General features: G+C 69.3%; 44 protein-coding genes (1 of these 44 cut by a window edge). 8 read left to right on the top strand and 36 right to left on the bottom strand.

The window, feature by feature from the left end; all coding sequences use genetic code 11:
• Positions 1–373: 373 nt before the first annotated feature.
• Together AB0I59_RS25660 and msrA are read right to left on the bottom strand one after the other, a co-directional pair.
• A complete protein-coding gene (locus AB0I59_RS25660) occupies positions 374–979 on the bottom strand; it encodes a MarR family transcriptional regulator (RefSeq protein ID WP_358136701.1) in 606 nt (201 codons plus the stop codon).
• Between the two features lie 229 nt (positions 980–1,208).
• Positions 1,209–1,871: a peptide-methionine (S)-S-oxide reductase MsrA gene (msrA, locus tag AB0I59_RS25655; RefSeq protein ID WP_358136698.1), complete on the bottom strand. Its 663-nt coding sequence runs from the start codon at positions 1,869–1,871 to the stop codon at positions 1,209–1,211.
• A gap of 124 nt (positions 1,872–1,995) precedes the next feature.
• Here msrA and rarD point away from each other — a divergent pair, with 124 nt between their 5' ends.
• Positions 1,996–2,907 carry an EamA family transporter RarD gene (rarD, locus tag AB0I59_RS25650; RefSeq protein WP_358136695.1) on the top strand — a complete coding sequence of 304 codons (912 nt, stop codon included), beginning with the start codon at positions 1,996–1,998 and terminating at the stop codon, positions 2,905–2,907.
• Between the two features lie 58 nt (positions 2,908–2,965).
• On the opposite strand, the gene AB0I59_RS25645 is transcribed toward rarD, so the two are convergent.
• The 17 genes from AB0I59_RS25645 to AB0I59_RS25565 all read right to left on the bottom strand — a co-directional run bounded on the left by AB0I59_RS25645 (position 2,966) and on the right by AB0I59_RS25565 (position 21,650).
• A complete protein-coding gene (locus AB0I59_RS25645; protein WP_061253842.1) occupies positions 2,966–3,961 on the bottom strand; it encodes a polyprenyl synthetase family protein in 996 nt (331 codons plus the stop codon).
• A 12-nt stretch (positions 3,962–3,973) separates the two neighbouring features.
• Positions 3,974–5,470, bottom strand: coding sequence for an NADH-quinone oxidoreductase subunit NuoN (nuoN, locus tag AB0I59_RS25640; RefSeq protein WP_435831069.1), 1,497 nt, complete (start codon positions 5,468–5,470; stop codon positions 3,974–3,976).
• A gap of 47 nt (positions 5,471–5,517) precedes the next feature.
• On the bottom strand, positions 5,518–7,017 hold the full coding sequence (locus AB0I59_RS25635) for an NADH-quinone oxidoreductase subunit M (protein WP_061253844.1): 1,500 nt from the start codon (positions 7,015–7,017) through the stop codon (positions 5,518–5,520).
• On the bottom strand, positions 7,017–8,918 hold the full coding sequence (gene nuoL / locus AB0I59_RS25630; RefSeq protein WP_435831067.1) for an NADH-quinone oxidoreductase subunit L: 1,902 nt from the start codon (positions 8,916–8,918) through the stop codon (positions 7,017–7,019). The genes AB0I59_RS25635 and nuoL overlap by 1 nt, the downstream gene beginning before the upstream one ends.
• A 9-nt stretch (positions 8,919–8,927) precedes the next feature.
• The gene (gene nuoK / locus AB0I59_RS25625) at positions 8,928–9,224 is read right to left on the bottom strand and encodes an NADH-quinone oxidoreductase subunit NuoK (protein WP_061253845.1); all 297 of its coding nucleotides are present in this window, start codon (positions 9,222–9,224) and stop codon (positions 8,928–8,930) included.
• The gene (locus AB0I59_RS25620; RefSeq protein ID WP_358136688.1) at positions 9,221–10,150 is read right to left on the bottom strand and encodes an NADH-quinone oxidoreductase subunit J; all 930 of its coding nucleotides are present in this window, start codon (positions 10,148–10,150) and stop codon (positions 9,221–9,223) included. The genes nuoK and AB0I59_RS25620 overlap by 4 nt, the downstream gene beginning before the upstream one ends.
• On the bottom strand, positions 10,143–10,658 hold the full coding sequence (gene nuoI / locus AB0I59_RS25615) for an NADH-quinone oxidoreductase subunit NuoI (protein WP_082776637.1): 516 nt from the start codon (positions 10,656–10,658) through the stop codon (positions 10,143–10,145). The genes AB0I59_RS25620 and nuoI overlap by 8 nt, the downstream gene beginning before the upstream one ends.
• The gene (gene nuoH / locus AB0I59_RS25610) at positions 10,645–12,006 is read right to left on the bottom strand and encodes an NADH-quinone oxidoreductase subunit NuoH (protein WP_061253847.1); all 1,362 of its coding nucleotides are present in this window, start codon (positions 12,004–12,006) and stop codon (positions 10,645–10,647) included. The genes nuoI and nuoH overlap by 14 nt, the downstream gene beginning before the upstream one ends.
• Positions 12,003–14,447 carry an NADH-quinone oxidoreductase subunit G gene (locus AB0I59_RS25605; protein WP_082776638.1) on the bottom strand — a complete coding sequence of 815 codons (2,445 nt, stop codon included), beginning with the start codon at positions 14,445–14,447 and terminating at the stop codon, positions 12,003–12,005. Before AB0I59_RS25605 ends, nuoH begins: the two co-directional genes overlap by 4 nt.
• Positions 14,444–15,730, bottom strand: coding sequence for an NADH-quinone oxidoreductase subunit NuoF (gene nuoF / locus AB0I59_RS25600; protein WP_061253848.1), 1,287 nt, complete (start codon positions 15,728–15,730; stop codon positions 14,444–14,446). Before nuoF ends, AB0I59_RS25605 begins: the two co-directional genes overlap by 4 nt.
• Positions 15,727–16,398, bottom strand: coding sequence for an NADH-quinone oxidoreductase subunit NuoE (gene nuoE / locus AB0I59_RS25595; RefSeq protein ID WP_061253849.1), 672 nt, complete (start codon positions 16,396–16,398; stop codon positions 15,727–15,729). The genes nuoF and nuoE overlap by 4 nt, the downstream gene beginning before the upstream one ends.
• 76 nt (positions 16,399–16,474) lie before the next feature.
• Positions 16,475–17,788 (bottom strand): NADH-quinone oxidoreductase subunit D, encoded by a 1,314-nt coding sequence (locus AB0I59_RS25590; protein ID WP_061253850.1) that lies wholly within the window; start codon positions 17,786–17,788, stop codon positions 16,475–16,477.
• Positions 17,785–18,462 carry an NADH-quinone oxidoreductase subunit C gene (locus AB0I59_RS25585; protein WP_358136683.1) on the bottom strand — a complete coding sequence of 226 codons (678 nt, stop codon included), beginning with the start codon at positions 18,460–18,462 and terminating at the stop codon, positions 17,785–17,787. Before AB0I59_RS25585 ends, AB0I59_RS25590 begins: the two co-directional genes overlap by 4 nt.
• A 55-nt stretch (positions 18,463–18,517) precedes the next feature.
• The gene (locus AB0I59_RS25580; protein ID WP_061253852.1) at positions 18,518–19,069 is read right to left on the bottom strand and encodes a NuoB/complex I 20 kDa subunit family protein; all 552 of its coding nucleotides are present in this window, start codon (positions 19,067–19,069) and stop codon (positions 18,518–18,520) included.
• Positions 19,070–19,071: 2 nt separating this feature from the next.
• Positions 19,072–19,431 (bottom strand): NADH-quinone oxidoreductase subunit A, encoded by a 360-nt coding sequence (locus AB0I59_RS25575; RefSeq protein ID WP_061253853.1) that lies wholly within the window; start codon positions 19,429–19,431, stop codon positions 19,072–19,074.
• A 43-nt stretch (positions 19,432–19,474) separates the two neighbouring features.
• Positions 19,475–20,782: a geranylgeranyl reductase family protein gene (locus AB0I59_RS25570; protein ID WP_435831065.1), complete on the bottom strand. Its 1,308-nt coding sequence runs from the start codon at positions 20,780–20,782 to the stop codon at positions 19,475–19,477.
• A gap of 130 nt (positions 20,783–20,912) precedes the next feature.
• A complete protein-coding gene (locus AB0I59_RS25565) occupies positions 20,913–21,650 on the bottom strand; it encodes a demethylmenaquinone methyltransferase (RefSeq protein ID WP_061253854.1) in 738 nt (245 codons plus the stop codon).
• A gap of 101 nt (positions 21,651–21,751) precedes the next feature.
• Here AB0I59_RS25565 and AB0I59_RS25560 point away from each other — a divergent pair, with 101 nt between their 5' ends.
• Positions 21,752–22,990, top strand: coding sequence for an NHL repeat-containing protein (locus tag AB0I59_RS25560; protein WP_358136676.1), 1,239 nt, complete (start codon positions 21,752–21,754; stop codon positions 22,988–22,990).
• Here AB0I59_RS25560 and AB0I59_RS25555 read toward each other — a convergent pair.
• Positions 22,987–23,196 (bottom strand): DUF4229 domain-containing protein, encoded by a 210-nt coding sequence (locus tag AB0I59_RS25555; RefSeq protein ID WP_061253856.1) that lies wholly within the window; start codon positions 23,194–23,196, stop codon positions 22,987–22,989. The genes AB0I59_RS25560 and AB0I59_RS25555 overlap by 4 nt on opposite strands.
• A gap of 236 nt (positions 23,197–23,432) precedes the next feature.
• On the opposite strand from AB0I59_RS25555, the gene AB0I59_RS25550 reads away from it, so the two are divergent.
• Positions 23,433–23,672, top strand: a complete 240-nt coding sequence (locus AB0I59_RS25550; protein WP_082776639.1) for a BldC family transcriptional regulator — start codon at positions 23,433–23,435, stop codon at positions 23,670–23,672.
• A 229-nt stretch (positions 23,673–23,901) separates the two neighbouring features.
• Here the strand turns inward: AB0I59_RS25550 and AB0I59_RS25545 are convergent, their stop codons facing one another.
• Complete coding sequence (locus tag AB0I59_RS25545) at positions 23,902–24,204, bottom strand: hypothetical protein (protein WP_358136671.1); 303 nt, start codon at positions 24,202–24,204, stop codon at positions 23,902–23,904.
• A 10-nt stretch (positions 24,205–24,214) separates the two neighbouring features.
• On the bottom strand, positions 24,215–24,928 hold the full coding sequence (locus AB0I59_RS25540) for a hypothetical protein (RefSeq protein ID WP_358136730.1): 714 nt from the start codon (positions 24,926–24,928) through the stop codon (positions 24,215–24,217).
• Positions 24,929–25,370: 442 nt separating this feature from the next.
• Between AB0I59_RS25540 and AB0I59_RS25535 the strand changes: the two genes are divergently transcribed.
• The gene (locus AB0I59_RS25535) at positions 25,371–25,703 is read left to right on the top strand and encodes a PLDc N-terminal domain-containing protein (RefSeq protein ID WP_061254139.1); all 333 of its coding nucleotides are present in this window, start codon (positions 25,371–25,373) and stop codon (positions 25,701–25,703) included.
• Between the two features lie 68 nt (positions 25,704–25,771).
• Here the strand turns inward: AB0I59_RS25535 and ccsB are convergent, their stop codons facing one another.
• The 13 genes from ccsB to AB0I59_RS25470 form a co-directional block, all read right to left on the bottom strand.
• Positions 25,772–26,764, bottom strand: a complete 993-nt coding sequence (ccsB, locus tag AB0I59_RS25530) for a c-type cytochrome biogenesis protein CcsB (protein WP_061253858.1) — start codon at positions 26,762–26,764, stop codon at positions 25,772–25,774.
• 3 nt (positions 26,765–26,767) lie between these two features.
• Positions 26,768–28,459 (bottom strand): cytochrome c biogenesis protein ResB, encoded by a 1,692-nt coding sequence (gene resB, locus AB0I59_RS25525; protein WP_358136668.1) that lies wholly within the window; start codon positions 28,457–28,459, stop codon positions 26,768–26,770.
• Positions 28,460–29,197: a cytochrome c biogenesis CcdA family protein gene (locus AB0I59_RS25520; RefSeq protein ID WP_061253859.1), complete on the bottom strand. Its 738-nt coding sequence runs from the start codon at positions 29,195–29,197 to the stop codon at positions 28,460–28,462.
• On the bottom strand, positions 29,184–29,768 hold the full coding sequence (locus tag AB0I59_RS25515; protein WP_228641330.1) for a TlpA family protein disulfide reductase: 585 nt from the start codon (positions 29,766–29,768) through the stop codon (positions 29,184–29,186). Before AB0I59_RS25515 ends, AB0I59_RS25520 begins: the two co-directional genes overlap by 14 nt.
• Before the next feature lie 75 nt (positions 29,769–29,843).
• Complete coding sequence (locus AB0I59_RS25510) at positions 29,844–30,482, bottom strand: histidine phosphatase family protein (RefSeq protein WP_061253860.1); 639 nt, start codon at positions 30,480–30,482, stop codon at positions 29,844–29,846.
• 22 nt (positions 30,483–30,504) lie between these two features.
• Positions 30,505–31,401, bottom strand: a complete 897-nt coding sequence (locus tag AB0I59_RS25505) for a LysR family transcriptional regulator (RefSeq protein WP_061253861.1) — start codon at positions 31,399–31,401, stop codon at positions 30,505–30,507.
• A 76-nt stretch (positions 31,402–31,477) separates the two neighbouring features.
• A complete protein-coding gene (hemL, locus tag AB0I59_RS25500) occupies positions 31,478–32,767 on the bottom strand; it encodes a glutamate-1-semialdehyde 2,1-aminomutase (protein ID WP_358136662.1) in 1,290 nt (429 codons plus the stop codon).
• Positions 32,768–32,801: 34 nt separating this feature from the next.
• On the bottom strand, positions 32,802–33,446 hold the full coding sequence (locus tag AB0I59_RS25495; RefSeq protein ID WP_061253863.1) for a bifunctional DNA primase/polymerase: 645 nt from the start codon (positions 33,444–33,446) through the stop codon (positions 32,802–32,804).
• A 91-nt stretch (positions 33,447–33,537) separates the two neighbouring features.
• Positions 33,538–34,527, bottom strand: coding sequence for a porphobilinogen synthase (gene hemB, locus AB0I59_RS25490; protein ID WP_358136659.1), 990 nt, complete (start codon positions 34,525–34,527; stop codon positions 33,538–33,540).
• Positions 34,528–34,587: 60 nt separating this feature from the next.
• A complete protein-coding gene (locus tag AB0I59_RS25485) occupies positions 34,588–36,177 on the bottom strand; it encodes a bifunctional uroporphyrinogen-III C-methyltransferase/uroporphyrinogen-III synthase (protein WP_061253865.1) in 1,590 nt (529 codons plus the stop codon).
• On the bottom strand, positions 36,174–37,085 hold the full coding sequence (hemC, locus tag AB0I59_RS25480) for a hydroxymethylbilane synthase (protein ID WP_061253866.1): 912 nt from the start codon (positions 37,083–37,085) through the stop codon (positions 36,174–36,176). Before hemC ends, AB0I59_RS25485 begins: the two co-directional genes overlap by 4 nt.
• Positions 37,082–38,389: a glutamyl-tRNA reductase gene (locus AB0I59_RS25475; RefSeq protein ID WP_358136655.1), complete on the bottom strand. Its 1,308-nt coding sequence runs from the start codon at positions 38,387–38,389 to the stop codon at positions 37,082–37,084. The genes hemC and AB0I59_RS25475 overlap by 4 nt, the downstream gene beginning before the upstream one ends.
• Positions 38,386–39,123, bottom strand: a complete 738-nt coding sequence (locus AB0I59_RS25470) for a redox-sensing transcriptional repressor Rex (protein ID WP_061253868.1) — start codon at positions 39,121–39,123, stop codon at positions 38,386–38,388. Before AB0I59_RS25470 ends, AB0I59_RS25475 begins: the two co-directional genes overlap by 4 nt.
• 340 nt (positions 39,124–39,463) lie before the next feature.
• Here AB0I59_RS25470 and AB0I59_RS25465 point away from each other — a divergent pair, with 340 nt between their 5' ends.
• The gene (locus AB0I59_RS25465; protein ID WP_061253869.1) at positions 39,464–39,712 is read left to right on the top strand and encodes a glutaredoxin family protein; all 249 of its coding nucleotides are present in this window, start codon (positions 39,464–39,466) and stop codon (positions 39,710–39,712) included.
• Positions 39,713–39,862: 150 nt separating this feature from the next.
• Here the strand turns inward: AB0I59_RS25465 and AB0I59_RS25460 are convergent, their stop codons facing one another.
• Complete coding sequence (locus AB0I59_RS25460; protein WP_061253870.1) at positions 39,863–41,395, bottom strand: putative quinol monooxygenase; 1,533 nt, start codon at positions 41,393–41,395, stop codon at positions 39,863–39,865.
• Between the two features lie 102 nt (positions 41,396–41,497).
• Here AB0I59_RS25460 and AB0I59_RS25455 point away from each other — a divergent pair, with 102 nt between their 5' ends.
• The 3 genes from AB0I59_RS25455 to AB0I59_RS25445 all read left to right on the top strand — a co-directional run.
• On the top strand, positions 41,498–42,196 hold the full coding sequence (locus tag AB0I59_RS25455) for a sigma-70 family RNA polymerase sigma factor (protein WP_358136650.1): 699 nt from the start codon (positions 41,498–41,500) through the stop codon (positions 42,194–42,196).
• Positions 42,197–42,246: 50 nt separating this feature from the next.
• Positions 42,247–42,969, top strand: coding sequence for a DUF5667 domain-containing protein (locus AB0I59_RS25450; RefSeq protein WP_061253871.1), 723 nt, complete (start codon positions 42,247–42,249; stop codon positions 42,967–42,969).
• Positions 42,970–43,051: 82 nt separating this feature from the next.
• Positions 43,052–43,095, top strand: the beginning of a protein-coding gene (locus AB0I59_RS25445) for an HAD family hydrolase (protein ID WP_061253872.1). It continues 823 nt past the right edge of the window; only the first 44 of its 867 coding nucleotides appear in the window; it begins with the start codon at positions 43,052–43,054; its stop codon lies beyond the right edge, outside the window.

Below are 43,095 nucleotides of genomic sequence, written 5' to 3'. Positions count from 1 at the left end.
ATCCGCCGCTACATCGCCTGGCGTAACCGCAACGTCGATAACCCCCGCCTACGCCGGATCGTGAAGAGGGCAAACGTGGCCTGACACGGCACTAGCTGAGCGCTCACCACCTCATAGACGGCGATATGCCCACCCCGGCTGCTCGCCCGAAGCCCTTGATTCTCAAGGATCGCGCACAGCGCCTTACGAGCGGCGTCATAGAGCAGTTGGTAAGAGCCGACCGGATCGGAGTCCATTGCCAGGCGTGCCGTCGCCACATGCCTACGCGCCTGATCGAGCAGCTCATCCGCCTGCGAACGGCTCGCCGGCACCTTCTCGAGCTCCCCACGGCCGAGCATGCCATCGACCGCCTGACGCCCTTGCTCCCACCTCATCAAGATCTTTCGTTCCCGATCTTCAATCGCACGAGCGGCCGTGACCGTATGGATTCCAGGAACGGATCTTCGCCTGGGGACTCCCAAGAGGAACAGCTCAACCGACGGATGTTGACTTCCCTGCCAAGTTGTCGTTCCGCCTTCCGCGCGACGTCGTAGAGATCGTCATCATCCGCATCGCCCACAACGAGAATGTCGAGGTCTCTGGGGACCCTGCCGGGTTCTCCGGTGTAGCGCGCTGCCCATGAACCATAGATGTACGCCCCTTCCACCCCGGGCACGCCCTCGAGCAGCCCAGGCAGAACCGCCACCGGGCCGTATGTGAGCGCGAGAAGTTCCGTCAATGGCCGGGCGATCACCATGTCGGTGTCAGCACTGACCAATCGCAGGTTGCCCACCCGCCGCTCCCTGACAAGACCGGCGGCAGCCAGCCGATCGACCTCCCGGGTCACGGTCGGGGGAGTCACCTCGAATCTCCTGGCCAGCTCCACCTGCGGATACTCCTGCTCCGGGTGCAGAAAGAGCCAGGCCAGCAGCTCTCCCTGGAAGGCTGAACGGAGCAGAGGAAGCAAGACGGAAGGCGGTTGTTTCATGAACTGAAACATAGCTTGCAGTTTACACAAGTTCCATAACTCTCGCGGCCGATTCCGCTACAGACAGCAACCACTCCAGCTTGGCCACAACACCACTGCGGTCCTCCTGCAGAGACCGGCCACGTACGAGCAGCCCCCGGCATGCGTGACACCCGTACCCCAGCCACGAAGCGCCTGCCGAGACACGAATGGCCCAGGATCGTCGAGGACGATCCTGGGCCACGTCAGGCATTGGCACGGGTCACGCCTCGCCGGACGTGAGGCCGATCGGGCATGCGACCCCCGTGCCGCCGATGCCGCAGTAGCCGTTCGGGTTCCGGTAAAGGTACTGCTGGTGATAGTCCTCGGCGAAGTAGAAGGGGCCGGCGGGAGCGATCTCGGTCGTGATCTCGCCGTAGCCGGCCTCGTCGAGCACCCGCTGGTACGCGTCACGAGACGCGAGCGCGGCCTTCTCCTGCTCGGCTCCGTGCGTGTAGACGGCCGAGCGGTACTGGGTACCGATGTCGTTCCCCTGGCGCATGCCCTGGGTCGGGTCGTGGGCCTCCCAGAAGACCTTCAGCAGCTCCTCGTACGACACCCGGCTGGGATCGAAGACCACCCGTACGACCTCCGCGTGGCCGGTCATCGTGGAGCACACCTCCTCGTACGTCGGGTTCGGCGTGAATCCGCCCGCATAGCCGACCGCGGTGGACACGACGCCGGGCGTCTGCCAGAACTTGCGCTCGGCTCCCCAGAAACACCCCAGCCCGAAGTCCGCGATCTCCGTGTTCTCCCCGTACGGCGGGGCCAATGGAGCGTCGAGCACCAGGTGCCGGGACGCCACCGGCATCGCCTCGGATCGGCCGGGCAGCGCCTCCGAGGGAGTCACCATCGATGTCTTGTTCTGTCCGAACAGCCAGCCCATGTCGCACCTCCACCCGTCCCCAACCAGAGCACCCTCCCGGTTGTTCCTGCCATAAGTATCACTAAATCGCGCGACAACGATTGCTTATTTGTGTTAAATCCCGTAAGGAGTCACACTGGATGTCATGCCTGAATCGCGCCGAGGAGTCTTGTACGGCATAGCCGCCTACGCCATGTGGGGGCTGTTCCCGCTGTACTGGCCCCTGCTGAAGCCCGCCGGAGCCATCGAGATCCTCGCGCACCGCATGGTCTGGTCCCTCGTCGCGGTCCTCGCCATCCTGGGCGTCCGCCGCCACTGGTCGTGGATCCGCACGATGACCCGCCGCCAGGTGCTTCTCCTCACCCTCGGCGCGGTCGTCATCTCCACCAACTGGGGCATGTACATCTACGCGGTCAACACCGGCCACGTCGTGGAGAGCGCGCTCGGCTACTTCATCAACCCGCTGGTCAGCGTCCTCTTCGGTGTCCTCATCTTCCGCGAGCGGCTGCGCCCCTGGCAGTGGGCGGCCGTCGGTCTCGGCATGGTCGCGGTCCTCGTCCTGACCCTCGACTACGGCCGGCTTCCCTGGATCGCGCTCGTCCTCGCCGCGTCCTTCGGCACGTACGGCCTGATCAAGAAGACCGCCCAGGTCGGCGCGGCGGAGAGCCTGACCATCGAGACCCTGGTGCTCCTCGTTCCCGCGCTCGGATATCTCGGATTCCTCCAGATGGACGGCGCCGGAACCTTCGGCAACCACGGAGCCGCTCACGTCGCGCTGCTCGTCGGCGCCGGCCTGATCACGGCCGTTCCCCTGCTCTTCTTCTCCGCGGCCGCGATCCGGGTGCCGCTGACCGTCGTCGGGCTGCTGCAGTACATCGCCCCGGTTCTGCAGTTCCTGTGCGGCGTCCTGGTCGCCCACGAGACCATGCCCGGCAGCAGGTGGGCCGGGTTCGCCATCGTGTGGCTGGCGCTCAGCGTCTTCACCTGGGACAGCCTGCGCGCCGCTCGGGCGACCCGCCGTGAAGCCCGTACGACACCCTCGCTCGAACCCGTCTAAATCCCCCGGAACGGCCTCAGCTGGTCAGTGAGCCCCGGCCATCGCCGGGGCCACGGATTTACCCGGAGCGCTCGACCACGTAGTCACAGAGGCCGACGAGGGCCTCACGGGCCGGGATGTCGGGGAGGCCGGCGAGCGCGGACTTGGCCCTGCCCGCCCACCGCAGCAGCTCCTCGCGGGCCTCGGCCATCGCCGTGTTGGCCCGCAGCAGCTCCAGCGCCTCGTCCACGTTCTCCTCGGCCACGGGCCCGGAGAGCAGGGTGCGCAGCCGCGCGTCCTCCGGCCGGTCGGACGCCAGCGCGTACAGCACGGGCAGGGTGTGGACACCCTCACGGAGATCGGTGCCCGGGGTCTTGCCCGAGTCGGCCGTCGGCGCGGCCACGTCGATCAGGTCGTCGCCGAGCTGCCAGGCGACGCCGATCGCCTCGCACGCCTCGGTCAGCCGGGTGGTCACCTCGGCCGGCGCGCCCGCCAGCATGGCGCCGAAACGGCCCGACGTGGCGATGAGGGAGCCGGTCTTGTCCGCCAGCACCTGGATGTAGTGCGTGATCGCGTCGACGCCCTCGGAGGGTCCGATCGTCTCGCGGATCTGACCGCGGACCAGGCGGGAGAACGTCTGCGCCTGGATGCGGATGATGTCGGCGCCGAGGTCGGCCAGGATCTCGGACGCCTGGGCGAAGAGGTAGTCGCCGGTGAGGATGGCGACCGTGTTGTCCCAGCGGGCGTTCGCCGAGGGCGAGCCACGCCGGACGGGGGCCTCGTCCATCACGTCGTCGTGGTAGAGCGTCGCCAGATGGGTCAGCTCGATGACGACGGCCCCGGGCACGACTCCCGGGGCGTCGGGGTTGCCGAACTGCGCGGCGAGCAGGACGAGCATCGCCCGGAAACGCTTGCCGCCGGCTTCGATGAGATGGCGGGACGCCTCCGTGACGAAGGCGTCCTCGCTCTCAACCGACGAGCGGAGCAGCTTCTCCACGGCCGCGAGCCCGTTCGCCAGATCCGCGGCCAGCCGCTCGTCGACGAGAGGCAGGTCAACAACGGGCGGCGCGGCCATAGAGGAAAGCTCCTATCGGACGAACAACGACTGAGCAGCCGTGTGCGCCAGGTCGAGCACGGGCTGCGGGAATACCCCGAGGACTACGGTAGCCAATGTCGCCAGGGCTCCGACCGCCCAGGTGCCTCCGGGAATCACCACGGACGGCCCGTCGGCCGCCGGGTCGCTGAAGAACATCAGCACGATCACGCGGACGTAGAAGAACGCGGCGACCGCCGAGGACACCACGCCGACCACGACCAGGGGCGTCGCGCCGGCGTCCACCGCCGCCTGGAACACCGCGTACTTCCCGAAGAAACCGCTGGTCAGCGGGATGCCGGCGAAGGCGAGCAGGAAGAAGGCGAACACGGTCGCGACCAGCGGCCTGCGCTTGCCGAGCCCGGCCCAGCGGGACAGGTGCCACGCCTCGCCACCGGCGTCGCGGACCGTGGTGACGATCGCGAACGCGCCCACCGTGGTGAAGCCGTAGGCCACCAGGTAGAACAGCAAGGCCGAGAGCGCCGAGGCGTTCTGCTGCTGGTTGCCGATGGCGACGACACCGATGAGCAGGAAACCTCCGTGCGCGATGGAGGAGTACGCCAGCATCCGCTTGATGTCCGTCTGCGTGATGGCGAGGATCGCACCGGTCACCATGGTGAGAATCGCCACACCCCACATGATGGGGGTCCAGCTCCACTCGAGACCACCCAGCGCCACCCAGAACACCCGCAGGAGCGCGCCGAACGCGGCGACGAGGGTACCCGAGGCCATCAGCGCCGTGATCGGCGTCGGGGAGCCCTGGTAGACGTCCGGCTTCCACGCCTGGAACGGCGCGGCACCGATCTTGAACAGCAGGCCGACGCCGAGCATCGCCGCGCCGATGTAGAGCAGCGTGTCCTGCCCGCCGACCGCGCCGAGCGAGGCGCCGATCTTCGCCAGATCGACCGAACCCGCGTAGCCGTACAGCAGGGCGGTGCCGTACAGGAAGAAGGCGGAGGAGAAGGCGCCGAGCAGGAAGTACTTGACCGCGGCCTCCTGCGACAGCAGGCGGCGACGGCGGGCGAGACCGCACAGCAGGTACAGCGGCAGCGACATGACCTCGAGGGCCACGAACATGGCCAGCAGGTCGTTGGCCGCCGGGAACAGCAGCATGCCGCCGACGGCGAAGAGGGCCAGCGGGTAGACCTCGGTGTGCGTGGCGCCCTCGCTGAGCGCCCGCTCCTCCTCGGCCGAACCGGGCACGGCCGAGGCCGAGGCCACGAAGTGCCCCTCGTCGTTGATGAGCAGGACGCTCACGAACGCGAGCACGAGGATCGTGCCCCAGATGAACAACGCCGGGCCGTCGACCGCCACCGCGCCCATGGCCGCAGGCTTGGTCGGGATGCCGCTACGCGCCTGCCAGATCGTCAGCACGAAGGCGCCGGCCAGCGACAGCAGCGTCAGCGGCTTGTGGATCGACGAGCGGAGATACCTGGGGGCGAACGCCTCCACAAGCACTCCGATGATCGCCGCGCCGAAGACGACCAGCATCGGCGCCAGCAGGCCGTATTCGATGGTCGGCGCTTGGATGGTGCCGTTCACTGGCCCTCCTGTGCAACGGACTCCTGCTTGACGTGCTGGACCTGGGAGATCGAGTCCGTCACCGCGGGATTGATGACGTCGAGCAGCGGCTTCGGGAAGAAGCCGAGCGCGATGATCACCGCGATCAGCGGGGCGACGACCCACTTCTCACGGCCGTTCAGATCCTTGATGTCGCGGACGGACTCCGCGGTCGGACCGTTCATGGTCCGCTGGTACATCCACAGGATGTAGATCGCGGCCAGCACCACACCGCTGGTGGCGATGATCGCGTAGACAGCGTGCGTCTCGTAGCTGCCGATCAGCACCATGAACTCGCTCACGAAGGAGCTGAGGCCCGGCAGCGCGAGCCCGGACAGGCCGGCGACCAGGAACGTGCCCGCCAGGATCGGGGCCACCTTCTGCACGCCTCCGTAGTCGGAGATGTACTGCGAGCCGCGGCGGTGGATCAGGAAGCCCGCGATCAGGAACAGCGCTCCGGTCGAGAAACCGTGGTTGACCATGTACAGCGTCGCCCCGGACCCCGCGTTCACGCTGATCGCGAAGACACCCATGGTGATGAAGCCGAAGTGCGAGATCGACGTGTACGCGATGAGGCGCTTCATGTCGGTCTGCCCGATGGCGACGATCGCGCCGTAGACGATGCCGACCACCGAGAGCACCAGCACCAGCGGGGTGAAGTAGTGCGCCGCGTCCGGGAACAGCTCCAGGCAGAAGCGCAGCATGCCGTACGTGCCGACCTTGTCGAGCACACCCACGAGCAGCACGGCGGCGCCGGCCGGAGCCTGGGCCGCCGCGTCGGGCAGCCAGGTGTGGAACGGCCACAGCGGCGCCTTGATGGCGAACGCGATGAAGAAGCCGAGGAACAGCCACTTCTGGGTGCCGACGTCCTGCACGCTGCCGACGAGGTCGGTGAACATGAACGAGCCCTTGTCGGCGATCGAGTAGAGCGCGATCACCGCGACGAGCATCAGCAGCCCGCCGAAGAGCGAGTAGAGCAGGAACTTCACCGCGGCGTAGGACCGCTGCGCCCCGCCGTACGACCCGATCATGAAGTACATCGGGATCAGCATGGCTTCGAAGAAGACGTAGAAGAGGAAGACGTCGGTCGCCGCGAAGACGCCGATCATCATCGCTTCCAGCACCAGGAGCAGCGCGAAGTACATGCGTACCGAGCGCTTGCCCGCCTCCGCCTCATGCCAGGACGCGAGCACCACGATCGGCACGAGCACGGCCGACAGCAGGATGAGAACCAGTGCGATGCCGTCCACACCGAGACCGAAGTGGATCCCGAAGGACGGCACCCAGCTGTACTTCTCGGTGAACTGGAACTTGTCGCCGTTCGGGCTGAACTGGACCGCCATGACGACGGTCAGCACCAGCACCAGCAGGGACACCGCGAGGGTCGCCTGCTTGGCGCGCAGCTCGTTCTTCACGGCCGCGACGCCAAGCGCGCCCAACACGGGCACACCTATCAGGGTTGAGAGCCAGTAGTGCATCACAGGTTCCCTACGACGAACCAGGCACCGACCAGGATGGCGGCGCCGACGAATATCGACAGCGCGTACGAGCGGACGAAGCCGGTCTGGACTCGCCGCAGCCGGCCCGACGTGCCGCCGATCCCCGCGGCGAGCCCGTTGACGAGGCCGTCGATCCCGCGGTTGTCGAAGAACACCGCGAGCCGGGTCAGCCACTGGCCAGGCCGCATGAACAGCGCCTCGTTCAACGCGTCGCCGTACAGGTCACGCCGGGCGAACGTGGTGAGGAACGAGCCGCGCGGAGCGACGACCGGCACCTCGGCCTTGCCGTACTTGACCCAGGCGAAGGCCGCGCCGGCCGCCACGAGCGCCAGGGTGGCCAGGCCGGCCACGCTGAACGGGTGGAACGAGGGCAGCTCCTCCGGCCGGCCGACGGCCGGGGCCAGGAACGTCATGAACCGGTTGCCCAGGATCAGGAAGGCGCCGAGGAAGATCGAGCCGACCGACAGGATGATCAGCGGCCACGTCATGACGGCGGGCGACTCGTGCGGATGCGCGTCCGCCTCCCAGCGCTTCTGGCCGAAGAACGTCATGAACACCAGACGCGACATGTAGAAGCCGGTGATGCCGGCGCCGAGCACCGCGAGCCAGCCGAGGGTCGCGCTGTGCTCCATCACGCTCTCGATGATGCCGTCCTTGGTGAAGTAACCGGACAGCAGCGGGAACCCGATGATCGCCAGGTAGCCGACGAGGAACGTCGCGAAAGTGATCGGCATGACCTTGCGCAGGCCGCCGTACTTGCGCATGTTGACCTCGTCGTTCATGGCGTGCATGACCGATCCGGCGCCGAGGAACATGTCGGCCTTGAAGAAGCCGTGCGTGATCAAGTGCGCGATCGCGAAGGCGTATCCGGCCGGGCCGATGCCCGCGGCCAGCATCATGTAGCCGATCTGCGACATCGTCGAACCGGCGAGCGCCTTCTTGATGTCGTCCTTGGCGGTACCGATGATCGCACCGGCGAGCAGCGTGGCGACACCGACGATCGTGACCGCGATCGCCGCGGTCGAGCCCTCCGGGAAGAACATCGCGCCCGACCGGGTCACGAGGTAGACGCCGGCGGTGACCATGGTCGCGGCGTGGATGAGGGCCGACACCGGGGTCGGGCCCTCCATCGCGTCCAGGAGCCAGGACTGCAGCGGCAGCTGGGCCGACTTTCCACAGGCGCCGAGCAGGAGCAGCAGGCCGATCGCGGTGAGCGTCCCCTGGCTGGGGTGCGCCTCGGAGGCCATGACCCCCGCGAACGAGACCGAGTTGAACGCCGTGAAGATGGTGAAGATGCCGATCGCCAGGCCGAAGTCACCGACCCGGTTGACGATGAACGCCTTCTTCGCCGCGGTCGCCGCCGCGGGCTTGTGCTGCCAGAACCCGATCAGCAGGTACGACGCGAGACCCACGCCCTCCCAGCCGACGTACAGACCGACGTAGTTGTCGGCAAGCACGAGGAGCAGCATCGCCGCGACGAACAGGTTCAGGTAGGCGAAGAAGCGCCGCCGGTTGGGGTCGTGCGCCATGTAGCCGATCGAGTAGATGTGGATCAGTGAGCCCACACCGGTGATCAGCAGGACGAACGAGATCGACAGCGGGTCGATCAGGAGGCCCATCTTCGTGAGGCCGGGAATGAAGTCGTACAGCGGGACCGCCAGGCGGCGCTCGGCCGGATCGAACCCCAGCAGCTGGACGAAGACCAGCACGCCCACCACGAAGGAGGCGACGGCGGTGGCGACGCCCAGCAGGTGACCGAACCTGTCGGTCCTGCGCCCGCCCAACAGGAGGACGGCGGCGCCGAGCAGCGGTAGAGCGATCAGCAGCCACGAGACGCCGATCACTCCCCCGGAGTGCTCGATGATCTTTGCGGGTTCCACGGCCACCTCTTAGTACTTCAGCAGGTTCACGTCGTCGACGGACGCGGACCTGCGGGTTCGGAAGATCGTCACGATGATGGCCAGGCCGATGACCACCTCGGCGGCGGCCACGATCATCACGAAGAAGGCGATGATCTGGCCGTCGAGGTTGCCGTTCTGCCGGGCGAAGGTGACGAACGCCAGGTTGCAGGCGTTGAGCATGAGCTCGACGCACATGAAGACCACGATGGCGTTGCGCCGTACCAGCACCCCGACGCCGCCGATCACGAACAGCAGCGCGGAGAGCACCAGGTAGTGCGTTGTCATTTCGCCTCCTTGCCCGTCTCCGGGCCCGTCGCGGGCGACTCTTCGGCCGAACCGGCTTCACTGGCTCCATTGGCACCGTTTGCGCCGTTAGCGCTGCTGGTGCCGTTCGCCCCGTTGACCCCGCCGGCGCCGTTGGCGTGCCTTACGGGCTCCTCGGACACCCGCTCCTCGGCTTCGAGGGCCTCGGCTTCGAGGGCCTTGACGATCTCGGGCGCCAGGGTGCCCTCGGCGGCCTCGCGCCGGGCGAGGACCCGGTTGACCGACAGCGGCGCCACCGTGCCGTCCGGCAGGAGCGCCGGCATGTCGATGGCGTTGTGCCGAGCGTAGGTGCCGGGGCCGGGCAGCGGCGCGGGGTTGCGCCCGTGCTCCCCGAACTCGACGAAGCGCGCCCGGGACAGGTCCTTCTGGGTCGGCTTCGGCTCGGCACGCTCCCGGTGCGCCAGCACCATCGCGCCGAGCGCGGCGGTGATCAGCAGCGCCGACGTGACCTCGAAGGCGAACACGTACCGCGTGAAGATCAGCTCGGCCAGCGAGGGCACGTTGCCCGCCGCCGTCACCGCCTCCAGCCCCTTCGGGGCCGCCAGTACGGCGTTGCCGACGCCGAGCCCGAGCAGCGCGGCGAACGCGAGCCCAGCCACGATCGCCCAGAAACGCTGTCCCCTGATCGTCTCCACGAGAGAGTCCGAGGAGTCCACGCCCACGAGCATGAGCACGAACAGGAACAGCATCATGACCGCGCCCGTGTAGACGATGATCTGCACGGCGGCCAGGAACGGAGCGTCCTGGACGGCGTAGAGCACCGCCAGCGACAGCATGACGGTGCCCAGCATCAGGGCCGAGTAGACCGCCCTGCGGCTGAAGACGAGCCCGAGCGCGGCGGTCACGGACACGACCGCCAGCACCCAGAACGTGATGGTCTCACCCATTGCTACGACCCAACCGGTAGTAGTCCTCTTCGGTCTCGCCGAGCCGCATCGGGTGGGGCGGCTGCTCCATTCCCGGAGCCAGCGGCGCGAGGAGCATCTCCTTGGTGTAGATCAAGGATTCGCGGCTGGAGTCGGCGAGCTCGTACTCGTTGGTCATCGTGAGCGCCCGGGTCGGGCACGCCTCGATGCACAGGCCGCACAGGATGCACCGCAGATAGTTGATCTGGTAGGTGCGTCCGTACCGTTCTCCCGGGGAGAAGCGCTCGGTCTCGGTGTTGTCCGCGCCCTCGACGAAGATCGCGTCCGCGGGGCAGGCCCACGCGCACAGCTCACAGCCGACGCACTTCTCCAGACCGTCGGGCCACCGGTTCAGCTGGTGCCGCCCGTGGAAGCGCGGCGCAGTCGGCCGCTTCTCCTCCGGGTAGTTGACCGTCACCGGCTTCTTGAACATGTGGTGGAAGGTGACGCCGAATCCCTTGATCGGATTCAGCCAATCAGTTGCTCCCACTGGTCACCTCCTTGACCGCGGTGCTTGCTTGGCGCGCCGGCACAACGCCGTGGTAGTGCGGGAGGTCCAACGGCGGCACCGGGAACCCACCCGCCTCCGGCTCTTCGCGGAGCTGCTCGAACTCCTCCTCGATCTGGGCGGCCTTGGCCTCCCTGCGACGCTGGAGCAGCGTGTCGAAGCGCAGCCAGATCGCGAGCCCGCCCACGACGATGATCGCCCCGAGCGTGAGGATGAACGCCCTGTTGGCCTCGGGCATGCGCAGCGCCTTGAGGGTCGCGTACAGCAGGATCCAGGCCAGGTTGAGCGGGATTAGGACCTTCCATCCGAAGGCCATGAGCTGGTCGTACCGTACGCGGGGCAGCGAGGCGCGAACCCAGACGAAGAACCCGAACACCACCACGAGCTTGATCAGGAACCAGAGCATCGGCCACCAGCCGGTGTTGGCCCCCTCCCAGATCGAGATGGGCCAGGGCGCTCGCCACCCGCCGAGGAACAGCGTGATCGCGATACCCGAGACCGTGAACACGTTGATGTACTCGCCCAGCATGAACATCGCGAACTTCAGCGACGAGGAGTACTCGGTGTGGAAACCGCCGACCAATTCGCCCTCACCCTCGGGGAGGTCGAACGGAACACGGTTGGTCTCGCCCAGCATCGTGATCGCGTAGATCAGGAACGACGGCAGCAGCGAGATCGCGTACCAGGACGGCTGCGGGATCGACAACCCGAAGACGTCCCAGGTGCCGCCACCCGCCTGCTTGGCCACGATCTCCGAGGTGGACAGCGTGCCCGCCGCCAGGAAGACTGCAACGAACGACAGGCCCATCGCGATCTCGTACGAGACCACCTGGGCGCTGGAGCGCAGACCGCCCAGGATGGCGTACGGCGAGCGCGATCCCCAGCCGGCGAGCACGATGCCGTAGACGCCGATCGACGCCATGGCGAGCACCAGCAGCACCGCGACCGGCAGGTCGGTGAGCTGCAGCGGCGTCTTCACCCCGAAGATCGACACCATCGGGCCGAACGGCATGACCGAGAAGGACAGGAACGCCGGCACCGCGATGATGACGGGGGCGAGCAAGTAGACGATCTTGTCCACCGTGCGTGGCGTGATGTCTTCCTTGAGCCCCATCTTCAGGCCGTCGGCCACCGACTGGAGCAGGCCGAACTTGCCCGCCCGGTTGGGGCCGTACCGGTGCTGCATGCGGGAGATGAGCTTGCGCTCGGTCCACACGCCGAACAGCACGCCCAGCATCAGGAGCACGAAGATGAAGACGGCCTTGATGATGGAGAGCCACAGCGGGTCGTGGCCGAAGTCCTGCAGCGTGGGACCAGTGTTCGGGTTCATCGGTCGGTCTCCACTTCCTCGTTCACGGTCTCGAGGACGTCCTGGCCGGTGATCGTGACCACGTCACCGGCGACGGCGCGCAGGTCACGGGTGACCGACACACCTGCGGAGTTGGACGGCACCCAGACCACCCGGTCGGGGAGGTCGGCGATCCGCACGGGCAGGATCACCGAGCCGCCGATGGTGACCTTGTCGCCGTCGGCCACGCCGATCTCCGCGGCCGTGGCCTCGGAGAGCAGCGCCGCCGCGGTCCTCGCGGTCCCGGCGAGGTACGGCTCGCCGTCCTGGAGCCGGCCGTCGTCGAGCAGCAGGTGCCAGGTGGCCAGCACGGCCTCCCCGGCCTGCGGCTCCCGGGCCTGCCGACCGCCGGTCACACTCGGCGCCGCCGTACGAGGGCCGCGCCACGATCCCAGGGCCCCGAGTTCGCGCCGCGCGGCGGCGGCGTCGGGCAGCGCCAGGTGGACGTCCATGTGGTCGGCGATGGCGGAGACGACCGCGAGGTCGCTCATCACGCCGGGGACGGCCGTCGCGACATCGAACGAGCGGCCGCGGCCCTCCCAGTCGACGAACGTGCCGGCCTTCTCGGCCACCGCGGCGACCGGGAGGACCACGTCGGCCCGGTCGGTCACCGCGCTGGCGCGGATCTCCAGGCTGACGATGAAGGGCGTGTTCTCCAGGGCGGCCAGCGCCCTGCCCGGGTCGGCCAGGTCGTACGGGTCGACACCGGCGATGACCAGTGCGTCGAGCTCCTCGTTCAGCGCGGCCCCGAGGATGCCCTCGGTGTCGCGGCCCTCGGCCTCGGGCAGGCCCGAGACGTTCCAGGCCCTGGCGACCTCGGCGCGAGCCGCCTCGTCCGCCACCGGGCGGCCGATCGGCAGCAGGTTGGGCAGTGCCCCGGCCTCGATCGCCCCGCGCTCACCGGCCCGCCGCGGCACCCAGGCGAGCCTGGCGCCGGTGGTCTGCGCGAGCCGCAGGAGGGCGGACAGCGCGCCGTGCGCGGTGGCGAGCCGCTCGCCGGCGAGGATGATCGCGCCTGCGGGCAGCAGGTCGGTGCCGGAGTTGATCAGGTCGCCGATGGCCTCGGCCTCGCCGCCGGGGACCGTCCTGATGAGCGTGCCGCGCATCTTCGTCAGGCCCGGGGTGGCGAACGGCGCCAGGGAGTAGACCTTGAGGCCCTTCTTCCGCGCGGCCTTGCGAAGCCGCAGGAAGACGATCGGCGACTCCTCCTCGGGCTCGAACCCGGCGAGGAGCACGGCCGGAGCGTTCTCCAGGTCGCTGTAGGAGACCTCGATGCCCTTGCCCGCGACGGCGTGGGCGAGGAAGCGCGCCTCCTCGTCCGACAGCGGCCGGGCGCGGAAGTCGATGTCGTTGGTGCCGAGCGCGACACGGGCGAACTTGCCGTAGGCGTAGGCGTCCTCGACGGTGACCCGGCCGCCGACCAGCACGCCCGCCTTGCCGCGTGCCGCCGCGAGCCCCTTGGCCGCGACGTCGAGGGCCTCCGGCCACGAGGCCGGCACGAGCCTGCCGTCCTCGTCGCGGATCAGCGGCGACCTGAGCCGGTCGGGCTGGGTCGCGTACTGGAAGGCCCAGCGGCCCTTGTCGCAGTTCCACTCCTCGTTGACCTGGGGGTCGTCCCCGGCCAGGCGGCGGGTGACCCGGCCGCGGCGGTGGTCCGTACGCAGGGAGCATCCGGAGGCGCAGTGCTCGCAGGCGCTCGGCGTGGACACCAGGTCGAACGGGCGGGAGCGGAAGCGGTAGGCGGCGCCGGTCAGCGCGCCCACCGGGCAGATCTGGACGGTGTTGCCCGAGAAGTAGGACTCGAACGGCTCGCCGTCGGCGACGCCCACCTGCTCCTTGGCCCCGCGCTCGAAGAAGTCGATGAGCGGGTCACCGGCGATCTGGTCGGAGAAGCGGATGCACCGCGCGCACTGGATGCAGCGCTCGCGGTCGAGCAGCACCTCGGTGGACAGCGGGATCGGCTTCTCGAAGGTCCGCTTGTGCTCGACGAACCGGCTCTCGCCCTGGCCGTTCGACATCGCCTGGTTCTGCAGGGGGCACTCGCCGCCCTTGTCGCAGACCGGGCAGTCGAGCGGGTGGTTCAGGAGGAGCATCTCCATCACACCGCGCTGGGCCTTCTCGGCCACCGGCGAGGTGAGCTGGCTCTGCACCACCATGCCCTCGGCCACCTCGATGGCGCAGGACGGCTGCGGCTTGGGGAAGCCGCGGCCGTTGCCCGCGTCCGTGATGTCCACCAGGCACTGGCGGCAGTTCGCCGCCGGGTCGAGCAGCGGGTGGTCGCAGAACCGGGGGATCTGGATCCCGAGCAGTTCGGCGGCCCGGATGATCAGCGTGCCCTTCGGCACGCTGATCTGGAAGCCGTCGATGGTCAGGGTCACCATGGTCACGACGGGCTGTTCCGGCTGCGTTGTCTGAACCGTCACTTGGACCCCCACACAGTGGAAGCAGCGGGATCGAACGGGCAGCCGCCGATCTCGAAGTGCTTGAGATATTCGTCGCGGAAGAGCTTCACCGACGAGTGGATGCAGCTGGTCGCGCCGTCTCCGAGGGCGCAGAACGAGCGGCCCAGGATGTTGTCGGCGATGTCGGTGATCGTGGCCAGGTCCTCCTCGGACCCCTGGCCCTTCTCCAGCCGCTTGAGCACCTGCTTGAGCCAGTAGGTGCCCTCCCGGCAGGGGGTGCACTTGCCGCAGGACTCGTGCGCGTAGAACTCCGTCCACCGGAGTACGGCACGCACCACGCAGGTCGTCTCGTCGAAGATCTGCAGCGCCCGGGTGCCGAGCATCGAGCCCTTGGCGCCGACCGACTCGAAGTCGAGCGGCACGTCCAGGTGCTCGGCCGTGAAGATCGGCGTCGAGGAGCCGCCCGGGGTCCAGAACTTCAGCTCGTGGCCCTCACGGATCCCGCCCGCCATGTCGAGCAGCTCGCGCAGCGTGATCCCCAGCGGGGCCTCGTACTGGCCGGGCCTGGTGACGTGCCCGCTCAGCGAGAAGATGCCGAAGCCCTTGGACTTCTCGGTGCCCATCCCGGCGAACCAGTCGGCGCCGTTGGCCACGATGCTCGGCACGCTGGCCACCGACTCGACGTTGTTGATGACCGTCGGGCAGGCGTACAGGCCGGCGACCGCGGGGAACGGCGGCTTGAGCCGCGGCTGGCCGCGGAAGCCCTCCAGCGAGTCGAGCAGTGCCGTCTCCTCGCCGCAGATGTACGCCCCGGCGCCGCTGTGCACGACCAGTTCGAGGTCGTACCCGGAGCCGAAGATGTTCGTGCCGAGGTAGCCCTTCTCGTACGCCTCGCGAACCGCCGCCTGCACCCGGCGGATGACGTGGAGTACCTCGCCGCGGACGTAGATGAAGGCGTGGTTGGCCCGGATGGCGTACGCGGTGATGATGACGCCCTCGACCAGCGCGTGGGGGTTGGCCATCATCAGCGGGATGTCCTTGCAGGTTCCCGGCTCCGACTCGTCGGCGTTCACCACGAGGTAGTGCGCCTTGCCGTCGTTCTGCGGGATGAATCCCCACTTCATGCCGGTCGGGAAGCCCGCGCCACCGCGACCGCGCAGACCGGAGTCCTTCACCGTCTGGATGATGGCGTCCGGGTCGAGGCTCAGCGCCTTCTTCGCCGCGGCGTACTCGCCGTACCCGTCGAGGGTGAACGAGTTGGGCTGGTCCCAGTTCCGGGTGAGGACCGGGGTAAGGGTCGTCATCGGTCGCTCACCGATCCTCCTGGCGCCTCCCAGCCGTTGGCCTTGGCGACCTTCAAACCTTCGAGGGACGGACCTGCGGCCGAGGGGCCGTCACCGGCCAGCCCGTCGGGAAGACCCGCGAGGACCCTCGAGGCATCCTTGAACGAGCACAGCTTCTTGGGGCCGCGGGTCGGCGAGATGTCCTTGCCGTCACGCAGGTCGTCCACGAGCTGCTTGGCCGACTCCGGCGTCTGGTTGTCGAAGAACTCCCAGTTGACCATCATGACCGGGGCGAAGTCGCAGGCGGCGTTGCATTCGAGCCGCTCCAGCGTGATCTTGCCGTCGGACGTGGTCTCGTCGTGGCCGACCCCGACGTGCTCGGAGAGCTCGTCCCAGATCTGGTCGCCGCCCATGACCGCGCACAGGGTGTTGATGCAGACGCCGACGTTGTAGTCGCCCGCCGGCCTGCGCTTGTACATGGTGTAGAAGGTCGCGACCGCGACCACCTCGGCCTTGCTCAGGCCGAGCATCTCGGCGCAGAACTCGTGCCCGTCGTCGGAGACGTAGCCGTCCTCCGACTGCACCAGGTGCAGCAGCGGCAGCAGGGCCGACCGCGCCTTGGGGTAGCGGCCGATGATCTCCTTGGCGTCCGTCTCCAGACGCTCGCGGACCTCAGGTGAATAACTCACTTAGCGCTCCTCGCCTGCGGCTCGTCGGCTCGCTCGCTATAGGCGCAGTGTCTACTGGTTCGCTCGCTTCGCTCGCTCACCTGTCCACACCTCCCATGACCGGGTCGATCGAGGCGACCGCCGAGATGACGTCGGCGATCATGCCGCCCTCACACGTCGCGGGCACCGCCTGCAGGTTCGTGAAGGACGGGTCACGGAAGTGCACGCGGTAGGGCCGCGTCCCGCCGTCGCTGACCACGTGCGCGCCCAGCTCGCCGCGCGGCGACTCCACGGCGGAGTACGCCTGGCCGGCCGGCACCCGGAAGCCCTCGGTCACCAGCTTGAAGTGGTGGATCAGGGCTTCCATGGAGCTGCTCATGATGTGCGCGATGTGGTCCGGTGAGTTGCCGAGGCCGTCGGGGCCGAGCGCGAGCTGCGACGGCCAGCCGATCTTCTTGTCCTCGATCATCACCGGGCCGCCCTTGAGCGGGCCGGTCAGACGGTCGAGCGCCTGCTCGATGATCTTCAGCGACTCCTCCATCTCGGCCATGCGGACGAGATAGCGGCCGTACACGTCGCAGGTGTTCTCGGTCGGGACGTCGAACTCGTACGTCTCGTAACCGCAATAGGGCTGCGACTTGCGCAGGTCCCAGGGCAGCCCGGCCGCCCGGAGCATCGGCCCGGTGATCCCGAGCGCCATGCAGCCGGTCAGGTCGAGGTAGGCGACGTCCTTGGTCCTGCGGGTGTAGACCGGGTTGGCGTCGAGGAGCTTGCGGATGTCCTTGATCCGCTTCGGCATGACCTTGAGGAACTCGCCGATCTTGTCGACCGCGCCCGCGGGCAGGTCGACGCTCACGCCGCCCGGCCGCACGTACGCCATGTTCATCCGGAGACCGGTGACGTACTCGAAGATGTCGAGCACCATCTCACGCTCACGGAAGCCGTAGATCATCGGCGTGGTGGCGCCCAGCTCCATGCCGAACGTCGCGAGCGCAACCAGGTGCGAGGAGATCCGGTTGAGCTCCATCATCATCACGCGGATGGCCTGCGCCCGCTCGGGGACCCTGTCGGTGATGCCGAGCAGCTTCTCCACGGCCATGCAGTACGCCGTCTCGTTGAAGATCGGCGCCAGGTAGTCCATGCGGGTGACGAACGTGACCCCCTGGGTCCACGTCCGGAACTCCATGTTCTTCTCGATGCCGGTGTGCAGGTAACCGATCACCGTCCGGGCCTCGGTCACCGTCTCGCCGTCGAGCGTCAGGACCAGCCGGAGCACGCCGTGCGTCGACGGGTGCTGCGGGCCCATGTTGATGACCAGGCGTTCCTCGGACGACTCGGTCACCGTCTCGACCAGCTCGTCCCAGTCCTGTCCGGCGACGTCGTAGACCTTGCCCTCGGTCGTTTGGGTCATGCGTACGACCTCCTCTGGTCCGGCGCGGGGGTCTCGGCGCCGCGGTACTCCACCGGGATGCCGCCGAGCGGGTAGTCCTTGCGCTGGGGGTGTCCCTCCCAGTCGTCGGGCATCTCGATGCGGGTCAACGCCGGGTGGCCGTCGAAGATGATTCCGAAGAAGTCGTACGTCTCCCGCTCGTGCCAGTCGTGCGTCGGGTAGACAGAGACCGTGGACGGAATGTGGCGGTCGGAGTCGGGGCACCCGACCTCGACCCGGACCCGCCGGTTGTGCGTGATCGAGCACAGGTGGTAGACCGCGTGCAGCTCGTTGCCCGTCTCGTCCGGGTAGTGGGCGCCGGAGACGCCGAGCGACAGCTCGAAGCGCAGCGCCGCGTCGTCGCGCAGGTGCCGCATCACGTCCACGAGACGCTCGCGCGCCACATGGAAGGTGACCTCGTCGCGGTCCACGACGACGCGCTCGATGGCGTCGCCGAACGCGGGCTCGAGCGCGTCGGCCACCTCGTCGAAATACGACCCGTACGGCCGGGCGCTGGAGAGCCGGGGCGCGCGGCGCACGACCAGGCCGCCGTAACCGGACGTGTCCCCGGTCCCGCTGGCGCCGAACATGCCCGTACGGGCGACGGGCTCAGGTGTCTCCTCCACCGGCACCCCGGGGAGGTTGTCGCTGCTCATCTGGTGACTCCGCTCCACGAATACCGCACGAAGCGCTCATTCCTCGCGTTCGCGCTCATTTGTTCGCCCCCTGGTCGATCAACGGCAGCGTCCGCAGGGCCTGGAGCTCGAGCTCGTCGATCTGCTTGGCGCGGTGGGCGCCGAACTTCATGTTCTGGATCTTGTCGTGCAGCTTCACGATGGCGTCGATCAGCATCTCGGGCCGGGGCGGGCACCCCGGCAGGTAGATGTCGACCGGCACGACGTGGTCCACGCCCTGCACGATGGCGTAGTTGTTGAACATGCCACCGCTGGACGCGCAGACGCCCATCGCGATGACCCACTTGGGTTCGGCCATCTGGTCGTAGATCTGGCGCAGCACCGGCGCCATCTTCTGCGACAACCGGCCGGCCACGATCATCAGGTCGGCCTGCCGCGGCGAGGCGGAGGCGCGCTCCATGCCGAAGCGCGCGAGGTCGTGCTTGGAAGCGCCGGTCGCCATCAGCTCGATCGCGCAACACGCCAGACCGAACGTCGCGGGCCACACCGAGTTCTTCCTGGCCCAGCCGGCCACCTGCTCGACAGTCGTCAGGATGAAGCCGCTCGGCAGTTTCTCTTCAAGACCCATGGCTAATCCCAATCAAGACCGCGGCGACGCCACACGTAGGCGTACGCCACGAGGACGGTGACGATGAACAGCACCATCTCGACCAGCCCGAACAGGCCGAGATTGTCGAACGCGACCGCCCACGGATAGAGGAAGATGATCTCGATGTCGAACACGATGAACAACATCGCCGTGATCATGTACTTGAGCGGGAAGCGCCCGCCGCCGACAGGCTGCGGGGTCGGCTCGATGCCGCATTCGTAGGCGTCCAGCTTGGCGCGGTTCCAGCGCTTCGGCCCCGTGAAGGGGGCGATGCTCACGGAGAACACGGCGAACCCCGCCGCGAGGACCGCGAGCACCAGGATGGGCACATACAGCTCCATGGCTACATGTCCTCGTTTGCTCGGTGGAAAAGGGTGTTCAATCTCATGCGGACGGAGCCACCTTGGACAGGGCGTTGATGATCCGGTCGGACGCGTCGCCTCGCGGGTCGGTGAGATTGCCGAGAAGTTTCAGCGCGAATCTCATCAGCCGCGGATGCGGCATCGCGTGCCGCGTGGCGAAGTTCATCACGCCGGGCCTGCCGATGGCCTCGACGAAGTACCGGCCCAGCGTGAAGTAGCCACCATAGGCGTCCTTGAGGATACGCGGGTAGGCCCGCAGTACCCGTTCCCTGCGGGCGGGAGTCGGCTGGGACAGAGCCGTCACCACGGCGTCGGCGGCGGTCCTGCCGGTCTCCATGGCGTACGCGATGCCCTCGCCGTTGAACGGGTTGATCGTGCCGCCCGCGTCTCCGACGAGCACCAGCCCCCGGGTGTAGTGCGGCTGCCGGTTGAAGCCCATCGGCAGCGCCGCCCCCCGGATGGGGCCGATCATGTTCTCCTCGTTGTACCCCCACTCGGCGGGCATGTTCTTCACCCAGCGTCTGAGCAGGTCGCGGTAGTCGATGTTCTTGAACGCGTCGTTGGTGTTGAGCAGCCCGAGGCCGACGTTCGAGGTGCCGTCGCCGACACCGAAGATCCAGCCGTACCCGGGGAGGAGGCGGTCGCCGTCCCAGAGCTCCAGCCACGTCTCCAGGTAGTCGTCGTCGTGCCGCGGGCTGGTGAAGTAGGTCCGTACGGCGACGCCCATCGGGCGGTCCGGCCGCTTGTGCAGGCCCATCGCCAGCGAGAGCCGGGTCGAGTTGCCGTCGGCGGCCACGACCAGCCGGGACCGGAAGGCGACCTCCTCGCCGTCCTGCTTGGCGGTGACGCCGACGACGTGACCGCTGCGCTCGTCGAGGATCGGGCCGGTGACGTTGACGCCCTGCAGGAGGGTGACGCCGGCGCGCACCGCGTTGTCGGCCAGGATCTGGTCGAAGTCCTTGCGGGTGCGGACCAGGCCGAAGTCGGGGAAGCTCGACAGCTCGGGCCAGTCGAGCTCGAACCGGAGGCCGCCACCGACGACGCGCAGGCCCTTGTTCCTGATCCAGCCGGGGGCGTCGATGTCGACGCCCATCGCGATGAGCTCCTTGACCGCCCTCGGCGTGAGCCCGTCGCCGCACACCTTCTCGCGCGGGAAGCGGGTCTTCTCCAGCAGAAGGACGGTCAGACCGGCCTGGGCGAGGTAAAAGGCAGTCGTCGAGCCCGCGGGGCCGGCGCCGACGACGATGACGTCGGCGTCCCGTCCGCTTTCAGAGGCCGGCATCCGGTCGGACGCCGCCAATCTCGGCCGCGTAGGGGCTGACTCGCTCACGGGGGACCTGATTCCTGTCCTCGGACGAAGATCTCCACTGGTACGGGACCTTCGTGCCTTTGTGAACCACTTCACAAACTGTCGGCGGAAGTCTAACCCCTCTTACGCGTTCCATGTCAGAGGGGTACGACTACCTGTTGGTAACTTTAGGTTTGACCGCACGGTGCAGCGCCACGATGCCCAGGGACAGGTTGCGCCAGGCCACCTTGCTCCAGCCCGATTCCTGGATGATGCGCGCGAGCGCCGGCTGGTCGGGCCATTCCTGGATCGACTCCGCGAGGTACTCGTATGAGTCCGGGTTGGAGCTGACCGCCCGCGCGACCTGCGGAAGCAGCTTCATGAGGTACTGCGAGTAGACCAGCTCGAAGGACTTGATCTGCGGCCGGGAGAACTCGCAGATGACCATGCGGCCCCCCGGCCTGGTGACCCGCAGCAGCTCACGCAGCGCCTCATGCGTGTCGGCCATGTTGCGCAGCCCGAAGGAGATCGTGACCGCGTCGAACGCACCGTCGGCGAAGGGCAGCCTGAGCGCGTCGCCCGCGACGAAGCTGACCCCGCGCACCCCGCCGCCCGACAATCCGGAGCCGCCGCGCCGCTCCACTCCCGTACGCAACATGCCGATGGAGAAGTCGCAGGCGATCGCGCGCGCGCCGAGCAGGGTGAAGGCGTCCGTCGAGGTGCCCGTGCCGGCGGCGAGGTCCAGCACCAGCTCGCCCGGCCCCGCGTCGATCGCGGCGGCCGTGGCCTTACGCCAGAGCCGGTCCTGCCCGAGCGAGAGGACGTCGTTGACCAGGTCGTAGCGACGGGCCGTGCGATCGAACATCGCGGCGACCTCGTGCGGCTGCTTGTCCAGCGAAGCGCGCGTCATGGACGCAAGCCTAGGCCGCGCGGCGGATGCTCTCTCCGCGCCCGCTCGGAATGCGCGGAACGTAGCACATTGATTACGAAGGGTGTGCTAGAACTTCGGGAATGCTTGCCAGACGCTCCGCCGCTCTCCTCGTCGCGGCTCTCGCCGTACTCCCCGCCGGCACAGCCCAGGCCGGTGTCCGGCAACCTGGCGTGGTCTCGCAGAAGCCCGTCGCCAACACCCCCCACGTGCTCGACGGCATCGTGAACGCGATCGCGCTCGTGGGCGGCACGGTGGTGGTCGGCGGGGAGTTCAGCGCCGTCAGCGACGCCGGAAGCGACGAGCAGTTGCCACGGGAGAACCTCTTCGCCTACGACCTGCGCACCGGGAAGGTCCTTCCCGGATTCGCCCCCAGCTTCAGTGGTCCGGTCTACGCCCTGGCCTCCGGCGCGGACGGCACCGTCTACGTCGGCGGCTCCTTCGACTTCCCCGCGCGCGCGCTCGTACGGTTGAGCCTGACCGACGGCTCCGCCGTGACGTCCTTCGACGCACCCGCCTTCGGCGGCGACGTCGCCACCCTGGTCCGCCAGGGCGACAAGATCTACGTCGGCGGCGACTTCATCCAGATCGGGAGCACGCCCCGCACGGCGCTGGCCCGGATCGACGCCTCCACGGGGGCGGTGGACCCCGCGTTCAGGATCACGCCGGGCGATCCCCGGGGTGCCGGCACCAAGGTCTACGCCATGGCCGCCACCGGCGACCGGCTGGTCATCGACGGCTCGTTCACCTCGGTCGACGGGCTGCGCAGGCCACAGGTCGCGGTGATCGACCTGGTCAGGAACCGGGTGGCCGACTGGCGCACCGAGGTGTACGCGCCCTCCTGCATGGCGGTGTTCCCCTGGTATGTGCGGGGTCTGGACGTGTCCCCCGACGGCAGGTACTTCGTCGTGGTGACGACCGGCGGCCCGGCTCCCGGCACTCGCAAGCTCTGCGATTCGGCGGCCAGGTTCGAGATGTACTCACGCGGCGACGACATCCGCCCCACCTGGGTCAACCTGACCGGAGGCGACTCGCTCTACTCGGTCGTGGTGACCGGCGCGGCCGTCTATGTGGGCGGGCACCAGCGCTGGCTGAACAACCCGAAGGGCTCCGACACCGCCGGGCCTGGAGCGGTCCAGCGGCCGGGCATCGGAGCGATCCATCCGACCACGGGCAAGGCGCTCAGCTGGAACCCCACGCGTACCCGAGGAATCGGAGTAAAGGCGTTCCTGACCACAAAGAGCGGCCTTTTGGTGGGAAGTGACACGACGAAGCTCGGGCATGAGTACCATGCCCGGATCGGCATGTTCCCGTTGCCCTAGTTTCCCGTCGGCCGGTCGCGTTTCTGCACGACCTGCTCGCTGACCGCGTCGCGCTGCTTGGACAGCAGCACGTAGCTGGCCAGGCCGCTGACCACGAAGGCCGCGATGAGCAGCAGGTACGTGCGCAGCCCGAGGAGATAGAGGACCGCGACGGCCACGGCGAACAGACCGAGGCGAGAGAGCGTGTAAACGACAACCGGACGCACACCGTCGAGGTTACGTCACGGAGCCGAGTGACTCTCTTCGCATCCCGCCCGAGCACTGCTAGTGTGCCCAAGTGGGCGCTTTTGTAAAGAAACACCCATGAGCACCCCAAAGAGGCTCTATCATATAACAATCGGGCACTGAGCCGATAACAACCCGTGATCTTCTACGAAAACCACGGATAAATCAGGCTTCGCTCGGCACACTGGTTACCTGTCCGCCCGCTGCAGGACGCGGGATGCGAGGGGGAGAGATTGTGGAGAGTAGCAGCGAGCGACTGCTGACCCCTGGAGAGGTTGCCGCCCTCTTCCGGGTCGACCCGAAGACCGTGACACGTTGGGCCGCGGCGGGACGAATCAGCAGCATCCGTACCCCCGGAGGGCACCGGCGGTTCCGAGAGTCGGAAGTGCACGCCCTCCTCCGTGGAGAGGATGTCCTGACGGCCGACCGGCCTAACGGCGACTCACCTCGGGTCTGATACACCGACCAGGTGATCCTGCGTGCCACCCGGATGCCGCAGGGTCACCCGCGTCAGTCGGTGCCGCTCACCCGGCCCCGCCTTCCCCACGTCGTACCGCCACGCGGCCACCCGCGCTTCCGGCACGTCCTGCTCCTCCGCGTGGCGCCAGTACGACCTCAACCGCGGCCTCAGGCGACGACCACGGCCTCAGACTCGACCCCACGACGCGGCGCACGGCGCGGCGACCTCAGCGCGGCTCTCCTGCGCCGTCCCCCTCGTCGTGTCCCGTTCCAGCGACGCCGCCGGCCTCCCGGACCTCCGCGTCCGCCTTGAACGCCAGGAACTCCCGCTCCAGGTCGTCGTTCTCCTCGCGCCACCGGCGACGCCGCTCGGCGTCCTCCTCCTCGGTCACCGACTCGGCGAGCCACCGGTCGTAGTCCGGCTCCCCCGGGACGACGTCGACGTACGCGTTGCCGATCAGGCGGCCGTCGTCGCTGGCCAGTGATTGCGGCACGCGCAGTGTCCCGTCAGTGAGCCGGATAACGTACATCCACGATCACCTAGATTCCGTAGCGCCTGTTGAAGAACAACATCACGTTCAGCGCCGCCCGCGTGTCACCGCCCAGCATGTCGACCAGGGCCGGACGCTGCCGGGATGCGATCGCCGCGAACGCGTCAGCGAAGAACTCCTTGCGCCCCAGCCCTCCTGGCTGCCGGTGGAACGCGGAGGCGAACAGCGGGAAGCACTCCTCGTACAGCGCGGCGAACTCGGGCGAGTCGGATACCCACTCTCCCGGATGCGCGTCGACGTCGTCCAGAGCATGGCCGACTTCGTGCATCATCACGTCCGGTGTCGGGGACGGACGGTCGCCCACCACGATCTTGCGGTCGCCGTACGCGCCGGCGCAGGCGTCCCAGGTCGCCCGGCCTGATGGCAGCGGGGCCCCGCGCAGATAACCCATGTCGTCCAGGTCGGGAACGCCGCCACGGCCCACGTAGATGCCGTCCAGCGTGGTGGCGAGCATCAGCTTGAGCCGCTCGGGGAGCCTGGCGAGGCTGTCCACGGCACGTACGGCGTCCGCCGAGGGCGGCCCGTCCCCCGCGTCCCATTCGCGGTACAGGACGCGTTCCAGGGGCCCGCAGTGCCGCCGGCCGTCCCGCAGGTCCGGGGCGTCCGGCCGGTGCGGCCGCGCGCGGTTGGGCTGGTCGTCCAGCTCGAAGTCGCTCCAGGTGTACTGGGGGCGGTCCACGACCGGCGCGGTGACCGCGTGCATCCGCTCCACGCCCCGCTCCACGGTCCGTTCCGGAGTCCGCTCCGAGGAACGTTCCGGCGCGTCCGTGGCGCGTGCCGGCGAGGCGTACGCACCGCGCTGCCACCAACGCGAGCCGCGCCTGTGGCGGCCCCTATCGCTCGGCTGCGCCATGGCCCCCACCCGTCGCCCTGCCGGTGAATGTGCCGGGAACGGCGGCTCGTGGCGCCCTTCCCACCTCGCGCCTCGGCGGGGTCCGTCCGCCTACGGTGCCCATGTGCTCACTCGTCCCTCGCTCTGGGCGGTGCCCACCGCCGCGCCGGGCCCGGCATGATCCGGGGGGCGCGGTACCGGTCCACCGTACGTTGCCCGTCCGCGCCCCGTCATCCCCCGGATCCCCTACGGCTACGCGCTTTCCGCGTGACACCAGGCCCGATCACGCGGCGGTATGGCTTACCGTGTGGGCATGCCTAGCGTGATTCTCGGCCTGGCGCTGCTGGCCTTCTGGCTCTACTGCCTGTTCGACGTGATCACGACGCCGGAAGGCGCGGTGCGCAACCTCCCCAAGCTGCTGTGGGTGCTGGTCGTGCTGTTCCTGGCGGCTGTCGGTGGCGTGTTCTGGCTGGCCCTCGGCCGTCCACGGAGCGGCGATGCCGTACTGGAGGCCGCGGGGACACGGGAAGGACCGGACGAGCGGGAGGCATGGCAACGGCCCCCGCGGGCCGAGGCACCGCGAGGGCCGGACGACGACCCGGAGTTCCTGCGCGCGCTGGAGCGCCGCCTGCGGAACGAGGACTGACAGTCCCGGGCTCCGCGAGCCCGGGGACCTCGGGCTCCGGGCCCGCTCGGACCCGGACGCTCAGCTGTCTACTTGGGCACGTCCGCGTAGGAGTGCAGGCCGCTGAAGAAGATGTTGACGCCGACCAGGTTGAACAGCAGGCAGGCGAAGGCCACCAGTGAGACGATCATCGCCGCCTTGCCGCGCCATCCGGCGGTCGCCCGAGCGTGCAGGTAGGCCGCGTAGGCGATCCAGGTGATGAACGACCAGACCTCCTTGGGGTCCCAGCCCCAGTAGCGGCCCCAGGCGCGGTCCGCCCACAGGGCGCCCGCGATGACGGCGAACGTCCAGATGGGGAAGGCGATCACGATCGCGCGGTGGGCGATGCGGTCGAGCTGCTCCTTGGCCGGCAGCACCGACATCCGCCCGTCGTTGCGCACCAGGTAGAGGACGGCGCAGACCCCCGCGACCAGGAACAGCCCGCCCGCGATGATCGCGGCGGTGACGTGGATCGCGATCCAGTAGGAGTTCAGCGCGGGCATCACCGGCCCGGCCTGGACGTGCAGGAAGAGGACGGCGAAGCCGAGCCCGAGAGCAGCGGTCACCGTCACGAACGCGCCGAGGAAGCGGATCCGCTGCCGGGTGAGCAGGACGAGGAACGCGGTCACCGAGGCGAAGCACAGGGCCACGACGAACTCGTACATGTTGGCCCACGGCCAGCGGTCCACCGCGAAACCGCGGGTGAGGAGGCCGGCCAGGTTCGCCGCCCAGCCGAGCCAGGAGATGACGACCGCCACCGCCCCGGCCTTGACCGCCCAGCCGGCCGGCGCCACCGGCGCCGTACGGCTCTCGCCCTCCGCCCCCGCGGCGGAGTCCGCGGCCGATCCGGCGACTGAGGAGTCGGATCCGGCGGCGCCGACGGTGACCAGTTCGCGGGTCTTCACCGCGGCGGCCGTCCGCGACCTGCCGAAGGCCAGCTCCAGCGCGTAGGCGATCATGGCGATGAGATACAGCAGGACGGTCACCAGGATGAGCTGGTCGCTCAATGTGGCGAGGCCCTCGTTGATCTGGGCGGGCGGCATCTTCTACTCCTCGGACGAGCGGTTGCTCGGCGAAACGGGTTCGCGGTCGATCGCGGTGGCGGCGTCCTCGGGCTGAGACGTCTCGGAGGGGGCTGCACCACGAAGCATCGTGACGATCTCGGCGAACTCCTCCGCGAAGCTCGCGCCGCCGCCCTCGGTGCGGGTCAATCCTCCCACCGTGACCTTCCGGTCCGTTATCCGCACCCACACCCGGCGGCGCCGTACGGTCAGGGACATCACCAGGCCGAGCACGGCCGCGGCGGCGGCGAGCAGGGCGGGCACCCGGCCCGGGTCATAGGCGGTCTGGAGGCTGATCCACTCCTTGACCCCGGTGAACTCGATCTTCCCGGCGCCGTCGGCGAGTTCGAGTGTGTCACCGACGTTGAGCGGCGTGGGCTGGGCGGACATCTTGCCGAGCGGCTTCAGGTTGTCCGTGTCGAGCTGGTACACCGACTGGGGCTGCCCGGACTTCAGCCCGAGGTCGCCGGAGAACGGGAAGACCTGGACGGTCGGGTTGGCCGCGCCGGGGAAGACCGACACCCACGCGGCGCCGTTGGGCACGGTGGTCGGCAGGAAGCGGATCAGGAAGCCGAGCTGGTCGGGCTGGGCGTCCGGGACCTTGATGACGCACTCGGAGGTGTAGGTCGCCTGGTCGCTCGCCAGGCAGGCGACCGACCCCTCGTAGGCCGTGTGGCCCTTCCCGTCGGTGACCTTGAAGGTCGGGGCGTACCCGTGGCCGAGGAGGTAGGTCAGCGTGCCGTCCACGTCGAGCGGCTCGTTGACCTTGAGCTCGACCTCCCGCGAGGGCGAGGACGGCGAGTCCTGGACCGACAGCGTGGCCGAGTAGTCGAGCGGCTGGCCCCGCTTGTCCCCCGACGCGACGTACGTCGCCTGGAACTCCTTGAGCGTGAACGAGAACGGCTGCAGCGACTCGGCCGACACCCGCTGTCCCGGCATGAACCGGTCGTAGGCCGCCACCGTGTTGGCGAACCCGTCGCCCTCGACGACGAGGACGTTGCCGCGGTAGCCGAACAGGCCGCCCGCCCCGACCGCGAACAGCAGCACGAGCAGCGAGACGTGGAACAGCAGGTTGCCCGTCTCGCGCAGGTAGCCCTTCTCGGCGGAGACCCAGTCGGTGCCGGTGACGACGCGGAACCGGTTGCGGCGCAGCTTCGCGGCGACCGACTCGACGGTCAGGTCGCCCTCGAAGGCGGCGCTCTGCGGGAGCCGGTTCAGGTTGCGCGGAGCGGCCGGCGGCTTCTTGCGCAGTTCCTTGAAGTGGACGACCGCCCTCGGGAACACGCATCCGGCGAGCGAGAAGAACAGCAGGAGGTAGATGGCGGCGAACCAGGGCGACGTGAAGACGTCGAACATCCACAGCCGGTCCAGCCACTCGGCCTCGGTCGGGCTGTTCTTGAAGTACTGGGCGACCCGGCCGGGATCGACGCTCCGCTGTGGGTAGACCGACCCGGGAACCGAGCCGAGCGCGAACAGGAAGAGCAGGATCAGGGCGGTACGCATGGACGTGAGCGTCCGCCAGCCCCACCGCAGCCAGCCGACCACGCCGAGGCCCACCGGCCGCGCGGGCTCACGCTGCTCCGGCCGCTCGGACTGCTCCGGCCGCTCGGACTGCTCCGGCCGCTCGGACTGCTCCGGCTGCTCGCTCACGCCGGACTCGTCGTTTTTCGTTGTCATTCAGATCACCGGCTCGAATCCGCCCACCCAGACCTGCAGGCCGGCGATGAGGTTCCCCCAGAGCCCGGTCACCAGCAGGACGCCGACGCCGACCAGCATCACGCCCCCGATCCGGGTGATCAGGCGGGAGTGGCGGCGGACCGCCTTGAACGCGTGGAGTGCCCTGCGGTAGGCCAGCCCGGCGAGCACGAAGGGCGCCCCCAGGCCCAGCGCGTACGCGAAGGCGAGCGCGGCACCACGCGCGGCGCTGCCCTGGTCGACCGAGAGCGCGAGGACCACGGCGAGCGTGGGCCCGATGCACGGGGTCCAGCCGAGGCCGAAGACGACGCCGAGCAGCGGCGCGCCCGCGAGCCCGGCGGCGGGCACCTTGTGAATGCGCACGTCCCGCTGGAGCCCCGGGATCAGGCCGATGAAGGCCAGGCCGAGGACGATCGTGACGACCCCGAGCACCCGCGTGATCACGTCGATGTTGCCGAAGAGGACGCCGCCGAGGCTACCGAAGAGCGCCCCGCCCAGCACGAAGACCGCGGCGAAACCGAGGACGAACAGGGCGCTGCCCAGCACCATCCGGCCCCGCCTGGGGTCGCCGCTCATGCCCGTGACGTAGGAGAGGTAGCCCGGAACCAGCGGCAGCACGCAGGGCGAGAGGAAGGACACCACGCCGGCCGCGACCGCGATCGGCACCGCGACCAGCAGCGAGCCGGACGCGACGGTGGTGGCCAGGTCAGCCGCGCTCATCGGTGACCTTGTCGATCGCGGCGAGGAGGTCGTTGTACTTCACGGCGCCCAGGGCGCGCGCCGCGATCCGGCCCTGGCCGTCGATGATCAGGGTGGACGGGATCGCCGCGGGCGGCACGGTGCCCTGGAAGGAGAGCAGCACCCGGCCGGCCTGGTCGAAGATGCTCGGATATCCCGGCTGCAGCGAGCGGTCGAACGCCTGGGCCGAGGCCTTCTGGTCCTTGAAGTTGACGCCGAGGAACTGGACGCCCTTGTCCTTGGTCTTGGCCGCGATGTCCTTGAGCACGGGCCCCTCGGCCCGGCACGGAGCGCACCAGGACGCCCAGAAGTTCAGCACGTAGACCGTGCCGGAACCGAGCTTCTGGGTCGCGCCGTCGAGGGTCGTGCCCTCGATCGCCGGCGCCTTGACGCGGCCTGCGGCGTCGAAGACCTGGACCTTGCCGTCCCCCGCGACGAAACGGGTGTCACCGGACTGCGGCTGGGACTGCTGCTGGTTCCCCGCGCAACCCGCGAGGGCTGTCACGGCCAGAGCGGTGCTCGCAGCGATCAGAGACAGACTCTTGGCGGACACGCGGGAGTATCTCCTATTACTACAACCGGTAGAGCTGTCACTCTACCCAGCGGGTACGGTGCTCCCGCCAACGGGTCAAGCTCCGGGAACGGGGTTGCCCCGCACCAGTGCGCCCGCGGGCTCGCTGTAGCCGATGCTGCTCAGCCTGTCGCCCTCGAACGTGAAGCTGGTGAGGCTGGCGAGGGAGCACTGGCGACGGCGCGGATCGTGCCACAGCCGGCGTCTCTCCGCCGCGAGCCTGACGATCCAGATGGGCAGCTGGTGGCTGACAAGCAGCGCCTCGTGCCCCCGCGCCTCCTCGCGCGCGTCGTCGATGGCCGCCTTCATCCGCAGGACCACATCGCCGTACGGCTCGCCCCAGGACGGGCGGAACGGGTTCACGAAGTGGCGGTAGGCCCGGACATCGCGGAACACTCCGTTACCTCCGGCCACCCGCAACCCCTCGAAGACGTTGGACGCCTCGATCAGCCGCTCGTCGAGGGTGACCTCCAGGCCCAGGACGCCGGCCAGGGGGGCCGCGGTCTCCTGGGCGCGCTCCATCGGCGAGCTCCACAGGGTGACGATGTCGCGTCCGGCGACCGCCTTGGCGACGGTCTCGGCCATCAGCCGCCCGTTCTCCGACAGGTGGTAGCCGGGCAGCCTGCCGTACAGGACGCCTTCCGGATTGTGAACCTCGCCGTGGCGCAGCAGGTGGACGACGGTGGTCTCGGTCATGGCAGGTGAGCCTACCCGCCGGTCAGGCGGCACACGCAGTGCGCAGCGCGTCGACGGCGGCCCTGATGGCGGGACGGCGCGCCGCGTCGGTGCGCCACAGCGCGTAGATGCGCCGCTGCAGCCGGGGCACCACGGGGACCGCGCGCACGCCCTCGGGCAACTGGCCGCGCCCGAGGCGGGGGATCAGCGCGTACCCGTGGCCCGCCGCGACGAGCGCGAGCTGGGTGGGGTACTCGTCGGCCATGGCGACGATCCTGGGCTCCTTCTCCGCCGACCGGAGCAGGAACATCAGGAAGTCGTGGCAGACCGTGCCGGACGTGCCGCTGATCCAGCCCTCACCGGGGAGGTCGGCCAGCTCGATCTCCCGTTTGGTCGCCAGCGGGTGACCGGCGGGCATGACCACGTCCGCGACGTCGTCGAGCAGCGCCGCGCGCGACAGCCCCTCGGGGATGGCCATCGGCCGGTTGAGCCAGTCCTGGACGAGGGCCAGGTCGATCTCGCCCCGGGACACCTCACGGATCTGCCGATCGGGTTCCCGCTCGTAGAGGACCACATCGAGATCGGGATGGTTCTTCTTGATCAGCATCAGCGCCTGCGGCATGATCCCCCTGGCCGCGGTCGGGAAGGCGGCCATCACGAGCCTTCCGACCACGGTGCCGCGCAGCGCCTCGAAGTCGGCCTCGGCCGTCTCCACCAGGGCCAGGATCTTCTCCGCGTGGTCGGCGAGCAGCCCGGCCGCGTCGGTGAGCTTCACTCCGCGCCCGTTGCGCTCGACGAGGACCGCCCCGGTCTCGCGTTCGAGCTTCGCCAACTGCTGGGAGATCGCCGACGGGGTCACCATCAGCGCCTCCGCGGCGGCCGCGACGGAACCGTAGACGGCCACAGCGTGCAGCGCCTTCAACCGGTTCAGATCCAACATGTAAGCCAGTCTAAACGGTTATGACGCAAAAAGCCCGATGTCGCTGAACTGTCAGCCGGTCCCAGCGGAGCGGACCCTACATCGTCGCGGCGGCGGCCTTGGCGGCGAGCGGAAGCGCCTCGGCGACGCGGGTGAGCGCCTCCTCATCGTGGGCCGCGGACAGGAACCACGCCTCGAACGCCGACGGCGGGAGGTAGACCCCCTGGTCGAGCATCCCGTGGAAGAACGAGCGGTACGCCTCCGCGCTCTGCCTCTTCGCCGAGTCGAAGTCGGTGACCGGCCCGTCGGTGAAGAAGATCGAGAACAGGCTGCCCGCGCGCTGCAGCCGGTGCGGTACGCCCTCGGCCACCAGCGCGTCGGACGCCGCCTCGGCGACGAGCAGGGCCGCCGCGTCCACCCGCTCGTAGACACCCGCGTCACAGGCCCGCAGCGTCGCGAGGCCGGCGGCGGAGGCCAGCGGGTTACCCGAGAGCGTGCCTGCCTGGTAGACCGGGCCATGCGGCGCGAGCAGCGCCATCACGTCGGCCCGCCCGCCGAAGGCCGCGGCCGGCATCCCGCCGCCCATGACCTTGCCGAACGTCATGAGGTCCGCCTCGACGGGGTCGAGTCCGTACCAGCCGGAGGCGGAGACCCGGAAACCGGTGAGCACCTCGTCGATGATCAGCAGCGCCCCGTTCTGCGTGCAGAGCTCGCGGAGCCGCTGGTTGAAGCCGGGCAGGGGCGGGACCACGCCCATGTTGGCCGGGCACGCCTCGGTGATGACACAGGCGATCTCGAACGTGCGGAAGGCCTCCTCGACCGCCTCGATCGAGTTGTACGGCAGGACGATCGTGTCGGCGGCGGCCGCGCCGGTCACGCCGGGAGTGTCCGGGAGGCCGAACGTCACCAGCCCGGAACCGGCCGCGGCCAGCAGTGCGTCCACGTGCCCGTGGTAGCAACCGGCGAACTTGACCACCTTCGCCCGGCCGGTGAAGCCGCGTGCGAGCCGTACCGCCGACATGGTGGCCTCGGTGCCCGAGCTGACCAGCCGGATCTTCTCCACGGGGGCGATGCGGGAGACGATCTCCTCGGCCAGCAGGACCTCGCCCTCGGTGGCGGTCCCGAACGACAGGCCGTGGGCCAGCGCGCCCTCGACGGCCTCGATCACGGCCGGATGGCGATGCCCGAGGATCATCGGCCCCCAGGAGCACACCAGATCGACGTAGCGGTTGCCGTCCACGTCCGTGATGTACGGCCCCTGGCCCGAGGCCATGAACCTGGGCACTCCCCCGACCGCGCCGAACGCGCGCACCGGGGAGTTGACACCACCGGGCACGATCCGCCGCGCCCGCTCGAACAGTTCCGCTGACTTCTCCGTACGGCTCACGCCTCCCAGCCTACGGGCGACGTGTCGCGGCCCCTCACTCGCAGGCGTCGACGAGCAGATCCAGGACGCGGAGCGGGTCGGGCAGCGGACGCCCGTCCGGGGGACGCAGCCAGCTCACCACCGCGCCGGTCACCAGCGTCGACGGCGGAGCGAGCACGTAGCTGTCGCGGCAGTGCCAGCGCAGGCCGGGCGTGGCCTCGATGGTCGCGGGGTCGCAGTCGAGGTGGCAGGACCACCACTCGTCCTCGTCCTCCGGCGCACCTCTCGTCGCCACATAGAAAAGGACCCGGTCGCCGTTCGCGGCGACCGGGCCCGTGGCCAGTCCTGTGGAGTCCATGGCGGTCAGGGCCGCCATCCCGGCGACCGCCGGTACGTCGAACACGTCGAACACCCGGCCCGTGGGCAGGATCACATTGGCGTCGGGGTTGTGCTCCCACCGGCGCGTGAGGAGGGCGGAGTCGACCGTCGCCTCCATCTGCCACGCCGGGGACAGCGGGTGCGCGCCCGGGTCGGGACAACCGACGCGGTCGCAGGAACAGGCGCGCCCACCCTCGCGGAGCGGGTGGGCGCCAAGACAGCTCGCCCAGCCGAGCTGGGCGTATTCCAGTACAGACGTGATCTTCCGTGGCTTTCGATGCGCACGCCGTTTCGTCCGGCGGACCAGCGGTGCCCCCACCATCGTGCTCCTCCCCCACGGATGCTCTTTTGCTGTACCTGATAATGCCCTTTACGGATCAGCGCTCACCGCACCGCCCCGGGGCGAAGCCCCCCTATGCGCGTAGCCTGCGCGCGACCTCGGTGGCCCAGTAGGTGAGGATCATGTCCGCTCCGGACCGGCGGATGGCGACCAGCGACTCCATGATGATCCGCTCGCGGTCGATCCAGCCGTTGGCGGCCGCCGCCTCGACCATGGCGTACTCGCCGCTCACCTGGTAGGCCGCCACCGGGACCTCGACCAGGTCGCGGATCTGCCGCAGGATGTCCAGGTACGCGAGCGCGGGCTTGACCATCACCGCGTCCGCGCCCTCGGCGAGATCGAGCCGCACCTCCCGCAGCGCCTCGCCGATGGGACCGGCCGGGTCCTGCTGGTAGGCGCTGCGGTCCCCGAACTGGGGCGCGCACTCGGCGGCGTCGCGGAACGGCCCGTAGAACGCCGAGGCGTACTTCGCCGAGTAGGCGAGGATCGGGATCTCCGTGAAGCCGTCGGCGTCGAGGGCCTGCCTGATCGCCCCGACCTGGCCGTCCATCATGCCGCTGGGCGCGATCACGCGTGATCCCGCCCGCGCCTGCGCGACCGCCGCGGAGGCGTACCGCTCCAGCGTGGCGTCGTTGTCCACCTCGCCGGACTCGGTCAGCAGGCCGCAGTGACCGTGGTCGGTGTACTCGTCCAGGCAGGTGTCGCTCATCAGGACCAGCGCGTCGCCGACCTCGGACGCGAGGTCGGCGAGCGCGAGCTGGACGACGCCCCTGGGGTCGTCGGCCGCCGAACCGCGCGCGTCCTTGTGCAGCGGAACGCCGAACAGTATGACACCGCCGACTCCCGCCTCCGCCGCCTCGTGGGCGGCCTTGCGCAGCGAGTCACGCGTGTGCTGGACGACCCCCGGCATGGACGCCACGGGCTGCGGATCCGCGATGCCCTCCTTGACGAACATCGGCAGGATCAACTCGGCCGGGTGCAGACGCGTCCCGGCCACCATGCGGCGCATCGACGCCGTACGGCGCAGCCGCCGTGGCCGGGCCACCGGATATTCAGCGTTCACGATCGTGTTCTCCACTCGGACTGGACGGGGCCCGCGGACGGCCGCCGGGGGACACCCGGGTCACTTGAAGCGCCGGCGCGCCCCCCTGCGGGTCTGCGAGGGCCTGCGCGGCATCTCCCCGGCCGAGATGGCCGCGTGCCGCTGCTTCGCACCGTACTCCGCCAGGGCCGCCGCGAGCGCGGAGGCCGACGGCCTGTCGGCCATCACGTCGACCCGGAGGCCGAACTCCTCCGCCGTCTTGGCGGTCTGCGGACCGATCACCGCGATCACCGTCACGTTGTGCGGCTTGCCGGCGATGCCGACGAGGTTCCGCACGGTCGACGACGAGGTGAAGAGCACCGCGTCGAAGCCGCCGCCCTTGATCGCCTCCCGGATCGGGGCGGGCGGCGGCGCCGCGCGCACCGTGCGGTACGCCGTCACGTCGTCGCACTCCCAGCCGAGCTCCGTGAGACCCGCGACCAGCGTCTCGGTCGCGATGTCCGCTCGGGGCAGCAGGACGCGGTTGATCGGGTCCAGCATCGAGTCGTACGGCGGCCACTCCGCGAGCAGCCCCTCGGACGACTGCTCGCCGGTCGGGACCAGGTCGGGCTTCACGCCGAACTCGACCAGGGCGCGGGACGTCGCACCGCCGACGGCCGCCACCTTGAGCCCGGCGAACGCCCGCGCGTCCAGGCCGTACTCCTCGAACTTCTCCCGCACCGCCTTGACGGCGTTGGCGCTGGTGAAGGCGACCCACTCGTAGCGGCCGGTGACCAGGCCCTTGATGGCGCGGTCCATCTGCTGCGGCGTCCGGGGCGGCTCGACGGAGATCGTCGGCACCTCCTCCGGCACCGCGCCGTACGAGCGGAGCTGCTCGGACAGCCCCTCGGCCTGCTCCTTGGTGCGCGGCACCAGGACCCGCCAGCCGAACAGGGACTTCGTCTCGAACCACGACAGGCGGTCGCGCATGCCGACGGCGTCGCCGACGACGATGAGCGCCGGCTCGGTCATGCCCGCGTGTTTGAGATCGGGACCGATGCGGCCGAGCGACGACACGACGGTGAACTGCTCGGTGGTGGTGCCCTCGCTCGTCACCGCGACCGGCGTCGAGTCGGGCTTGCCCGCCGCGATCAGCGCCTTGGCGATCGGGACGGCCTCCGCGACGCCGTTGTAGATGACCAGTGTGCCCTCGCATCCGGCGTGCCGCGACCAGTCGGACACCTGCGCGGCGTCGACGATGCGGAACTCCGGAACGGCCACCGCCGGCGGGATGCCCGCGTACGTCAGCACGGCCGTCGCCGGCGGGACTCCGGGAACGATCTCGAAGTCCACGTCGGCATTGGCGCAGGCCGCCACCTCCTCGGTGACCGAGGAGAAGAACGACGGATCGCCCGGGCACACCCGTACGACCGTCCGTCCCGCCTTGGCGTCCTGCAGCGTCTTCAGCGAGATCGAGTTCTCGGCGGCCTCGGCGGTGATGTCCACCACCTCGACGTCCTTGCGGCAGTGCCGGAGCAGCGCGCCGTACGCCTGCTGGTCGAGCACGACGACGTCGGCCCTGCCCAGCAGGTCGGCGCCACGCAGCGTGAGCAGGTTCTCGTCACCGGGGCCGGCGCCGATGAAGGCGACGAAACCCGATCGGGGCTCTGGAATGGTATTTGTGGGGCTCAATGGGCCTGCTCCCCCATCAACGTGCCGGCCCCCTCAGCGATCATGGAAGCCGCGAGATCACGGCCGAGGTCCATGGCCGCCAGACGAGGTCCGGAGGTGGACTTGCGCACTGACCTGACGCCGTCGATGGCGACGACGGCAGCGGTCAGGTTGAGAATGTGCCCGTCATCGGACGCGAAAGCACCTACCGGTGCCGCGCAACCGGCTTCGAGGGCGGAAAGCACGGCGCGCTCGGCGGTCACCGCCGCGCGGGTTCGCGGGTCGTCGAGGACGCCCAGCAACTCGATCAGGTCGGCGCGATCGGCCGGGCACTCGACGGCGAGTGAGCCCTGGCCGGGCGCCGGAAGCACCTCGTCGACCTCGAAGATCTGCGAGATCTCGCCGTCGCGGCCGAGCCGGCAGAGCCCGGCGGTGGCCAGCACGACGGCGTCCAGCTCACCCGCGGCGATCTTGCCGATGCGGGTGGGCGCGTTTCCCCTGATCGGGACGTAGTGAAGGTCCGGCCGTAGGGACCGGAGTTGCGCGACGCGGCGCGGCGAGCCGGTGCCCACCCGGGCGCCGGGCGCCAGGTCGGCCAGTTTGGCCGTGCTCACCAGCGCGTCGCGCGGATCGTCACGCGGCGGCGTGGCGACCAACGTGATCCGGGGGTCTTCCGCGGTCGGCAGATCTTTGAGCGAGTGGACGGCGAAGTCGATCTCACCCTCGATCAGCTTGTTGCGCAGCTCGCTGACGAACACGCCGGTGCCGCCGAGCTGGGTGAGATTGGCCTTGGTGACGTCACCGTACGTGGTGATGCCCACCAGCTCCACCTCGCGCCCGGTCAGCTCGGTGAGCCGCTTGGCCACCAGCCCGGACTGCGTCGTGGCCATCTCACTCTTGCGGGTGCCCATCCTCAGAGGAGCGCTCATGACTCGACCTCCATCCGCGACACGGCCTCGGGCTTCTGGGGATCCAGGTTGAACAGCTCGCGGAGGGCCTCCGCGTACTGATCGCCTCCAGGCGAGGACGCCAGCCGCTTGACACGTACGGTCGGCTCGTGGAGCAGCTTGTCCACGACTCTTCTGACAGTCTGTGCGACCTCGTCGCGCAGCCGTCCCTCCAGTTCGGGGACGCGCGAGATCAGCCGGCCCATCTCGGAGTCGACCACCTCTGCCGCCTTGCTGCGCAGCGCGACCACGGTAGGGGTCACCCGGGCGGCGCGCCCCGCTTCGAGGTGGGCGGCCACCTCCTCGGTGACGATCGTCTGAACCGCGGCGATGGCCTCGGCCCGGCCGCCGTCGCCGATGTCGTCGGCCACGCCGGCCTGCTGCATGGACTCAAGGTCGACCAGCGTCACGCCGGGCAGCGCCCGTACGCCGGGGTCGACGTCGTGCGGGAGGGCCAGGTCGAGCAGGAAGAGATCCCGGCCGCGGCCCATCGCCCCGGCGACCGTCTCATCGGTGATCAGGCACGATCCGGCGCCGGTGCACGAGATGACGATGTCCGCCTCGGCGATCTCGGCGGGGATCTCCGTGAGCCGGACCGCCCGGCCGCCGACCGACTCGGCCAGGCGTACGGCGCGGTCGTAGGTGCGGTTGGCGATGACGATGTCGGTCACGCCCGAACGGACAAGGGTGGCGGCGGACAGCGCGCTCATCGACCCGGCGCCGACGACCAGCGCCCGCTTCCCGGAGATCGGGCCGAGCTCACGCTCGGCGAGCGTCAGGCCCACCCCGACGAGGGAGGCGCCCGCCCGGTCGATGGCGGTGTCGGCGTGCGCCCGCTTTCCGACCCGCAGGGCCTGCTGGAAGAGCTCGTTGAGAACGCTCCCCACGGTGCCCTGGTCCTGGGCGAGCTTCAGCGCCACGCGGATCTGGCCGAGGATCTGCCCCTCGCCGACGACCATCGAGTCGAGGCCGCAGGCCACAGAGAACAGGTGGTGGACGGCGCGGTCCTCGTACTGCACGTAGAGGTGCGGGGTGAGCTGCTCCTGGTTGATGCCGCAGTGCGTGGCGAGCAGGTCGGTGACGGCCGTGACGGCGCCGTGGAACCGGTCCACGTCCGCGTAGACCTCGACCCGGTTGCAGGTCGAGACGACCATCGCCTCGGAGACCGTGGGCTCGCCGCGTACGTCGAGGAGCAGCTTGGCGAGCGCGTCGCCGCTCACCGAGACGCGTTCGAGCAGGGCCACCGGTGCCGTGCGGTGGCTCAGGCCGACAACGAGGATGCTCATTGGCTCGCCTCGCCCAGCGGCGCTCCGCGCTCGCTCACTACGACCACCCCATCGGGCCACTCATCGCCCATCATGGGCCCTCCACTCGCCTTACGCTGCTCGTGGAACGCAAGAATCTGCAGTTCAATGGATAAATCGACTTTACGAACATCTACGCCGTCCGGCACGGTCAGCACCACGGGGGCGAAGTTCAAAATACTGGTGACGCCCGCGGCGATGACGCGGTCGCAGACCTCCTGCGCCGCCGTCGCCGGCGTCGCGATCACCACTATGGACACCCCGCGCTTCCTGATCACTGACTCGAGCCCGTCGGCATGTTCCACCACGAGCCCGGCGATCCGCTCGCCCACCACTCCGGGATCGGCGTCGAACAGGCCCGCGACCCGGAAACCCCGGGACACGAACCCTCCATAGTTGGCGAGCGCTCGCCCGAGGTTACCCACCCCCACGATGGCGACGGCCCAATCCTGGGTGAGACCTAGCTCACGCGAGATCTGGTAGATCAGGTACTGGACGTCGTACCCCACCCCGCGAGTGCCGTATGACCCGAGGTGTGAGAGGTCCTTGCGGAGCTTGGCCGAGTTCACCCCTGCCGCGACCGCGAGGTCCTCCGAGCTGACCGTGGCCGTGCCACGCTCGGCCAGCCCGTTCAAGGCACGCAAGTAGAGCGGCAGTCTTGCGACCGTCGCATCGGGAATGCCACGCTCTCGCGCTTGAGGGATACGGCGGGTCACTTGCCGGTGCTCCAGGGGGACGGACAGCCGGAGACCGTCTCCGACCGTACGAGTGGATGTAACCGAATTTCGCGTTCCTACAGGTTAGTGCCTTTGTGAAGCGATGCACAAAGTCAGTGCTCGTTCACTGTCCCAAAGCGCGGGCCCGGTATCCAACTCGGCCCTAGCCGTGCGGCCGCTTTGCAGGGACGCGCTCGGTCCGTCTCGCACCGCCCCGCGTACGGCGGAGCGCGCCCGGCAGGCCCCCGCCTGACGTTCGGCGGCGCTCCCGAGAGACCGCGCCCGACCGTACGGCGGCGCTCCCGAAAGACCGCACGCGGCGGCCCAATAGGCTGGCGCCATGGCACCTCGCGAGCATCGGATCACCCTCATCGGCAAGCCCGGCTGTCACCTCTGCGACGACGCGCGGGCCGTCATCGAGCGCGTGGCCGCGGATCTCGGCGTGCCGTGGGAAGAGCGTGACATCACCCTCTCCGAGGAGGATCACGCCAAATATTGGGAGATGATCCCGGTCACCCTGATCGACGGGGTCCAGCATGACTTCTGGCGCGTGGACGAAGCCCGTCTCCGCGCCGCGCTCAGCGTCTGATCGCGCAACGCCCGACCGCTCAGTGTCCGATCGCTCTACGTCTGACCGCTCTATGTCTGACCGTCGCGCCTTCGGCACGACCTGTTCGGGACGCCCTTGGGGCGACTCCCGCCCTTGTCACCTGGTTCCCCGTGCCCTCGAAGGGGCCGCTCACCTGAACGTGGTGGGGAGAGGGACGACCTTGGCGGCGTTCACGGTCAACTCGATGACGTTGGCGGCCAGCACGAGCGCCGTACGTTCCGTGGCGAACCGCTCCATGTGCGGCTGGCGCTGGTGCTCGGTGTACCCCACCTCGTCCCGGTAGAGCTCGTACACGATGCGCTGCAGCGGCGCCGACTTCACGCCGTGGCAGACGAAGACCAGGGTGTCGGGCTCGTTGCGCTGCACCGCCTCGACGGTCTCCTCAGCGAGCTTGTCGAACGCCTCTCCCGATCCGTCGATCAGCGTGAAGACGGTGAGCAACCCGTAGATGTTGGGCGACGGACGCACCGACCCGCCCTGCCGGGACGCAGCGGCGCCGGAACCGCCGAACCCGACGCCGAGGTTCGCCGCCATGTCCGCGCCTGGGAAGACCGTGCCCGTGGCCGGAACGCCGTACTCGGGCCGGCCCGTCTGGGGCGGGCCGTATTCCGGGGCGGCCTGAGGCATGCTGTACTCCGGAGCGGCCTGCGGCATGCTGTACTCCGGAGCCGCGCCGGGCATCGCGTAGTCGGCGTCCGCCGCCGGAGGCATCGTGTACTCGCGCCCGCGGGGGCCGCCGTACGCGTCCTGACCTGCCCGGGGGCCCTGCGGCTGGCCGCCGAAGGCGTCCGACGGCTGCATGCGCGCGGCGTAGTCGACATCGCCCTGCTCCCCCGCGCGGTACTCCGCGACGAGATCTCCCAGGCCGGAGCGCCGTGGGGGGACCTGGGCCGGCGGCGCCGGCCGGTCGTCGGCGCCGCGCCTGCCACGGCCCGACCACTCGTCCTGCGGCTCACGGGCGTCCGGCTCGTCCTCCTCGTCCTCGTCCTCGTCCTCGTACGGCGCGAGCGGGCGGGCGAGGGCGTACCACACGGCTCCGGCGGCGGCGGTCATGAAGGCGACGACGACGATCCCGGGAAGCGTGAACTCCAGCGCGACGGCCACGGCGATGCCCGCCGGGGCGAGCGCGACCGTCGCGTTCATGTTGTCAAGGTCGTAGTCGTCGCCCTTGCGCCCGCGCAGCACCGCGATCAGAAGCCAGATCACCAGCATCCCGATGACGACCACGTGGACGCCGCGCAGGAGCCACTCGGGCCAGATGTCCCAGAACTCGTCGGCCGGCGGGAACGTCTTCGTGAACGCGCGGCTGATCGGGTCGATCAGCATGATCACCGCGCCGACGCCCGTCAGCGCGCCACCGAGAAGCCAGCCGGCGAAGCGGGGGAACGCCTTCCTCGCGACCAGCTGCGCCACGCCCACGGCCAGCCAGAGCGGCGCCACCAGCGACCCGGTGATCTGGAACAACCGGAAGGTCACCGACCCGAACCCGATCAGCTGGCCGGTGGCGATCGCCCCGAGGGAGAGGCACAGCGCACCCGTGGTGACGGCCCACGCGACCAGCCATCCCGTCGGCTTCTCGCGGATGCGACCGACGACGACACCGGTGGTGATGGCGGCGAGAACGGCGCCGGCGAACGCGATGACAGCGACAAGGACTTCCATGGTGGACCTTATGCTGCCGGACTTCGCGCACTGACCGGTAGCCGGTGTCCCAGCCCGTTACGCGACGTGATTACCGTGCACGATGGATTGTGTTATCTCGCGATGATTTCTAGAGTGTTCGAGCACGCCGACTCCCCTTCCCCCTGGGATCACCGGATGCCGACATCGTGGCCGTTCGCCGGGCTCTCCCCTCCAGCCGCTGGAGTGGTGCGGCAGGCACCCCCCGCCGCCCCCGCGGCGGCGCAGCTCGAAAACGACGAGATGCGCACGCTGGTCCTGCGCGCCAAGACCGGCGACACCGAGGCGTTCGGCGTGCTCTACGACCGATACGTCGACCTCGTCTACCGCTACGTGTTCTTCCGCGTGGGTTCGCACGCGCTCGCCGAGGACCTGACGAGCGACACGTTCCTGCGTGCCCTGCGCGGCATCGCCGACTTCACCTGGCAAGGTCGCGACTTCGGCGCCTGGCTGGTCACCATCGCCAGGAACCTGGTCACCGACCACTACAAATCGGGACGCAGCCGGCTTGAGGTGTGCACGGCCGAGGTCCTCGACACCCCCCTCGACGGCGAGCACATCCCGGAGAACGCCGTCGTCGCCAACATGGTGAACGAGCACGTTCTACGGGCGATCACGCGGCTCAACCCGGAGCAGCAGGAGTGCGTCGTCCTGCGCTTCCTGCACGGGATGTCGCTCGCGGAGACTGCCATGATCATGGGCAAGCAGAGCGGCGCGATCAAGGCACTCCAGTTCCGGGCGATCAAGGCGCTGGCCCGCGTACTTCCGAAAGATCTCGGTTAGCTCACGTGCCGTAACCCTGGCCGCGTCACCTCGTTGGGCATGACACAGGCGTGGATCGGCAACGGGGGATCTCGGGAGCGTTCATGGGCTGGTGGCGGCCGCGGCGCCGGCGGCGGGTCGGATGGGCGGGGCGTGCCACCGACCGTGTCGCCACGCGGATCGCCGAGGTCGGTTCCCGGATCGGCGGCGGCCCACGGCCGGACTTCCGGGCCAAATTGCGCGCGGACCTGCTCGAAGCGCACGCCGCCGAGCGCAGGCCCGCCGAGCGGCCTCCCGCGGAGCGGCCGGAGGTCCGCCGCCCCTCCCTCCTCGTACGGCTCCGCCCGGCGGTGGTGTTCACGATGCTGCTCGGCGTGATGTTCCTGACCGGCTCCCGGGCGTACGACTCGGTGCCGGGCGACATGCTCTACCCGTTGAAGCGGGCGGCGGAGGCGACCGTGCTGCGGCTGGCCACGAGCGACACCGAACTGGCGAAGCGCGAGATGGCGGCGGCCCGGCTGCGCGCGGCGGAGGCGGCGACGCTGGCCGGCGCGCCCGGGCCCGGCCGGGACGAACTCATCACACAGGCCCTCGACGACATGGCCAGGACCACCCGGGCGGCGCTGAGCCGGGTCAGGCCACGCGACGACAAGCCCGACGGCGAGGTACGGCGGTTCGCCCGCGAGCAGCGCACGATGGTGGAGCCGCTGCTCCCGAAGCTCGATCGGGAGAACCGCGACAAGGCGACCAAGTACCTCACCTACATCGACACCTTCACGAGTCCCGTTGAGTGACCTGCTTGCATGGAATACGGTCACTCGGCGCTAACGCCGCGTACACCGTCATCCACCAACCGGACGGTTAAGCTGATGGCCTATGAAGCGGCTAATGCGACGGCGGGAAGCGGCGGAGATCGCGGG

Source organism: Microtetraspora glauca, from assembly GCF_040656155.1.
GTDB classification, from domain to species: domain Bacteria; phylum Actinomycetota; class Actinomycetes; order Streptosporangiales; family Streptosporangiaceae; genus Microtetraspora; species Microtetraspora glauca.
This window is presented reverse-complemented; position numbering and strand designations above follow the sequence as displayed.

Excerpts from the sequence above, each read along its gene's own strand:
- AB0I59_RS25660 (WP_358136701.1), bottom strand. The coding sequence starts at position 979 with ATGTTTCAGTTCATGAAACAACCGCCTTCCGTCTTGCTTCCTCTGCTC.
- msrA (WP_358136698.1), bottom strand. The coding sequence starts at position 1,871 with ATGGGCTGGCTGTTCGGACAGAACAAGACATCGATGGTGACTCCCTCG.
- rarD (WP_358136695.1), top strand. The coding sequence starts at position 1,996 with ATGCCTGAATCGCGCCGAGGAGTCTTGTACGGCATAGCCGCCTACGCC.
- AB0I59_RS25645 (WP_061253842.1), bottom strand. The coding sequence starts at position 3,961 with ATGGCCGCGCCGCCCGTTGTTGACCTGCCTCTCGTCGACGAGCGGCTG.
- nuoN (WP_435831069.1), bottom strand. The coding sequence starts at position 5,470 with ATGCTGGTCGTCTTCGGCGCGGCGATCATCGGAGTGCTTGTGGAGGCG.
- AB0I59_RS25635 (WP_061253844.1), bottom strand. The coding sequence starts at position 7,017 with ATGCACTACTGGCTCTCAACCCTGATAGGTGTGCCCGTGTTGGGCGCG.
- nuoK (WP_061253845.1), bottom strand. The coding sequence starts at position 9,224 with ATGACAACGCACTACCTGGTGCTCTCCGCGCTGCTGTTCGTGATCGGC.
- AB0I59_RS25620 (WP_358136688.1), bottom strand. The coding sequence starts at position 10,150 with ATGGGTGAGACCATCACGTTCTGGGTGCTGGCGGTCGTGTCCGTGACC.
- nuoH (WP_061253847.1), bottom strand. The coding sequence starts at position 12,006 with ATGAACCCGAACACTGGTCCCACGCTGCAGGACTTCGGCCACGACCCG.
- nuoF (WP_061253848.1), bottom strand. The coding sequence starts at position 15,730 with ATGACGACCCTTACCCCGGTCCTCACCCGGAACTGGGACCAGCCCAAC.
- AB0I59_RS25590 (WP_061253850.1), bottom strand. The coding sequence starts at position 17,788 with ATGACCCAAACGACCGAGGGCAAGGTCTACGACGTCGCCGGACAGGAC.
- AB0I59_RS25585 (WP_358136683.1), bottom strand. The coding sequence starts at position 18,462 with ATGAGCAGCGACAACCTCCCCGGGGTGCCGGTGGAGGAGACACCTGAG.
- AB0I59_RS25580 (WP_061253852.1), bottom strand. The coding sequence starts at position 19,069 with ATGGGTCTTGAAGAGAAACTGCCGAGCGGCTTCATCCTGACGACTGTC.
- AB0I59_RS25575 (WP_061253853.1), bottom strand. The coding sequence starts at position 19,431 with ATGGAGCTGTATGTGCCCATCCTGGTGCTCGCGGTCCTCGCGGCGGGG.
- AB0I59_RS25565 (WP_061253854.1), bottom strand. The coding sequence starts at position 21,650 with ATGACGCGCGCTTCGCTGGACAAGCAGCCGCACGAGGTCGCCGCGATG.
- AB0I59_RS25560 (WP_358136676.1), top strand. The coding sequence starts at position 21,752 with ATGCTTGCCAGACGCTCCGCCGCTCTCCTCGTCGCGGCTCTCGCCGTA.
- AB0I59_RS25550 (WP_082776639.1), top strand. The coding sequence starts at position 23,433 with ATGCGAGGGGGAGAGATTGTGGAGAGTAGCAGCGAGCGACTGCTGACC.
- AB0I59_RS25545 (WP_358136671.1), bottom strand. The coding sequence starts at position 24,204 with ATGTACGTTATCCGGCTCACTGACGGGACACTGCGCGTGCCGCAATCA.
- AB0I59_RS25540 (WP_358136730.1), bottom strand. The coding sequence starts at position 24,928 with ATGCACGCGGTCACCGCGCCGGTCGTGGACCGCCCCCAGTACACCTGG.
- AB0I59_RS25535 (WP_061254139.1), top strand. The coding sequence starts at position 25,371 with ATGCCTAGCGTGATTCTCGGCCTGGCGCTGCTGGCCTTCTGGCTCTAC.
- ccsB (WP_061253858.1), bottom strand. The coding sequence starts at position 26,764 with ATGCCGCCCGCCCAGATCAACGAGGGCCTCGCCACATTGAGCGACCAG.
- resB (WP_358136668.1), bottom strand. The coding sequence starts at position 28,459 with ATGACAACGAAAAACGACGAGTCCGGCGTGAGCGAGCAGCCGGAGCAG.
- AB0I59_RS25520 (WP_061253859.1), bottom strand. The coding sequence starts at position 29,197 with ATGAGCGCGGCTGACCTGGCCACCACCGTCGCGTCCGGCTCGCTGCTG.
- AB0I59_RS25510 (WP_061253860.1), bottom strand. The coding sequence starts at position 30,482 with ATGACCGAGACCACCGTCGTCCACCTGCTGCGCCACGGCGAGGTTCAC.
- AB0I59_RS25505 (WP_061253861.1), bottom strand. The coding sequence starts at position 31,401 with ATGTTGGATCTGAACCGGTTGAAGGCGCTGCACGCTGTGGCCGTCTAC.
- AB0I59_RS25495 (WP_061253863.1), bottom strand. The coding sequence starts at position 33,446 with ATGGTGGGGGCACCGCTGGTCCGCCGGACGAAACGGCGTGCGCATCGA.
- hemC (WP_061253866.1), bottom strand. The coding sequence starts at position 37,085 with ATGAGCGCTCCTCTGAGGATGGGCACCCGCAAGAGTGAGATGGCCACG.
- AB0I59_RS25475 (WP_358136655.1), bottom strand. The coding sequence starts at position 38,389 with ATGAGCATCCTCGTTGTCGGCCTGAGCCACCGCACGGCACCGGTGGCC.
- AB0I59_RS25465 (WP_061253869.1), top strand. The coding sequence starts at position 39,464 with ATGGCACCTCGCGAGCATCGGATCACCCTCATCGGCAAGCCCGGCTGT.
- AB0I59_RS25460 (WP_061253870.1), bottom strand. The coding sequence starts at position 41,395 with ATGGAAGTCCTTGTCGCTGTCATCGCGTTCGCCGGCGCCGTTCTCGCC.
- AB0I59_RS25455 (WP_358136650.1), top strand. The coding sequence starts at position 41,498 with ATGATTTCTAGAGTGTTCGAGCACGCCGACTCCCCTTCCCCCTGGGAT.